Origin of the sequence: Microbacterium saccharophilum, from assembly GCF_007992455.1 — a bacterium.
Lineage (GTDB): Bacteria > Actinomycetota > Actinomycetes > Actinomycetales > Microbacteriaceae > Microbacterium > Microbacterium saccharophilum.
In genome coordinates, this window is record NZ_BKAH01000004.1 from 1 (window position 1) to 56,706 (window position 56,706).

Here is a 56,706-nt window from a genome sequence, read left to right on the forward strand (position 1 = left end):
GACAGTTCGATAGACCGCGAAGGCCGTCCAGATTCCTCTAGGTCCAGTCGCATATGCTGGCAGTCACCACCACCGGAGTGAAGCCAAAGGGCAAGATTCCGGGGGTTTTGGGCATCCGCGAGACCATCCGGGCCTGTGGCGCAGCTGGTAGCGCACCTGCATGGCATGCAGGGGGTCAGGGGTTCGAGTCCCCTCAGGTCCACCATAAGAGTCTTACTCGAATCACCGTCCTCGTAGATGCCGGTGAGTAAGGCTTCAGTAAGTCCGACAAGATCTGATAACAAGAGACCGCCCGCCAGGGCGGTCTCTTGTTGTTGTGGGCCGGTGTGCCTTTGCTTCTCGGCATGAGCACTCGTATCGGCTGCTGTGCGCGGAAGGTGCGCCGTGTAGGCCATCCAGCCTCGCTGTGCCGCGAGGAGCTCGCGAAGCGGGACTTTCACGTCATCCCCGATCACGTCGTCGTGGGCGACGTAGATGTTGTTGAAGATGGCTTGGTTTAGTGCGCGGCGCACTTCGTCGCCTGCACTCATGTAGAGCGCACGCACGTCGGTGAGCAGTGCAAGGAATGCCTCGATGTGCCGTTTGCCTGCGTCAAGGTCCGCTGTGGTCTTGGAGAGTTGTTCGCGGAGTGTCTCTCGCTCGCGGCCGACTTCTCGAAGGCGTTCTCGTATGCGCTCCTGTGGGAGCGAGCCGTCGGACGCGAGGTCGAGGAGGTTATCCTCTTTCGCTTGAAGCGCCTTCAACCGGTCCTCGAGCTGGCTACGTCGAAGGTGCTCGGCGTTCGATTGATCACGGAGCGCGGCTTCGAGGTTCTCGCGCACAACCTGGATGAACTCGGGGCTGAGCTCGATGGTCTTGTAGTGCTCTTCGACTGCGGCTTCGATGTTGTCGACGTTCACGTAGGGTGCGTCGCAGGTGCCGTCTTGGGCGCCGCGGCAGAAGAAGTACCAGTACTCGCCGCCGTGCCGTCCGACGGTGCGTTGCTGGATGAGGCGTCGGTTGGTCTGCCGTTCGAGGCGGCAGTGTCCGCACCACAGGCTGCCCTTGAGGTAATGCGTGTGGACACGGCGACGCTCGTTGGCGACGCCACGAGTGCCGAGCACGCCCTGGACATGGTCGAACAGCCCCTCGTCAATGAGCGGTTCGTGCCGGCCTTTGTAGACCTCGCCTTTGTAGGTGATCTCACCGATGTAGTACCGGTCGCGGAGCATCCGCTGAATCTTCGTATCCGAGATCGGCCCGGCCGGGCGACGTGCTGTCGGGCGAGTGGTGAGTCCGCGGTCCGTGAGTTCATCGGCGATGTCCTGGAATGAGTGCTGCCCAGTGGCGTACATCTCGAACGCAAGCTTCACGAACGGTGCGCGTTCTGGGTCGATGGTGGCGGTGCGCACTTCGCGGCCCTCGATGCGGTCGATACTGTTCTGGTAGCCGATCGGGGCGCGTCCGATGGTGCCACCGTTCTTCGCCTTCTGTCCCATCTTGTAGGCAATGTCTGCGCCGTCCTCGCGGGAGCGGTATTCGTTGAAGGCGGCGAGGATGCCGTGCATGAGCTGCCCGACGGGGGTGGCGTCGATCTGCTCGGTCGCGGAGACGAGGGTGACTCCGCGCTTTTGCAGGTCTGCCATGACGACCGCGTCGTCGATGCGGTTGCGGGCGAAGCGCGAGAGCTTGTAGACGATGACGTAGTCGACGTCGCGGTCGCGGCGGATGCGTTCGAGCATCTGCTGGAAGGCGATGCGTTTGGTCATCTCGGTCGCGGAGCGGCCGGGTTCGAGGTATTCGCCCACGATCGTGAGGCCGAGCTGCTCGGCCTTACGGGTGCAGGAGATGCGCTGCGCGGGGATGGAGATGCCTTCCGGGTCGTAGTCCGTATTGACCTGACCCTTGCTGGACACACGCAGGTAGATGACCGCCCGCGATCCGGGTGGTGCGTCCACGCCAGCGAACGCATCAACACTGGAGAACGCGTCGTAGGACTCCGCCTCGTCCAGGTCGATCACGACTGGTTGCAGCGACGGGGGAGCGGCGGCGAACGGGTTCGGGCCATCGAGTTCGGGCACGCTCATCGCTGCCCTCCTTCCGTGCGGGCGAGGGCTGCAACCGCGACTGCGGCGAGCTTTCGAGAGAGATGTGGTGGAGTGGGCGCCCCCGAGTTTCTCGGGCCGGGGCGCGGGCCTGATGTCAGTAGTCTGATCATGCGGGGTGTGCTCCGTTTACTCTCTAATTTTACCGTTTTATCGGCGTTTTTCCGTTGTGAAATGGGCAACGGTGGCTGTCTGCCGTGGGCGAACTGGGCTGGTCCGCGGATCTGTGGCGGGGCGCCGCTACTTGATGAAGGCATGGAGCGCCTCCTTCAGCTCGACGATGTCGTACACGTCGCGGAGCCGGGCCATGAGCGGCGCGTAGTTCCACTCCAGAGCCTCGTAATCGACCCCGTTGTCGATGCACCAGTCCGCGAGACTTGTCTCCCAGTCTTCGAGCGGGCTAAGAGCACGCAGCGCGTCTTCCTCGCTTGCGTAGGTGCCGGCGAAGGCTTCGTGGAAGCTCTCCATAATGTTGTCGGTTCCGGCGCTGACGTCGGGAAGGGACAGGAACGCCTGGAGGGCGGGGTCTTCGGGGAGCTGCAGGGTGGCCAGTAGCTCGATGAGCTCGTCTTCTTGGCCGCTGTGCCAGTCGGCCGGCATGTGGACGATGAAGCGTTCGCTGCCGATGGGGATGCTGGTGCGCACGAGGAGTTGGCCGAGCTTCGGCGGCAGGTGCTCATTCATGAAGCGTCGGCCGGTGCCCGTGTTCTCGCGCTGCACCAGGTAGGTGCCGAGCCAGTCGATGAGTTCCTTGGTGACCGGGTCCGCCTGCTCGGAGCTATATAGATCGAGGTATTCGTCGCGCAGCGAGAGGTAGTGGCCTTCGCCGGTGCGGCCGAAGTCCGCGAGGTGAGATTCTCGTCCGTAGGCGCGGCCGAGGACGTGTGCGATGCAGCGGGCGGTGCCGTCGTCGATCTCGGTGTTCTCGGCGAGCGCCTGGGCGATGCCGTCGGAAATCATCTGGCCAAAGCGGCCCTTCGCGACCTCGAGGCGGCGCCAGTCTGGAGTCTCTCGATCCGATGCCGGTCGCGCTTCAGCGGTGGGGTGCTGTTCGTGTTCGCTCATGAGCGGTGCCCTCCGCCCGTGATTATGTAGCGGCCGAGCGCATCGACCCAGGCTTCGCGTTCCAGCGGTACCTGAACGTCGCCGAGTTCGGCGAGGGCTTGGTCGGCGATGAGTTCTCCGGTGGCGGCGAATTGGTGGAGTGCGCTGTGGGGGCCGGAGTGCATGGTGGCGGCTAGGAGCCGAGCGATGCCCTCGTCGATGTCGGTGCTGTCGCCGTCCGCCCAGTCCTCGAGGATCCGCATGGCGGTCTCCGCTTGGTCGAGTGATGCGGGGACGACGCGGGCGAAGTCGAGGGCGAGTTGAGTTGATGAAGTCATGGGTGGTGATCCTCCTTTCGAGGTGAGTCGGTAGTGGTGGGCGGCCCGTACGGGGCCAGGGTGGAAAGTGCGTCTTCTGTCGTGATGACCGTGAACAGGTCGGTGTCGAGGTTCCGGTCCTTCTCGATGGCCTCTCGCATGGCGTTGGCGCGTAGCTCATCTGGAGCGATCCAGACGACGGCCGGGTAGAGGCCGCGGAGGCGTTCCTCGCTCCCGTCGCGGTAGTACCTCTGGTAGAGGTCGCACTTGCGGCGGATGGCGGGCAGGTGCTCGGTGCCTCGGTCGACTTCGATGAAGAAGTGGCTCTCCGTCTCGCTATCGGCGGTGACGGCCAGCAGGTCGGGCTTGAGCGTCAGGACGCCGGAGCCGGATTGGAAGGTGCGCCAGCATACGGGTTCGGGTTCGAGCTCGAGCACTTCGTAAAGGCCGAGACGGGTGTGTTCGAGAAGCTCCACGGCAACGTCCGCAACCGCCAGGGTGTGCAACACGAACACCGAGCCGGGCTGCTGAAACTTGCGTCGGTCTGGGTCACCGCGCAGCGCCCGCAGGAACCGTTCACCGGCCGGGGCGAGCTGACGGTCGGGGGAGGCATCCACGGTTTCGTCTTCCTCGCGTATGCGGCGACCGCGGTGCTGGTGGCGAAGAACCAACGCTGGCGCGCGGGACCCACGGTCGTCGCGATCGCCAGCGCGATCGTGCCGTACGCGACGATCCCGACCGAGATCTGGCTGCACCGCGGCGGTCGCCTGGCGGGGGAGTGGAGACGCGAGCCGACGTCGGATGTGCGGGACCGTGCCTGGCACGACCGCCTCATGCGGCAGCTGCTGCGCCGCCCGTGGATCCTGGGCGTCCTCGTGATGCTCGTGGTCGCTGCGGTCTTCGTCGCCCTGCTGATCATCGGCCCGCCGGGCGGACGCGCGTAGTCGCGGGAGCCCCGGGGTCGGTGTCGAAACGTGGCCGCGGGGTCCGGTGATGTCGAATTTGTTAACGAGACCGCCGTAATCCTCGCGCCCGGTAAATTCAATGTTTCTGCCTCGTAACAGTTGCTTCGAGGGGGTGACAAGAATTTGTTCGTACGTTTTACTAACGTTCATGTCCATCGATCAGTCCTCGGGGCGCGCGCTCCGGCCGACGCGCAAGGTGATGCCCGAAGAGGCTCGCCGCCACAACCGCGCGCTCGTGCTGCAGACGCTCTACACGACGACGGGGCTCAGTCGCGCGGACCTCGCACGCGAGACGGGACTGACGCGCGTCACCGTGTCGGACCTCATCGCCGAGCTGATCGTGGACGGCCTGGTCGTCGAGGCCGGCCTGAGCAAGCGGGCCGGTCCGGGTAAGCCCGCGACCGCGCTCGAGTTCGACGCCAACGCCTTCCAGATCATCGGCATCGACCTGAGCGGACACTCGCTGCTGAGGGGCGCGCTCATGACCCTCGACGGGCGAGTGGTGTCGCGGCTCGACGTCCCCCTGCGCGGGCGGACGGGCGAGGACGCGATGGCGCTCGTCGACGAGATCGTCGACGAGCTCCGACTCGCCGCCACACAGCCCCTGCTCGGCGTGGGGATCGGCTCCCCGGGCATCGTCGACCTGGCCGGAGTCGTGCTCACCGCCCCGAACCTGGGCTGGACCGACCGGCCGCTCGAGGCCGAGGTCGCCCGGCGATCCGGGCTCCCGGTCGTGGTCGCCAACGACGCGAACGTCGCTGCCCTCGCCGAGCACAGCTTCGGGGGCGCCTCGAGCGACATGATGCTCCTGAAGATCGGACGCGGCGTCGGGGCCGGACTGGTCGTGGCCGGCACCGCCGTGTACGGCGGCGCGTTCGCGGCGGGAGAGATCGGACACGTCGTCGTCGGCGATGACGGGTCCGAGTGCGTCTGCGGCAAGAGCGGATGCCTCGAGACCCGGCTTGCCGCACCGCGACTGGACGCGGCACTCGCCGGCGCGAGCTCGCCCGCGGAGCACGACGCGATCCTCCGGGAGGCCGGCCGATGGGTCGGGATAGCCCTCGCCCCGATCGTCGGCGCGCTCAACCTCAGCGAGGTCGTGCTGAGCGGCCCCGTGCAGCTTCTCGACGGTCCTCTCGTCGAGTCCCTGATCGACACCCTCCGCGCGCGCACGATGGCCCAGTTCCACGGGTCCGTGAAGGTGCGGATGACCAGCCTCGGCGACGACATCGTGTTGCGCGGCGCCGCGGCGATGGTCCTCTCGAGGGAACTCGGGGTGTCGTGATCCGCAGATCCCCTATCGACAGCTCGTCCCGTCCCACCGCAGCAAACCCGCATCCCGTACCCGACCGTGGCTCGCCACAGAGAAGAAGATCATGAGAAGAATCGTCCAGATGGGCACGCTGGCCCTCGCCGCCGCCCTGGTGCTGACCGGCTGCGGCGCCGGAACGTCCGGAGACAGCGACGCCGGCGCCGACACCCCGCGCGAACTCGTGCTGGGCAACAACGGCGACGTGCTGTCGTGGGACCCGGGCGAGATGAAGGAAGGGGCGATCATCAGCTATGCCGAGGCGGTGTACGACCCCCTGCTGCGCAAGACCGCCGACGGTGAGATCGAGCCGAACCTCGCGACGGAGTTCACGTACAACGACGACCTGACCGAGCTCACGCTCACGCTGAAGGAGGGCGTCTCGTTCACGGACGGCACCCCCTTCGACGCCGAGGCCGTCGTCGCCAACGTCGCCGCCCGCAAGGCGGGCACGGGCAGCGCGTCCGAGGCTGCGAAGTCGATCGAGAACGTCGTCGTCCAGGACGACTACACCGTCGTGCTCGACCTCGTCGCCCCGAACCCCGGGCTGCTGGCGGCCCTCGCCACCTATCTGGGCTTCATGGCGAGCCCCGCGGCGCTCGAGGCCGGCACGATCGGCACCGACCCGGTCGGATCGGGACCCTACGTCTATGACGCGGCGAACTCCGAGGCCGCCGCGAGCTACGCATTCGAGCGGAACGAGGACTACTGGAACGCCGAGGCGTACCCGTTCGACACCGTGGTGATCAAACCGCTGACCGACTTCACCGCGCGCTTCAACGCCCTGACCACGGGTCAGATCCAGTTCATGTACGGCACGCCGGACATGGTCGATCAGGCCGAGGCCGAGGGTCTGACCGTGCAGACGGTACCCGGCGAATGGCAGGGCATCATCCTGCAGGACCGCGCCGGAACGCTCTCGCCGGCGCTCGGCGAGGTCGAAGTCCGCCAGGCGATCAACTACGCGCTCGACCGCGAGACGATCCTCGAGACGTACTACAACGGATTCGGCCAGGTCTCGACGCAGACCTTCAACCCCGCCTCGCAGGCCTGGGTCGAAGCGCTGAACGAGGAGTACCCGTACGATCCCGAGAAGGCGAAGGAACTGCTCGCGGACGCCGGTTACCCCGACGGCTTCGAGATCCCGATCTCGTACTCCGAGGGCTTCATGACGCCGCTCGTGCCGATCGTCCAGCAGTACCTGGCGGAGGTCGGCATCACGATGACCCCCGTGCCGATCAACGGGTTCGCCAACGGCGGTCTCGAAACGCTCAAGGGGCAGCCGGCGTTCATGCTGTCGTTCTCGACGAACATCCCCGCCTGGACCGACGTGCTGAACAAGCTGACCCCGACGTCGCTGTGGAACAACTTCAAGTACACCGACCCCACGGTGGAGGCGTTGTTGGCCGAGATCCCGCTGACGCAGGGCGATGAGCAGACCGAGCTGTACCAGGAGCTGAACACGCACCTGGTCGAGGACGCCTGGTTCGCCCCGATCGTCCTGCAGCAGAACGTCTACCTGTCGAGCGACGACATCGCGGTGACGATGCAGCAGGCCCAGCTCATCCCGAGCCTGCGGTTCTTCGCACCCGCCGACTGAGTTCCGCCCGATCGCGGGGGCGGGCATCCCGCCCAGGATGTCCCGCCCCCGCGATCAACGAAAGGTACCGCCGAACATGGTGAGATTCGTTCTCCGGCGACTCCTGGCCGGGGTCTTCCTGGCCTGGGTCGTCGTGACGGGGATGTTCTTCTTCCTCGCGCTGACGGGCGCCGATCCCGCGCGCGGGGCCGTCGGCCTGTACGCCACCGACGACCAGGTCGCCGCCAAGCGGGCCCAGCTGGGCCTCGATCGGCCCCTCCTCGAGCAGTACTGGGACTGGCTGTCCCACGCCGTCCGCGGCGACCTCGGCACGTCGTCCGCGCAGAACGCCGATGTCCTCGAGCTGCTCGTGAGCCGGCTGCCCGTGACCGTCTCGCTCGCCATCGGCGCCGTCGTCGTGGCCGCCGTCATCGGCGCAACGCTCGGCCTCATCGCCGCCATCCGTCCCGGTGCCATCGACCGCGTCCTGCAGGTCGTGATGGTGCTGGGCTTCGGGCTGCCCAACTTCTGGATCGCGATGATCCTCGCCCTCGTCTTCGCCGTGCGTCTCGGATGGTTCCCCGCGACCGGCTACGTGCCGTTCCTCGACTCGCCCGTCGGGTGGCTCTCGAGCATCGTCCTGCCCATCATCGCGCTCTCGATCGGCTCGATCGCCGCGATCGCGCAGCAGCTCCGGACCTCCGTCATCACCGTCTCGTCGCAGGACTACGTGCGGACGCTCCGCAGCCGCGGCCTGCCCGCGCGCCGGATCCTGCTGACGAACGTGCTCCGCAACGCCGCGCCACCCGCCCTGACGATGCTGTCCCTGCAGTTCATCGCCGCGATGAGCGGCGCGGCCATCGTCGAGCGCGTGTTCGGACTCAGCGGCATCGGCTCCGTCGCGATCAACGCGAGCGGCAACAGCGACATCCCCGTGATCATGGGCGTCCTGCTGTTCACCGTGCTGCTCATCGTCACCGTCAACCTCGTGATCGACATCGCGTACAGCGCGCTCAACCCGAAGGTGCGTGCCGCGTGAGCATCCCCGACCCCGGATCCATCGCCGTCGACAACGCGGCGCCCGTCACGCTGCGCCGGCTGCGCCGGTTCGTGCGCAACCCCCTCGGCATGATCGCGGCCGGCATCCTGCTGCTCGTGGTCCTCGCGGCACTGTTCGCCCCCGTGCTCGCGCCGCACGACCCCAACCTCATCGTGCTGTCGCAGACGCTGCTCGGGCCGAGCGGCGAGCACCCGCTCGGAACGGATGCGAGCGGTCGCGACGTGCTGAGTCGTCTGCTGTACGGCAGCCGGGTCAGCCTCGAGGCGGGCGTGATCATGATCGTCACCGCGATGGTGGTCGGCATTCCGTTCGGTCTGCTCGCGGGCTACTACGCCAAATGGATCGACGGGATCTCGAGCTGGGTCGCGAACCTGCTGATGTCGCTGCCGGAGATCCTCATCATCGTCGTCGTGATCACGACGCTGGGGAGCGGCCTGGCGCCGACCATGATCACCCTGGGTCTGCTCGCCTCGCCCGACCTGTTCCGCCTGACCCGCAGTGTCGTCGTGAACGTGCGTTCGGAGCTCTATGTCGATGCCGCCCGCGTCTCGGGCCTGAGGGATGGCCGGATCATTTTCCGGCACGTTCTGAGCGTGGTCGTCGGGCCGGTGCTCGTGCGGGCATCCTTCGTCTTCGGCCTCGCCATCATCGTGCAGTCCGGCCTCGAATTCCTCGGATTCGGCGACCCCACGAGGCCGAGCTGGGGCGGGATGCTCAGCGAGGCGTTCCAGACCTTCTACCGGGCGCCCGAACTGGTGTTCGCGCCCGGTGCCGCGATCGCGCTCACGGTGATGTCGCTCGTCGTGCTGGGGGCGGCGATCGCGGACGCGCTCGGGACGGATCGCATGACCGCACCCCGCTCGCGCGGCGCGCGGCGTGCGCGCAAGGCCGCGGCGATCGTCGCCGCACCGACGGCCCACGCGGCGCCCGCGAGCGGCGCGGGCGCCGGTCCGGACGCCGGCGCACCGGCGGCGCTGCTCAGCGTCGAGGGCCTCCGGGTCGCGTACCCCGCCGGCGACGGCCGCGAGAAGGTGGTGCTCGAGGGCGCCACCCTCCACGTCGACCGCGGGGAAGTGCTCGGCGTGGTCGGCGAGTCCGGCTCGGGCAAGTCGCAACTCGCCTTCGGCATCCTGGGCCTGCTGCCGGTGGAGGCGGTCGTCTCCGCGGAGCGCGTCGTCCTCGACGGGGAGTCCCTCCTGGGTCGAAGCGAGCGTTTCCTCGAGGGTCTGCGGGGAACGAAGATCGCGTACGTCCCGCAGGAGCCGATGTCGAATCTGGACCCGTCGTTCACGGTCGGCGCGCAGCTGATGCGCCCCATGCGCCACAACCTCCGCATCTCCCGCGGCGAGGCGCGCAAACGAGCGCTCGCCCTGCTCGCACGCGTGGGGATCCCGGATCCGCCGCGCACGATGCGCGCCTATCCGCACGAACTCAGCGGCGGAATGGCTCAGCGCGTGCTGATCGCCGGTGCCGTGTCGTGCGATCCCGAACTGCTGATCGCGGATGAGCCGACGACCGCGCTCGACGTCACCGTGCAGGCGGGCGTGCTCAGCCTGCTCCGAGAACTGCAGCAGGAGAGGCACATGGGCATGATCCTCGTGACCCACGATCTCGGCGTCGTCGCCGACATCTGCGACCGCGTCGCGGTGCTGCGCAGCGGCGAGATCGTCGAGACGAAGCCGGTCGCGGAGCTGTTCGCCGCGCCGGAGCATCCGTACACGCGAGAGCTGCTGTCGTCGACCCTCGACGCCGCGCCCACGCGCGCCGAGCGGGTGCGGGCGGGAGGCGCGTCGTGACCGCGCCGCTGCTGGAGGTCTCTCACCTCGACGTCGCATATCCCGTCAAGGGATGGCGGCGCCCCGACTTCCCGGCGCTGCGCGACGTGTCGCTCGCCATCGAGACGGGCGAGACGCTCGGGCTCGTCGGCGAGTCGGGCTCGGGCAAGACCACGCTGGGACGCGCGATCCTGGGGCTCGCCCCCGTCACGGCCGGAGACATCGCCTTCCAGGGCGCGCAGATCGCCCGCCTCCCGCGGTCTGCGCGACGTGCACTGAGCAAGGACATCCAGGTCATATTCCAGGATCCGTATTCGTCCCTCAACCCGGCGATGACGGTGTCGGACATCCTCGCGGAGCCACTCACGGCGGGTGGCGCGTCACGCGCCGACGCCCATCGACGCGTGCGGGAACTGCTCGACCGGGTCGGACTGCCCGCCGACGCCGCTCGGCGCCTGCCGCGTGAGTTCTCGGGGGGTCAGCGCCAGCGCATCGCGATCGCGCGCGCTCTCGCCCGCGGCCCCAAGCTCATCGTCTGCGACGAGGTCGTGTCTGCGCTGGACCTGACGACCCAGGCGCGCGTGCTCGACCTGCTCATCGAGCTGCAGGAGAACACCGGTGTGGCATACCTCTTCATCTCGCACGACCTGAGCGTCGTGCGCCACATCAGCCACCGCGTGGCCGTGATGCTGCGCGGACGGATCATCGAGGAGGGTGACGCCGAGACGGTCACGAGCACGCCCGCCGAGCCGTACACGCAGCGCCTGCTGCTCGCCTCGCCCGTCGCCGATCCGGTCGAGCAGGCCGCCCGGCGCGCCCACTACGACTCCCTCCCCCCGATAGCCGCCCCGAAAGTCGTCGAGAAGTAAGGTCCCGCATGCAGTTCGGTTTCAGTTCATACAGCTTCTACCAGTACCTCCGCGATGGGCGGATGTCGTTGTTCGACGTGATCGACTGGATCGCGGAGAGCGACGCGACGCACATGGAGATCGCGACGGTGTCGCTCTCGCCCGAGATCTCGAACGACACCTCGACGCTCGACCAGGACCCGGAGTTCGTGGCGGCGATCGGCCGGCATGCCGGGGACGCGGGAGTGACGCTGTCGAACCTGGTCGTGCCGGGCGACCTGCTCGGTCCGGGGGCAGCGGCCAGCATGGCGCGCCTCAAGCGGCACATCGACGTCGCGGCCGAGCTCGGCATCCGGCTCTTCCGCCACGATGTCGCCCCGTGGGCGATGAAGGACCGCGACGTGGCCGACTTCGAGGCACTGATGCCGCGCATGGTCGACGGATGCCGCGAGCTGGCGCAGTACGCGGCCCAGTACGACATCACCACGAGCGTCGAGAATCACGGCCTGCTCATGAACGGCGGCGAACGGGTGCGGCGGCTCATCCACCTGGTCGACGAGCCCAACTTCCGGACGACGCTGGATGTCGGCAACTTCCTCTCCGTCGACGACAACGCCGCGGTCTCGGTCGCGCTCAACGCCCCGGTCGCCTCGATCGTGCACCTCAAGGACTTCTACATCCGTCGCGAGTACCCCGGCGAGGGATGGCACCACACCCCCGGGGGCATGTACCTGCTCGGTTCCATCGTCGGATACGGCGACCTCGACATGCGCCGCATCGTCGAGGGGATCGTCGCCTCGGGTTACGACGGATTCGTCTCCATCGAGTTCGAGGGCATCGAAGACGCGCTCGTCGGTGCCGAACGCGGGCTCGCCAACGCCATGCGGCTCTTCGCCGACGCCTCGGCGGACCGCCCGTGAGCGCCCTGCACGTCGCCGTCATCGGCGCCGGGAGCATCGCCGCCATGCACATGGGCGCCTACCAGGCGCACCCCGACGCCGTACTCGTCGGCGTCTACGACATCCGGCCGGACCGCACGCGCGATGTCGCCCGGGCGCGCGGCATCCGCGCCTATGCCTCGCTGGACGAGCTGCTCGCAGACCCCGTCGTCGAGGCGGTCAGCATCTGCACGTGGAACGACAGCCACGCCGAGATCGCTGCGCGAGCGGTGCGCGCGGGCAAGGACGTGCTGGTCGAGAAGCCGCTGTCGAAGACGGTGGCCGAGGCCGAAGAGCTCGAGGCCGTCGTCTCGGAGAGCGGGCGGATGGTGCAGGTCGGGTTCGTGCGCAGGTTCTCCTCGAACGCCCGCGTGTTGAAGTCGTTCGTCGACGCGGGCGAGCTCGGCGAGCTCTACTACGCCCGGGCGACCAACATCCGGCGCATCGGCAACCCGGGCGGCTGGTTCGCCGACAGCGCCCGCTCCGGGGGCGGCCCCCTGATCGACATCGGCGTGCATGTGCTCGATCTGTGCTGGTACATGATGGGATGCCCGCGCGCCGTGACCGTGAGCGGCGTGACGGACTCGCGTCTCGGCAACCGCGCCAACATCACCTCGCTCTCGCGGTACACGGTCGCCGACTACGACCCCGACCTCAGCGACGTCGAAGACCTCGCCACGGCCCTCATCCGCTTCGAGAACGGCGCCTCGCTCCTGCTCGAGACCAGCTACTCGCTGCACGCGGCCGAGGACCGCCTCGCCGTCGCGGTCTTCGGTGAGCGCGGCGGCGCCGAACTCGAGCCCGAACTGCGCATCGTGCTGGAGAAGCACGACACCGTGCTCAACGTCACGCCGCAGGTCGACCTGCTGGCGTTCGACTTCGAAGAGGGGTTCCGGAGCGAGATCGGCGCCTTCGTCGACGCGTGCCGCGGTGTCGGGCCGCAGCTCGCGCCCGTGGAGCACGGCGTCGAGATGATGCGGATGCTCGCGGCCGTCTACGAATCCGCCGCGCTCGGCCACGAGATCTCGCTGCGCTAGCCCGATGTCACGCTCCATCGCTCCCGGTCGCCCGGTGCGGGTCGGCCTCGTCGGCTGCGGCAACGTCAGCGGCCAGTACCTGCTCAACCTGGATGCACCGGCGGTGCTCGATGTCGTCGCGTGCGCCGACGCGCAACCGGCGCGCGCGGACGCGACGGCCCGCGCCTTCGGCATCCCGCGTGCCGTGGCCGTCGACCAGCTGCTCGCCGACGACGACATCGATCTCGTCCTCAACCTGACGAATCCGGCGGGCCACGCCGAGGTGTCGCTCGCGGCCATCGCGGCCGGCAAGCACGTGTATACGGAGAAGCCGCTCGCGGGCTCGCTGGCGGAGGCCGACGAGGTACTCGCGGCCGCGGCCGCGCGGGGCCTGCGCGTCGGATGCGCCCCCGACACGTTCCTCGGCCCCGGGCTGCGGCGGTGCGCCGAACTGATCGCCGACGGAGCCATCGGCGTCCCGGTCTCGGCCAACGCCTTCATGATGACCGCCGGACCCGAGGCGTTCCACCCGGCCCCGGAGTTCCTGTACCAGCCCGGTGCGGGCCCCCTGATGGACGGCGGGCCGTACGGGGTGTCGGCCCTCGTCGCCCTGCTGGGTCCGGTGGCGAGCGTCTCCGGCGCGTCCACCCGCGGACGGGATACCCGGTCGGTGCTGACGGGCGCGCGTGCGGGGTCACGCTTCCCCGTCGACGTGCCGACGCACGTCGCCGCCCTCCTGCGCTTCGCGCGCGGCGCCGTGGCGACCCTGGTGACGAGCTTCGACGTGCACGGAACGCGCACGCCGCGACTCGAGGTGCACGGCACGACCGGCTCGCTGATCTGCCCCGCCCCCAACGCCTGGGGAGGGCCGGCGTTCCTCCGTTCCGCGGGTGCCGAGGGGTTCGACGAGGTCCACATCGACGGCGGCGAGGGCAACCGCATCGGCATGGGCCTGCTCGAGATGGGATCCGCACTCCAGCAGGGACGCGCACCGCGGGCGAGCGGCGATCTTGGCCGGCACGTGCTGGAGGTGCTCGAAGGCATCCGCACATCCGACGAGCGGGGCGGTGGCGCGGTCGACATCCGGCACGGGTACGAGCTCGTCGCCGAAGGCGGGTCGCGCGCGTGAGGGTGGGCATCGACATCGGAGGCACGAAGACCGTCGGCGTGCTGCTGAACGATCCCGCCGGCGGAGAGGTCGCCGCCGGGGCCGCCGCGGGCCAGGTCGCCCAGACGTTCCGGATGCCGACGGGCCACGGCAACGCCCAGGTCACCGCGACGGCGCTCGCCGTGGTCGAGGAACTGCTGCATCGCAGCGGTCTTCCGGCCGAGGCGGTCACCTCGATCGGCGTGGGCGTGCCCGGTGTCGTGGACGGCGACTCCGGCGAGGTTTCGCACGCCGTGAACCTGGGGGTCACGCGCCTGCCGTTGCGGCGGGAGCTGGCCCGGCGCTTTCCGGGTCGGATCACGGTCGAGAACGACGTGAACGCCGCCGCGGTGGGCGTGTGGCATCTGCTCGCGGAACCGGGGATCGAGTCGATGGCGTACCTCAACCTCGGCACGGGGCTGGCCGCCGGACTCGTGCTGGACGGACGGCTCCGGCGCGGGGCCCGGGGTACGGCGGGCGAGATCGGTCACATCCCGGTCGAACCCGGCGGTCCCCTCTGCGCGTGCGGACAGCGCGGATGCCTCGAGCTGAGCGCCTCGGGCGCCGCCATCGCGCGGCTGTGGCCCGGGAAGGGCCCGCGCGCACTCGCGGGACTGATCGCGGCGGCCGACGCGGGCGACCCGGTCGCCGTGTTCGCGCGCGGAAAGCTCGTGGACAACATCGCGGCGGCGGTACGCCTGCTCGTGCTCACGGTCGACGTCGACGTGGTGGTGATCGGTGGAGGCATGATCTCGCAGGGGAGCCCGCTCATCGCGGCCGTGCGCGCGGTCCTCGACGAGTGGGGCACGCGTTCGGCGTTCATCGACTCGCTCGAGCTGAGCGCGCGCGTGCGATACGCCCCGAGCGCGAGCGCCGTCGCGGCGATCGGTGCCGCGCACCTGGCGGTCGCGTCCGGGGTCTCGGGCTAGGCGCCGACCTCGCGCACGGGCTCGACGAGCGATCGGGCGAGGACGGTCGAGCCGACGACCGCCGCGGGCATGATCAGCACGGCTCCGAGGGGCACGAAGAAGCACAGTTGCGTGGCGACGCCGAAACCGAGCGCGCGGGCCCGGTGGCCGCGCAGCAACGCGCGGCGGGCGGTGCGGTCGATGCCGCGCGCGGTCAGAGCACGCGAGGAGAGCTCGTCGGCCAGGAGCCAGCCCGTCATCAGGATGCCCGCCACCGCGCCGACGAAGCCACCGACCAACGGGATGAGCCCCAGCAGACCTGCCGCGACGGCGATGGCGATGCCGCGTGCGACGAGCGACACCCCGTCGCCGACCGACCGCCAGAATCCGTACTCCGCCTCCGGCGGCGGGCCGCCCAGCTCGCGCTCCGCCGCGCGCCAGATGCGGTCGTAGAACGGCTCGCCGATCAGCAGGGTGAGCGCGGTGAACGAGATCGCGATCAGCACGAGCGCCGCGCCGAGCACCGCGGTGCCCGCCGCGACGCGCACGACTCCCGCCCACAACGACGGCCACCCGTCGGCGAACGGCGTCATCCACTCCGCCAGCGCCGGCAGGTGGAGGGAGAGCGCGACGAGACCCGCGAAGAGCGCGATGCCGACGACCGCCGCCGGGACCAGGCCGAGAGCCATCGTTCCGGGCACGCGTCGCCACATGGCCAGCCCGCGGCCGAGGAACGCCACGCCGGCGAGGAATTCGCGCATCGCTCCAGGCTACGGTGCCGCGTGCGAGCGGAGTGCTCCGCGAAACACGGGTGCCGCCCGGCGCCCCTATGCTGGGCGCCATGAGTGCCCCCGCCGCCGCCACCGTCGAACCGCTGATACCGGCTCGGCTGAAGCACAAGCGCGAGTCATCCGACCGCAAGGCAGCCGCCCTGCTGCTCATCTTCACCGCGCTGGCGATCCAGAAGACCGACATCGGCGACACGACCGAGCAGCTCGCTGTGGCCCGCCGGATACGCGCGATCAACGCCATTCGCCAGGACGGCGATGGTGTCTCCACCGGCGACGAGCGCCGCGCGATGGGCGGCACCTTCGATGCCGTAAGCACCGCCTGCGACGACGATCCGCTCGGCGGCAGCCAGATCGGAGGTGAGCGTCCCGGCGACGTGCTCGCCATAGGAAGTTGAAGCTCGTGCGCCGGTGAGGGTCACGAGCTCGACGAGTGGGCGTGCGAGGAACGACGACGCCCCGCGAGTCCACAGCGCGTACGGGGCTCGCTCTCCGAGATCGCCGAGCGAACTGGGCCATTCGTCGTCGCCGGGGATCAAGACGCCGAGCCCCATTCGCCGTGCATGGAGGAGACGCTCGCCAAGTGAGTCGACGCCCGGAGCGGCGAAGTGTCCGCGCCAGACCTGGGCGTCAACGTCGCCGAGGCCAGGTACAGGGTCGTCGGACTCGGCCAGCCGCAGGGTTTCGACGCCGTCGACCGCGGCGAGCAGGTGACCCGTCGCGGCGTCGTCCGGTTCAACGAGCATCGACAGCACCATCCGTGCGGTGCGCTCGTCCCGTGCAATCTCACTCAAGCTCGGCATGGTCGTGCTCCCCTCGGGCTCATGCCTGAGAGGTGCGCAGAGAGCGACCCGGTCTTCCGTGCGCGCCAAGCCCGGCGTACAGTGTGAGACGAGGCAGGTTCTCCTCATATTGCGGGTCCTCCGGGACGGCCCTCGGGCACTCATACACGTTCTGCCTCCTCGACGGAGAAACACGTGTGTTGAGAGGCCCACCATGTTCCGCTTCATCTGGATGCTCAGCGTCCGTACCCGCGACTTCCTCCACCGCTACATGCCGAGCAACCGGCTGCTCGCTGCCATCCGCACGCGGCGCGGTCTCAAGTGGGGGTTCCCCGCCATGCTTGTTGCCGCCCCCTACGTCCTGGTCGCAACCATCTGCTCCAGCCTCGTCGCCGACGGCGGCCCCGGTTGGCTTCACTTGGTCGTGTTGTGGGGGTGTTGGAACGCCTTGAAGTTCATCGTCATGGGTCCGGTCAGCGTCGTGCTGCTCGTCCGTGTGCGTATCCGTGAGGCGATGGTCCGGCGCGACGAGCGGCGCGAGGCGCGTGCCGACGAGCGCGAACCCCTCGTGCTCGCGTAAGGCTCAGCTCAGGGAACATCGCGGGTCAGGAGGCAGTGGCCATCCGGCTGCGTCGTCCACCGCCCCCGCGAATCGGAACGCCATGCTCGGCCAGCGCGCGGCGAACCGCCTGCGGCCCCGCACCGACCTTCAAGCCGACCTCTACCAGCGTCAACCCGCTGTCGTAGAGGTCGGCTGCTTCGTGAATGCGGCAAGGGTCGAATCGTCCACGGCGGATCGGGACCTTCCGCCGCGTCAGATGCTCCGCGACCGTCCGGCGGTGGATGCTGAACAGCGAGGCCAGCTCAACGAGCGTCGCGCCGTCGCGGTACCTCGCCACCAGCTCGTCGACTTGCTCGGCCCGAAGAAGGGTTTGAGCCATCCCAAGTGAACGCACCATCCGACCCCTGGAGTCCACCATGGAGGGGCGAGACGAGCGTCGGTCCTGCTTGTAGAACCCGCGCGACCTGCGCAAAGACAGGGTCTTCAGGTGTGGGCAGGGGTTCTCAAACTCTCTACGGAGGTCCACGACAATCCCCGGTTCCCCCGGGGATTTCGTGTTTCCGGCGGCGTTCGCGAGCGAACGGCAGGATCGAGCGTGACGGGTGTGGCGCATGAGGCGCATCCGCCCCGCCGGCCACACCCGCTCCTGCGGATCGCCCATCCCATCGCCCACGCCGGTCCGCTCGGACTAGGGTGAGGGCGTGAAGAGCATGTGGGCGTGGTTCGTCGCCGGCGCGATCCTCGTGATCGTCGGGCTCATCTGGACCCTGCAGGGTCTCAACGTGCTGGGCGGCTCGGCCATGAGCGGCTCGTCGCTGTGGGCGACGATCGGGCCGATCGTGCTGCTCATCGGGCTCGTGCTCATCGGGATCGGGGTCGCCCGCCGCCGCAGGACCTGATCACCCGCGCGACGCGGGACGTTCGGCCCACCGTACGCAGCGGGGCGGGGCCATCGTGGGGGCATGAACACCATGGATGCCGGCGGGCGCCGCGGCGTGCGGGTCGTGGAGAAGGCGGGCCCCTGGGGCTTCTTCTTCCTGCTCGCGTACATCGGCGCCGCCATCTACTTCGTCTCCCAGTCCGGCGGTACGTTCTGGGGCGTCGTCCTGGGCCTCCTCCAGGCGGCCGTGTGGCCGGTCTACCTCATCTACCTCGCTCTGGCGGGGCTCGGTGCGTGAGGTCGGACGGCGCGGCGTGCGCGGCACGCTGCTCGTGCTGACGGCCTTCACGGCGCTCACGGCGACGGCGGGCGGCGTCACGCTGATGTGGGGGAGCCTGTCCGGTGCGTCGTCCGTCCTGGTCCCGCCCGCCGAGTATCTGCAGGGGAGCCCGTTCGGAGATTACCTCGTCCCCGGGATGCTCCTGGTCGTCGGCATCGGGGGGACGCACGCCCTGGCGTTCGTCGCGTGGTTGCGCCGCCGGCGCTGGGCTCCGCTGGCGGCCGTGGTCGCCGGCTACGCGTGCCTGCTCTGGATCTTCGTGCAGATGGTCGTCATCCCCTTCAGCGCGCTGCAGGCGCTGTACTTCGGCATCGGCTGCCTCGAGATCGGCCTCGTCCTGCTGGCTCTCGGGGTCTGGCCGTCGCGGACAGGTTAGGCGCGGGTGTCCGCGCTCTCCAGCAGCCGCGCGCCCAGGAGGCGTCCCCACTGCTCGGCCTCCTCGACCTGGCCCGCCACGAGCGCGCTGTCCTTGTCGACGAGGAAGCTCCGGTAGTCCGCGAGCGGCACCGCGCCGCGCTTGCGCAGCCGCTTGTCGATGCCCGCGGCGGCCGACCCGCTGAAGATCCGCGGCATGTCGGCTCGCGTGTCGTACGCGGCGAAGCCGCGCGCCGGGAGCGGCGCCGCCGCGAGCCACTCCCGTACGCCGTCGCCGTCGTAATACGGCTCGAGGTGCAGGTGCGACGCCGCCCGCGCGACCCAGTTCGCCGCGTCCGCGCGGGTCTGCGGGCGGCTCAGCCCATGGGCGTGCGTCGGCGCACCGACGATCAGCAGGTCGGCGGACGCCAGCCCGCCCGCATCGTGCACCGGCACCACCTCGACGTGGGCGGCCGACCGGAGGCCCGCGCCGATCGCCTCCGCGATGCGGCGCGTCGCGCCGAACATGGACTCGAAGACGATGGTCGCCGTCACCCGCGTGGAAGGCTCGTTGGTGGTCATGGCTTCACCTTCCGCCGGCGGACGGCGCCACGGGGGGACTATGGTCACTCGGGATCGATCGTGGGCCTCTCGTCCCGGTGCTCGAGTTGGAACACGGCGGCCTGGGTCCGCCGATCGAGACCCAGCTTGCTGAGCAGCGACGAGACGTAGTTCTTCACGGTCTTCTCCGCCAGACCCAGCGTCTCGCCGATCTGGCGGTTCGTCATCCCGTCGGCGATGAGCTTCAGGATCTGGCGCTCCCGCAGCCCCAGCGATCCGAGCCGTGGGTCGGCGGCGCTCTCCCGGATGCGCGTGCTCGCCCGTCGCACCATCGAGGGATCGAGCAAATTCCTTCCCGCGGCGACAGCGCGGATGGACTCGACCAGCCGGTTTCCCGCGATGTCCTTGAGCACGTACCCGGCCGCTCCCGCCAGCACGGCCGCGGAGATGGCGGTGTCATCGTCGTAGGCCGTCAGGATGAGACACGCGACCTCCGGCATCCGGGAGCGGATGGTGCGGCAGAGGTCGATGCCGCTCCCGTCCGGCAGGCGGACATCCAGGACGACGACATGCGGACGCGTCGCCTCGATCCGGCGCAGCGCGTGGGTGAGATCGCCCGCTTCGCCGACGACGACGAGATCGGGCTGCATTCGCAAGAGGTCGGCGATGCCGCGGCGGACGACCTCGTGATCGTCGACGAGGAAGATCTCCGTCATCCCGCGCTCGTCTCGGATGCCGTCATCGGTATGCACCATCGCACGGATGTGCCCGCCCTGCTCGATTCGACGTGCAGGTCGCCCCCGTGGCGCTGCGCGCGGTCCTGCAGGTTCTGCAGTCCGCTCCGGCGCGTCCGCGTACCCATCCCATCGCCGTCGTCGGCGACATGCACCGTCAGCCAGCCGTTGCGTGCGGTGACCTCGACCGAGATGCGATCGGCGTCGGCGTGCCGGACCGCGTTGCTGAGGAGCTCCCGTGCCGCGGCGACGACATCCTCACTGCGCCGGCCGCCGACCGCATGGTCGATGGGCCCGCGGAAGCGCACCGTGGGCGGGCGCGACATGTGGCTGGACAGGCCCGCCACGACATCGATGACGCGGTGGCGCAGAGTGTCGGCATCCCGGGCGGAGAGCGCGAAGATCGCCGTCCGGATCTGTGCGATGGCGTCATCGAGCTCGCCGACGGCGGCGTCGAGGCGATCCGCCGCCGGCCCCGGCTCGAGGGCGCCGGCCACCGCGCGGACCGTGAGCCCCGCGCCGAACAGCTGCTGGATGACGTGATCGTGCAGGTCACGGGCGATACGGGCTCGCTCGTCGGCGAGGAGCGCCCGCTCCTGCCCCTCGCGGGCGTGGGCGAGGTCGAGAGCCAGGCTGGCGCGCGCGCCCAGTTCCGCGGCGGCCGTGACGTCGGCGGGCGTGAAGGCTGCCGCACCGGGAGCCCGCGCGACCGCGACGATGCCCCACAGCCGGGTCTGGGAGCGCAGCGGGATCGCCATCGCCGGGCCCGCCGCACCGGCGGCGCGCACCACGAGCGGGTCCGCTGCCGGGCCGGAGCGGTCCTCCGCGACACGGGGGAGCGCATCCCGGATCACGGCGCCGGCGAAGGTGTCCGCTTCTGCGAGCAGCGCGCCGCGCAGGCTCTCCTCGTCCGATCCCCGCGCCGCCGCGACCTGCAGGAACCCGTCGTCGTCGGCGACGAGCAGGACGGCCACGCGGTCGGCGCCTGCCACCTGGTGCACGCGCGTCGCGAGGAGGTCGAGCGCGGCCGCACGCGGGGTGGACAGGAGGGCAGCGGACAGCTCGACGGCCGCCGTCATCCATTCCTCCCGTGCTCGCGCCTGCGCGAAGAGGCGGGCGTTGGCGATGACGAAGCCCGCCGTCGTGGCGAGCGCCTCCACGAGCGCCGTGTCCTCGTCGGTGAACTTCCCGCGCCGGCGGTTCGTGAGGTAGAGGTTCCCGAACACCTCGCCGTGCACGCGCACCGGCACGCCCAGGAAGGAATGCATCGGCGGATGGTGCGGCGGGAAGCCCACCGCCCGCGGGTCGGAGGAGATCTCCGGCAGGGCGATGGATGCCGGATCGGTGATGAGCGCGCCGAGCAGTCCATGGCCCTCGGGAAGATGGCCGATGCGGACCGCCTCGGCATCGGTCATCCCCACGTAGACGAACTGCTCCAGGCCGTGGCGATCCGGGGCGATCACCCCGAGCGCGCCGTACTCCGCGTCGACGAGGTCCGCGGCGGCGCGCGCGATCCGGCGGAGCACGATGGGAAGGTCCAACGGCTGCACGACGGACTGCGTCGCGGCCAACAGGGCGCGCAGTCGATCCTCCGCCGCGAGGACGAGTCCCACGGGCGGCTGGTCCTCCGCAGCCGTCGCAGCCGCCGCTCCGCCCACCCCGCCCCCTTCGGCCACCGTCACCGTCACTGTACGACCGGTGGATCACGCGGCGGAAGGCGGCGCCCAAGGTCGGCCGCGGGGGCTCACGCGCCCCCGCGGCCCTCGGACCTCACGCCGGTGCGGCTGCGGCGTGACGTCCGGGCGCCGACCCGTCGTCCTCGACGGCGACGTCGGCGCGGAGGATGAGCACCGGGCAGCGGGCGTGCGCCGCGCAGGCATTGCTGACCGAGCCGAGCAGCAGACCCGCGAACCCGCCATGGCCGCGGCTGCCCAGGACGAGCATCTGCGCATCCTTGCTCGCCCCGATGAGGGCGTCGGCCGGCGACCCGGGCAGGGTGGTCGCGGTGAACCGCTCGGGAGGCGTGCCTCCGAAGGCGGCGGTGACCGCCTCGTCGAGGGCGGCGCGGGCGTGCTCCTCCGGTGACCAGTCGCCCAGGAGCGCGTAGTCCACGTACGGCGGGTAGACCCAGGTCGTGATCGCCTCCAGCGGAGCGTCCAGCACACGGGCGAGGCGCGCCGCGTAGCGCAGCGCGGCGATGGAGGATGGCGACCCGTCGACCCCGACGATGATCCGGTCCGTGTCGGTGTGCTCGCTCATGGCGTGTCCCTTCTCGCAGGTCGGTCTTCCCTGCCACTCTGCGTCGCGCGGCCCCCGCTCCGTCGGGTCGAAGGTCCCGCGAGGGCGGTCGCCAAGACGGCACCGGTCCACGCCGCCGCCGCGGGGCGAACCGGCGACGCACCTGAACGCTTCCTGTGAACGGGCGGGATCGTGTGTAGCCTCCCAGTCGTAGGCGCCCCCGGGGCGCGTCATCCCTTCGGGTTGGAGAGTCCATGAAGTTCTTCCAAAGACTCGGCAGATCGATCATGCTTCCGGTGGCCGTGCTGCCGGTCGCGGCGATCCTGTCCGGCATCGGGTTCTGGATCAAGAGCGCCAACGGCGGCGACCACAACGTCGTCTCCGCGTTCCTCGCGGCGGCCGGCGGCGCGCTGCTGGACAACCTCGCGCTGCTGTTCGCCATCGGCGTCGCCATCGGCATGGCGCGGAAGTCCGACGGCACCTCGGCGCTGGCGGGCCTCGTCTCGTGGCTGACCGTCACGACGATGCTCAGCCCCGCGACGATCCAGACGCTCACCGGCGCCACGATCGAGGACGTGGACCCGGCGTTCGGCAAGGTGCAGAACGTCTTCGTCGGCATCATCTGCGGCCTCATCGGCGCGTGGTGCTACGACCACTTCAAGGACACGAAGCTTCCCGACGCGCTGTCGTTCTTCTCCGGCAAGCGCTCGGTCGCCATCGTCACGGCGGGCCTCTCGCTCGTGGTCGCGATCGCGCTGATGTTCATCTGGCCGATCGTCTACGGCGGTCTCGTGACGTTCGGCGAGTGGATCGCCACGCTCGGGCCCATCGGCGCCGGCATCTACGGCTTCCTCAACCGACTGCTGATCCCGCTGGGCCTGCACCACGCCCTGAACTCCGTGTTCTGGTTCGACGTCGCCGGCATCAACGACCTCAGCAACTTCCTCAACGCGGACGGCACCTTCGGGGTGACCGGCCAGTACATGACGGGCTTCTTCCCGATCATGATGTTCGGCCTTCCCGGTGCCGCCCTGGCGATCTACCTGACCGCGAAGACCACGCGGAAGAAGGTCACCTACGGCATCATGCTGTCGGCCGCGTTCGCCTCGTTCTTCGTCGGCGTCACCGAGCCGCTCGAGTTCTCGTTCATGTTCCTGGCGCCCTGGCTCTACGTCATCCACGCTCTCTTCACCGGCATCTCGATGGTGATCGCGACGCTCCTGCCCGTGCGGATGGGCTTCGGCTTCTCGGGCGGCTTCATCGACCTCGTCCTGCAGTGGATGAACCCGCTCGCACAGAATCCCTGGCTGATTCCGGTGATGGGCGTGTTCTGGTTCTTCGTCTACTTCTTCACGTTCCGTTTCGTCATCAAGCGGTTCGACCTGAAGACGCCCGGCCGGGAGGACGACGCGGATCTCGTCGACGACGACACGGTCGCCTCCACGGCGACGGGTTACCACGCCACGGCCGCGAAGTTCATCGACGGGCTCGGCGGCGCGGAGAACATCACCGACCTGGACAACTGCGCGACCCGCCTGCGCATGGAGGTCGCGGACGTCTCGAAGGTCGACGAGCGCGCTCTGAAGCGTGCCGGCGCCGCCGGCACCGTGAAGCCCGGCGGGAAGTCGGTGCAGGTCGTCTACGGACTGAACGTGCAGTTCGTCAAGGACGCCATGGAGGACATCATCGAGGGCCGGCACGTCGTGACCGCCGCGCCGAATGCTGACATCCCGGCGTCGGGCGGACGCACCGCGGTGGCGGCACCCGCCGCCGCGAGCCTCGCGCTGCGCCAGCCGGTCGCCGGCCGGGTCCTGCCGCTGTCGGAGGTGCCGGACGAGATGTTCGCGGCCGGCACGATGGGACCGGGCATCGCGGTCGAGCCCACCGGGAACACGATCGTCGCTCCGGCGGACGGCACCGTCGCGTCGGTCTTCCCGACCGGACACGCCATCGGGCTGGTGCTGGAGGACGGCACGGAGCTGCTCATCCACATCGGCATCGACACCGTCACGCTGAAGGGCGAGGGCTTCCAGACGCTCGTCACGGCCGGGCAGTCGGTGACCGAGGGCACGCCGCTCGTCCGGTTCGATGCCGCCAGGATCCGCGCGGCGGGGCTGTCGACCATCACGCCGATCATCGTCCTCAACAACGAGAACGCGAGCGTCACCCTCCGGTGACGCGGGTCTGGGTCAGCTCGCCGGCTCGATGAGAGCCGGCGAGTTGTTCCGGACGTTGCCGACCGCGCGGTCGACGACGTACGACTCGAGCGTCTCGGCGAGGGCCGGAGCCGCGTCGATCGCGGCATCGAGCACGTCGCCGACGTTCTCGGTGGTCGGGTCCAGCCACGCGTCGGCGTGGTCGGCGTCGATGAACAGCGGCATCCGATCGTGGATGGAGCCGAGCGGCCCGACGGCGTCGCGCGTCATGATCGTGAAGCTGAGCAGCCAGCGGGCGGGGTCGTCGTCGGCCTTGCCGGGGTCCTTCCACCACTCGTACAGACCGGCGAACAGGAGGGGCGATCCATCGGCGGGGTGGATGAAATGCGGCGTCTTCACGCCGTCCTCCGTCTTCCACTCGTAGTACCCGGTGGCGGGGATCACGGCGCGGCGCTTGATGAGCGCCTGCCGGAACATCGGCTTGTCCTCGACCTCCTCGGAGCGCGCGTTGAACGCGCGCACGCCGACGGACGGGTCCTTCGCCCAGGCCGGGACGAGCCCCCAGCGCGCGGACTCGAGCCGCCGGACGGGCGGCTCGCTCTTCGCGGAGTCGAGGACGATCGCCACCCGATCGGTCGGGGCGATGTTGTACGAGGGCGCCGGGAGGTCCTCACCCTCGACGTCGACGCGGAGGACGTCCACGAGCTCGGATCCGACATTGGCCACCACGAAACGACCGCACATGCCGCCAGCGTACGCGGGGTCGCCGACACGCCGGGTCAGTCGGCGTCGAGCACGCCCACTTCGGAGAGCCGGTCGAGCAGGCCCGCGCCGTCCGGCCCGGTGACCCACGGCACTGCCGCGGCGGAGTGGTCGTTGACGGCGGTCCGGCCACCGGCCAGCACGGCCTCGGCGGGGGACAGGCGGCGGATCGCGACGGCCGTCACGTGCCCGGGGAACTCGCTCGTGAAGCTCGTGTAGAGGTCGTCGTCATGCTGACCGTCATCGCCGATCAGCATCCACTTGACGTCCGGGAACTCGCGCGCCAGCCGCCGCAGGTTCTCCTGCTTGTGCTCGCGGCCGCTGCGGAACCACCGGTCATGCGTGGGACCCCAGTCGGTGAGCAGCAGCGCGCCGAGCGGGAAGAGATGCCGGCGCAGGAAGCGCACGAGGGTGGGCGCCACGTTCCACGCGCCGGTGGAGAGGTAGACGACGGGGGAGCCCGGGTGATCCCGGACGAGGCGCTCCAGCAGCACGGCCATGCCGGGGACGGGCTGGCGGGCGTGCTCGTCGAGGACGAAGGAGTTCCACGCCGCGACGAAGGGCCGCGGCAGTGCCGTGACCATGACGGTGTCGTCGACGTCGGAGATGACGCCGAACCGGACATCGGCGCCCACGACGAACACGCGGGTCTCGACGGGCTCGGAGCCCTCGACCGACATCGTGATGGCCTGCCAGCCGGGGGAGAGCCGGGCTTCGATCACGGCGTCGATGACGCCGCCGCGGTCGGCGACGACCTCGTGCGTCACCCCGTCGATCGTGATGGAGACCTGGGCGAAGCCGACCGGGACGGCCGCGAAGCTCCGCCAGCCGCGGACGCTCGCGTACTCGCCGCGCTGCGTGCGCACCGGCGGGACGATGAGGGCGCGGCCCAGCACGCGGACCCACTGCTCGCTGCCGTACCCGGGGTACGCCGCGACCGTCGGAAGCTGCCCGCGCCGGCGGGCACGGCGCTCCCGCCAGGAGTGGAACCGGTACTCCAGGCGCGCGAGCCACAGGATCTTCGCGCGGGCGTTGCGGGGGGTGGGCATCGACTCAGTCTCCCACGCCGTCGGAGGAGGGCCGGACCTCGGCCTCGTCCTCCAGACGCAGGTGACGCGACTCCCGGGCGACGATGACGCGCTTGGCGACATACGCGAGCAGCAGGAAACCCACGATGACCCCGACGAAGATGTAGCCCGCGAAATGCAGCTGGTCGGCGAGCTCGCGGTAGGTCCCCGCCGCCGCGGCGGCGACGCTGACGTACAGCACGGCCCACACGGCGCATGCCGGAGCCGTCCAGGCGAGGAAACGACGGTAGGCGAACCCGCTCATGCCCACCGTGAGCGGCACGAGGGAGTGCAGGACCGGCAGGAACCGGGAGAGGAAGATGGCCGGGCCGCCGCGGCGGCGGAGGTACAGCTCCGCGCGCCGCCAGTTGTCCTCGCCCACTTTCGCCCCGAGCTTCGAGAAGCGGATGCGGGGACCCAGCCAGCGCCCGAGCAGGAAGCCGATGCTCTCCCCGATGAGCGCGCCCACGATCACGGCGACCACGAGGAGCGCGCCCTCGACGACGGAGCCGACGGCGGTGCCCGCGACGATGACGATCGTGTCACCGGGCACGACGAGCCCCACCAGCACGCTCGTCTCGAGCATGATCGCGAGTCCCGCGAGCAGCGTCCTCAAGACCGGGTCCACACTCTGCACCGCGTCGAGGAGCCACGTGAGGAACTCGTTCACGGCACCAGACTATGACCGGATGCGCCGGTCTAGCCTGTGAGGGTGCCTCCTGTCCTCGCCGCCCGCGCGCTGGCCGGCTGGACGGATCCCGCCGTCCTCCATGCGAACGGTCCCGCGCGCGCCGCGCACAGCTTCTGGCTGGACGCCGGCCCCGCCGCCACGACGGGGTGGAGTCTCCTCGGGACCGGCACGCCGGGTGACCCGCGCGCGCCGCAGCAGGTCACCGTCGCGCCGGCGGTGCGGTCGTCGCTTCCGCTGCCGTTCGGCGGCGGCTGGGTCGGCTGGCTCGGGTACGACGCCGCCGCGGCGCGTGCGGGGGCGCCGGCGTCGGCCGACGACACCGCCCCGGCCGAGATGTGGCTCGAGGTCGACCGGTTCGTCGCCGTGGACCACACGACGCGGACGCTGTGGGCGGTCGCGCCGCCCGGGGCGCTCGACGCCTTCGTCGCGCAGGTGGAGTCCTGGCGTGCGGGCGCGCTGCCGCCCCCGACGGCCCCGCCTCGTCGCGTGGCCCGCGGGCGGCACGCGCCGGGCGCGTACGCGGCGCTCATCGGCCGGTGCCGCGAGGCCATCCGTGCGGGGGATGCCTATCAGCTGTGCCTGACGACGCGTTTCGACGTGCCGGCATCCGCAGAGCCGGTGGATGCCGTCGCGACCTACCTGGCCCTCCGCGAGGCGACGCCCGCACACCACGGGGGGCTGCTGCGCAGCGGCCCGTACGCCCTCGCCAGCGCGAGTCCGGAACGGTTCCTCGAGATCGGCGACGGCATCGTGCGGACCCGTCCGATCAAGGGCACGCGGCCCCGTTCCGACGAGCCCGCCGCCGACGCGGCCCTGGCTGCGGAGCTGCGCGCCAGTCCGAAGGAGCGCGCCGAGAACGTCATGATCGTCGACCTCATGCGCAACGACCTGCAGCGCGTGTGCCTGCCGGGCACGGTCGGCGTCGAGGAGCTCCTCGTCGTCGAGTCGTACCCCGCCGTCCATCAGCTGGTCAGCGCCGTCGGCGGGCGGCTGCAGCCGGGGCGCACGGTCGGGGACGTGCTGGATGCCGCCTTCCCGGCGGGGAGCATGACCGGGGCTCCGAAGCTGTCGGCGATGACGATCCTGCACAAGCTGGAGGACGCGCCGCGCGGCGTGTTCGCGGGATGCTTCGGCTGGGTCGGCCACGACGGCACAGCCGACCTCGCGATGGTCATCCGCTCGATCGTGGTGCACCCGGGAGGGGCGTCGGTCGGCGCCGGCGGCGGCATCACGTGGGGGTCGGATCCCGGTGCGGAGGTCGCCGAAGTCGGGGTGAAGGCCCGCGGTCCGCTCGCCGCGCTCGGGGCCGCGCTGCCACCGGGCTGGTGAAACGGCGCGTCCGGTAACCTGGGAGGGCGCGCACTCCGCGTACTCCCGCTCCAGCACGATTGGCTTCCCTTGTCCACGACCTCCACGCCCGACACCACTGCCATCCCGGAGGACGGTGCCTCCGACACGTACGCCATCCAGGCGAAGTGGCAGCGACGGTGGGCCGAGGCCGACCCGTTCCGCGCGGGAGGCGATGACGACACCCGGCCGCGCAAGTACGTCCTCGGGATGTTCCCGTACCCGTCCGGCGACATGCACATGGGGCACGCGGAGAACTACGCGTATGTCGACACGGTGGCGCGCTTCTGGCGCCACCGCGGCTACAACGTGCTCAACCCGATTGGCTGGGACTCCTTCGGGCTGCCTGCCGAGAACGCCGCCATCCAGCGCGGGGCGGACCCGCGCGAGTGGACGTACGCGAACATCGCGCAGCAGAAGGCGAGCCTGCAGCACTTCGGCACGTCGTACGACTGGAGCCGGGTGCTGCACACGAGCGACCCGGAGTACTACCGCTGGAACCAGTGGCTGTTCCAGCGGCTGTACGAGCGCGGCCTCGCCTACCGCAAGGCGAGCCCCGTCAACTGGTGCCCGAAGGACCAGACCGTCCTCGCGAACGAGCAGGTCGTCGACGGGCGCTGTGAGCGGTGCGGCACCGAGGTCGTCAAGAAGAAGCTGACGCAGTGGTACTTCAAGATCACCGACTACGCCGACCGCCTGCTGGATGACCTCAACCAGCTCGAGGGGTTCTGGCCGCAGAAGGTCATCCGGATGCAGCGCAACTGGATCGGCCGCTCCGTCGGCGCCGACATCGACTTCGAGATCGAGGGCCGCGCCGAGAAGGTCACGGTCTTCTCCACGCGGCCGGACACGCTGCACGGCGCCACCTTTTTCGTCGTCGCGCCCGACTCCGACCTCGCCGCCGAACTGGCATCCGGGGCCTCGGCAGAGGTGCGCATGCGCTTCCAGGACTATCTGGAGCGCGTGCAGAAGGAGACCGACATCGAGCGGCAGAGCACCGACCGCCCGAAGACCGGCGTCTTCCTCGACCGGTACGCCATCAACCCCGTCAACGGGGAGCGACTGCCGGTCTGGGCCGCCGACTACGTCCTGGCCGATTACGGCCACGGCGCCGTCATGGCCGTGCCCGCGCACGACCAGCGCGACCTCGACTTCGCCCGCGCCTTCGATCTGCCCGTCAAGGTCGTCGTGGACACGACGGCGCCCGTCACCGGCGCCATCCCCGTGATCGAACTCGACGAGCAGGGCGTCCCGATCGATCCGGGCTCCGCGGAGCCGGACCTCACCGACCTCGACCCCGCCCGCACCGGCGTGGCACTCACGGGGGACGGCCGCCTCGTCAACTCCGGTCCGCTGGACGGCCTGTCCAAGCGCAACGCGATCGCCCGCGTCATCGAGCAGCTCGAGGCGGCCGGCACCGGCCGGGCCGCGAAGTCGTATCGGCTGCGCGACTGGCTGATCTCCCGCCAGCGGTTCTGGGGCACCCCCATCCCGATGGTCCACACCGAGGACGGCCGGATCGTCCCGGTCCCCGACGAGGAGCTCCCGCTGCGTCTGCCCGACGCGCACGGGCTCGACCTCGCCCCGAAGGGCACGTCGCCCCTCGGCGGCGCGACCGAGTGGATGCAGACCGTCGACCCCGAGACCGGCGAGCCGGCGCTGCGCGACCCCGACACGATGGACACGTTCGTCGACAGCTCGTGGTATTTCCTCCGCTTCCTGGCGGCGAACGACCCGGCGGAGGCCTTCCCGTCCCGTGAGGCGGACAGGTGGGCGCCGGTCGACGCGTACATCGGCGGTGTCGAGCACGCGATCCTGCACCTGCTGTACGCGCGGTTCATCACGAAGGTCCTCTTCGACATGGGGCTCATCTCCTTCACCGAGCCGTTCTCATCGCTGATCAATCAGGGCATGGTGCTGCTGAGCGGCTCGAAGATGTCCAAGTCGAAGGGCAACCTCGTCGAGTTCGCGTCGAGCATGGTCGACCCGGGCGCCGACGCCGTCCGCATCGCGATCGCCTTCGCCGGGCCCGTCGAGGACGACATCGACTGGGAGGACGTGTCGACCACGGGCGCGCAGAAGTTCCTGGCCCGTGCGCTGCGCGTCGCCCGCGACGTCGCGAGCCCCACCGATGTCGCCTGGAAGGACGGGGATGCGGCGCTGCGCCGCGTCACCCACCACCTCTGGGCGGACGCCCCCGGCCTCGTCGAGCACACGAAGTTCAACGTCGTCGTGGCACGCCTCATGGAGCTCGTGAACGCCACCCGCAAGGTGATCGACAGCGGTGCCGGCGCAGCCGACCCGGCCGTGCGGGAAGCCGCCGAGGCCATCGCCATGGTGCTCGACCTGTTCGCACCGCACACGGCGGAGGAGATGTGGGAGATCCTCGGCTACGAGCCGTTCGTCGGTCTCGTGCCGTGGCGTCAGGCCGACCCGACCCTCCTCGTCGAGGAGTCGGTCACCGCGGTCGTGCAGATCGACGGCAAGGTGCGCGGCACCCTCACGGTGCCCGCCCGCGTCTCCGCCGACGAGCTCGAGGCCCTCGCCCGCACGGACGAGAAGGTCGTCCGCGCCCTGGCCGGTCGCGCGATCACGCGGGCCGTGGTCCGGGCGCCGAAGGTCGTCAGCTTCACCACGTCCTAGCCTCCTCCCCGGCGGGGGCGGAGCGCCGTCCGTCCACGTCTTCGTGAAGCGCGGCTCCCCGCCGCCGCGGCAGGTGCGAACCTGGCGCGGTGAGCGGAACGGCCGAGGCGGCGCGTGCACGCCGGCGTCTCGGCGTCGGCGCCGCGATCGTCGTGGTGCTCGCCGCTGCCGCGATCACGGTGCTGATCGGGGTCGTCCGGACGACCGGGACCACCGCCGAGGTGGTCCCGCTGCCGACGACGGCCGTCAGCCCGGCGGTCCTCTACGTCCATCTGGCCGGCGCCGTCGCGCAGCCGGGCCTGTACCGCCTCGACGAGGGGGCGCGGCTCGTGGACGGCGTGGCCGCCGCCGGCGGGTTCGCGGGCGACGCCGACCGTTCGGCGGTGAACCTGGCGCGACTCCTCACGGACGGCGAGCAGGTGCACGTGCCCCGGGTGGGGGAGGCGCCGCCGCCAGGGGGCACGGCGGGCACGGCGGGCGACGGCGACGGCCTCGTCAACCTCAATACGGCCGCGGCCACGGAGCTGGACACCCTGCCGCGCATCGGCCCGGCACTCGCGGAGCGGATCATCGCGTGGCGGGAGGAGAACGGCCGCTTCACGAGCGTGGAGGACCTGCTGGCCGTCCCCGGCATCGGCGAGAAGATGCTCGCGGGTCTCCGCGACCTGGTGACCCTGTGAGCAGTCGCACGGCACGCCGGCGCGACCTGCGGCTCGTGCCGGTCGCCCTCGCCGCGTGGGGTGCGGCGGGCGTCGCGACGCATCTGCCGACGGCGTCGCCGGGCATCGCCGCGGGACTGTGGGCGCTCACTGCCGGGCTGCTGGCGGTCGCGTCGCGGACGCCGGGACGACGGCGCGCGGACGCGGCCCTGGCGGCCGTGGCCCTCGCGTGTGCGGCCGCGGTCGCGAGCCACGTGGCGCTCGCGCAGCCGGCGCGCGCGGCGGCATCCGCTCTGGAGGTCGACGGCGGGCGCGTGATCGCCGTGGACGCGAACGTCGTCGGCAAGGTCGAGCGCGGCGCATCCGGCTGGCGGTTCGACGCGCTCACGGAGCGGATCGCGTACGGGGACCGCGCGTTCACGGCACCCGTGCCCGTGGTCGTGCGGACCGGTGACGCACCCGCGGGCCTCGACCTGGGCGCGCGCATCCAGCTGCGGGGCACGGCCTTCCGTGCGGATGCCGGCGACCGGGCCGTGCTCGTCATCCGGGCGGGCCCGGGCCTCCGGCTGCGGGCGCCGCCGGCCGGCGTGCTCGCGGCGGCCGCCGAACTCCGTGGCGGCCTGCAGGAGACCGTCGCGGGTCTGCCGCAGCCGGCGGCCGGGCTCATCGCCGGCCTCGCGGTCGGCGACACGTCGGCGGTCACCGCGGACCTCGACACCGCCATGAAGACGGCATCCCTGTCGCATCTGACGGCGGTCTCCGGCGCGAACTGCGCGCTCGTCGTCGGGCTCGCCTTCGCCGCCGCGGCGCTCACCGGCGCCTCACGCGGTCTCCGGGTCGCGGCCGGAGTCGCGACGCTGTCGGCCTTCGTCGTGCTCGTCTCGCCGGAGCCGAGCGTCGTGCGGGCCGGGGCGATGGCGGCCATCGCGATGCTCGGCGTGCTGCTCGGCCGGATCGGGGCGGGCATGTCGGTCCTCGCTCTCGCGATCACGGTGCTGCTGATCGTGGACCCGTGGCTCGCGGGATCGCTCGGCTTCGCGCTGTCCTCCGCCGCAACGGCGTCGCTGCTCCTGGCTGCGGGACCGCTCGCGGACGGTTTTGCCCGGTGGATGCCGCGACCGCTCGCCCTCGCGCTCGCGGTGCCGCTCGCCGCGCAGCTCGCGTGCGGGCCGCTCATCGTCCTCATCGACCCGCGGGTCGCGGTGTACGGCGTCGTGGCGAACCTGCTCGCCGCCCCGGCCGCGCCCGTTGGCACGGTGCTCGGCCTCGCGGCCTGCCTGACGGCGGGGGTCCCGCTGATCGGCCCGGGGCTCGCGGCGCTCGCCTGGGTGCCCTCGGCGTGGATCGCCGGCACCGCCACCACGTTCGCGGCGCTGCCCGGCAGCAGCGCGCCCTGGCCGGAGGGGCTGCCCGGGCTCGCCCTGCTGGCGATCGTCGGCGCGTGCGCGGCGGCGCTCATCGTGCCGGGGGTGGCGCCCGCCGTGCGCCGGACGGCGGTCCTGCTGCTCGCCGCGTTCCTCGGCGTCGGCGTCGCCGCCGGGCCGGTCGCGGCGCTCATCGATCGTGTGCGCGTGCCGGCGTGGTCGATCGTGGCGTGCGACGTCGGTCAGGGCGACGCCGTGCTGCTGCGGTCGGCGGGACGGGTCGCGCTGGTCGACACCGGTCCGGACCCCGCACCGCTCGGCGCCTGCCTCGACAGGTTCGGGGTGGCCCGCATCGACCTCCTCGTGCTGACCCACTTCGACCTCGATCACCGCGGCGGGGTCGCCGCCGTCCGGGGGCGGGTCGACACGGTGCTGCACGGGCCGCCGTCGTCACCCGAGGATGTCGCCCTGCTCGCCGGCCTCTCCGACGGTGGCGCCCGGCTCGTACCCGGCCACGCGGGGGTCTCGGGGACCCTGGGCGAGGCAGGCTGGCGCGTGCTGTGGCCGCGGGCGAGGGAACAGGGCTACGGGCCGGGCAACGACGCGGGCGTCATCCTGGCCGTGGAGGGAGGCGGAATCCCCTCGACCGTGCTGCTCGGTGACCTGTCGGCGTCCGCCCAGCAGGGACTCCTCGCGACAGGACGCGTGCCCCGGGGCGTGGCCGTCGTGAAGGTCGCCCACCACGGCAGCGCCGACCAGGAGCCCGCGCTGTACGCGCGCCTCGCGCCGCAGGTCGCGCTCGTGACCGTGGGGGAGAACACCTACGGACACCCGCGGGACGAGATCCTCGATGTCCTGGACGGGCTCGGCGCGACGGTGCTGCGGACCGACCGCGGCGGCGCCGCCGCCCTGTGGCGCACGGGCGAGGGCATCCACGTCTGGCGGGCCGACGCGTCCGCCGCTGCGTCCGCCGGTGTCACGGGCCGTCAGTAGGCTGGAGGGATGACGCCCGCTCCGCGCCGCCCCGCCGCGCGCACCGCCTCGGCGATCCCGCAGATCTCCTGGCGGGCCCCGCAGCCGGCGCCCATCGTGCTCGTGTCGGGCCCGGAAGAGGTCTGTGCCGAGCGTGCGACGGCCGGCATCCGCGAATTCCTCCGTGCGGAGGATCCGAGCCTCGAGGTCTCCGACCTCCGCGCCGACGACTACGCACCCGGGTCGCTCTTCGCCGTCACGTCGCCCTCGCTGTTCGCCGAGCCGCGGCTCGTCCGCGTCACGGGTGTGGAGAAGTGCAGTGACGCGTTCCTGACCGAGGCGCTCGCGTATCTGGAGTCACCTCAGGACGGAGCGACCGTCGTGCTCCGCCACACGTGCGCGAGCGTGCGGGGCAAGAAGCTCCTGGATGCCATCCGGTCGGGCACCGGCGGCGGCGTGGAGATCGCGTGCCCGGCCATCAAGCGCGACTCGGACAAGTTCGACTTCGCCGCGGGGGAGTTCAAGGCCGCGCAGCGCCGCATCGCTCCCGCCGCCCTCCGCGCGCTCGTCTCCGCGTTCGCGGACGATGTGACCGAGCTCGCCGCGGCCTGCCAGCAGCTCATCTCCGACGTCTCCGGCGACATCGGCGAGGACGTCGTGCAGCGGTACTACGGCGGCCGGGTCGAGGCATCCGCGTTCACCGTCGCCGACACGGCCATCGCGGGTCGTTACGGCGAGGCGCTCATCGCGCTGCGGCACGCCCTCGCCAGCGGCGCCGACCCGGTCCCGCTCGTCGCGGCGATCGCCTCCAAGCTGCGCACGATGGCGCGGGTCGCCGGCTCCCGCGAGCCCGCCCGCGAACTCGCGTCGCGTCTCGGGCTCAAGGACTGGCAGGTCGACCGCGCGCGACGCGACCTCGCCGGCTGGTCGGAGGCGTCCCTGGGCATCGCGATCCAGGCCGCGGCACGCGCCGACGCCGAAGTGAAGGGCGCCTCGCGCGACCCCGTGTTCGCGGTCGAACGCCTCGTCACGGTCATCGCGACCCGCGCGCCGTACGGCGCCTGACCGCGCACACCGTCCGCGCGAGCCCGGCGCGGGTCGCGCCCGGGAACGACGAAGGCCCGCCCCCCGGAGGGGCGGGCCTTCGTGACAGACGAGGCTCAGAGAGCGGCGACCTGCTTCGCGATCGCCGACTTGCGGTTCGCAGCCTGGTTCTCGTGGATGACGCCCTTGCTCACGGCCTTGTCGAGCTTCTTCGATGCCTGGGCGAGAGCCTTCTCGGCGGCGGCCTTGTCGCCGGCGGCGATGGCCTCGCGGGTGCGGCGCACCTCGGTCTTCAGGCCGCTCTTGACGGCCTTGTTGCGCTCGTGCGCCTTCTCGTTGGTCTTGTTGCGCTTGATCTGCGACTTGATGTTCGCCACGTTCGACGTATCTTTCGTTCGGAGTTATCGATGGATGTGCCGAGAGACAAGAGAGGGCTGTCGCACGGCGGTCGTGTGAGAGAGGAGCCCACACGCAAGCCAATCACCGAGTCTATCAGGTTTCGCTCCGACGGCCGTGCCGCGGCGCCCGTCGACATCGGGTCGGGCATGATCGATCCTGCCGGATCCGGCCCGTGACGAAGGAGCACCGTGGCATCCTCCCCGCCGCCCGCACGCGTCAGCGCCCGGTGGTTCTCGTTGTTCGCCCTCGCATGGCTTGCGATCTGGGCCGTGCAGCTGACGCCGCTGCAGCTTCTCATCCCGCTCCAGCTGGACACGCCCGGCGGAGAGGGCGAATGGATCGGCGGCGTCGTGGTTTCGGGGCTCGTGCTGGGCGTCGGGGGGCTCGTGGCCCTGCTCGCGACGCCTCTCGCCGGTCACCTGTCCGACCGCACCGGCTCGCCCCTCGGCCGCCGGCGGCCGTGGGCACTCGCGGGCACGGCGCTCATGACCGTGTCGCTCATCGGAACGGCGTTCGCCTCGGGCCCGCTCGCGGTGGGCCTCGGCTGGACCGGTCTGTCCCTGGGGGTGGCGATCTCCTCGGCCGCGTTCACCGCCCTCATCGCCGATCAGCTCTCCGACCAGCGCGGCGCGGCCTCCGCGGTCGTCGGGTCCACGCAGGCCGTCGGGCTCATCGTGGGCGTCGGGACGATCGCGCTCCTCGACCTCGACGTGACGGGCGGGTACCTCGTGCTCGCCGCGCTCGTCGCGGTCTCCGGAGCGGCGGCGGCTCTGCTGCTGCCCGACCCCGCTCGCGGCATCGCCCTGCCCACGCGGCACGAGCCGCCCGCCGCGCGCTGGGCGGTGCTCCGCAACCGCGACTTCACCTGGATGCTGGGCGGGCGTTTCGTCGTCAACCTGGGCAACGCGCTCGGGACGACGCTGCTGCTGTTCTTCCTGCGCTATGGCGTCGGCACCCCGGCCGCGCAGGCCGAGGACGACCTGCTGCTGCTGATCCTCGTGTACACCGTGTTCGTCGTGGCGGCCTCGGTCGTCGGCGGGCGGATCTCGGACCGCACGGGAAACCGCCGGCGGCTCGTCGTCGGGGCCGCACTCGTCCAGGCGGTCGCCGCCGCCCTTCTCGCGGCGGTGGCGACCTACCCCGTGGCGCTGGTGGCGGCGGCGATCCTCGGGGTGGGCTTCGGCGCGTTCACGTCGGTGGGCGTCGCACTCGCGACCGATCTCCTTCCCCGCGCGGAGGACCACGCGCGCGACCTCGGCCTCGTCACGGTCGCCGCCAACCTGGGCCAGCTGCTCGGCCCGCTCATCGGGGCGGCGCTGGTCGCCCTGGTCGGCGGGTTCTGGCTCCTGTTCGCGAGCGCGGCGCTGCTCTCGGTCGCGGGCGCCGTCATGACGTCCCGCGTCAGCGCCCGGCATCCATCGTCGCGAGAGCCAGATCCAGCACCGCGTTGAACACCCGCGGGCGCATCGCGGTGACGAGGTGCGTCGTGCGCGGCACCACGATGAGCTCCGAGTCGGGCACGAGCGACACGAAGAGGCGCTCGTTGACGCGCAGCTGGTCGTACTGGCCGTTGACGAACCACGTCGGCACGTCGATGCGGCGCAGCGCCGCCAGGAGATCGAGGACCGACAGGCTCGCCAGGGCGACGTCCTGCGCGTCGTACGCATAGCCGCCGGCACCGAAGTCGCCGCGCGTCTCGGGCGGCAGGGTGCCGGCCAGCACGCGGTCGGTGAACCACTGGCCGCGGCCGGGGAGCGCATTGAACCCGCGGGCGAGCGTGCGGTACGCCCGCAGCCCCAGCCCTCGGGGGATCGCGCAGCAGGAGGCGGCGATGAAGGCGTCCACGGGCGGACGCGTCTCGCGTCCGACGTACTCGATGCACAGGAGGCCGCCCATCGAATGACCGGCCAGCAGCACGCGGCCGCGTGCGGCGGCATCCTGCACTGCAGCGTCGATGGTCCGCATGGCCTCGTCGAGCGTGAACTCCTCGCCCCGCCGGGTGCCGTGCCCCGGCAGGTCCACGGCGACGGCGGGGATGCCGCGCTCTTCGAGGTGCGCGAGCTGCGCGCGCCACATCGATGCGGAGGTGCGGATCCCGTGCACCATCACGACCGAGATCGTCATGGCCTCAGCCTAGGAGGGGCGGCGCGGGCGCCGCCCCTCCCGGAGCCGGGATCAGCGAACGACCCGCACACTCACCGTGCGGCTGGAGGACCCCTCGACCGTCTGGGGGTCGCTCGGCACGAAGACGGCCGTGTACTGGTGGATGCCGCGGCTCAGGGTGCCGAGCCGGAGCGTCGCCGTGCCGGACTTCACGGTCGCCGTGCCGACGAGCGTGCCGTCGGCGCCGCCCTCGCGGAACTCCACGACACCGCTCGGGCGCCCGCCGTCCTGCGTCACGGCGGCCACGAGGGTCGTCGGGAGCAGGCGGTTGATGTGGATCGGCAGGATCGCCCACAGGCGCGTCTGCGTCTCCGCCTTCACCTGCGCGGCCTCGACCGTCAGCGGCACGGTGACGACCGTGCCGGACGGCGCGGCTGTCAGGGTGAGGGCCGCCGCGCCGGCAGGCGTGCCGGCGGGGAGCGTCACCGACACGGTGGCGGCGCCGCCCGTGACGGGGACGGACCCCAGCACGGTCTCGCCGAGCGCGACCGCCAGCGTCGTGTTCAGCGGCGCACCCCGGCTCGTGAGGTCCAGGCCCGCGACGGAGAACTGCACCGTCTCCCCGGCCCGCACGCTCTCCGGCACGCCGGCCACCTGCACGGCGCGACGGGCGAAGGAGGGCTCGAGCGGGGAGTTGTCGGCGATGTAGTCGACCCACGCCTGGTAGTCCTGCAGGCCCGTGTCGACGTAGTCGGTGCCCTGCGTGAACACGCGGAAGTTGTCTCCGCCGGTCGCCAGGAACGAGAACGTGCCGATGCGGTACTGCCCGGCCGGGTCGAGCGGCTGCCCGTCGACCGTGACCGATGTGATGCGCTGCCCCTCGGGTAGGGACGGGTCGAACGTGTAGGACACGTTGTCACTGAGCCCCAGCTGGAGGTAGGGGCGCTGCGGGATGTTCCCCGCGGCATCCCGCTGCCACTGCTGCTCGAGCATCGTGGTGAACTGCGCCCCGGTGAGCGTCACGAGGGCCAGGGTGTTGTTGAACGGCAGCACCGCGTTGGCCTGCGAGAACGAGACCGTCCCGTCCGCCATCCCCGGGATGGCCGTCGCGCCGAACTCGGCCTGCGTGTCCCACAGGTCGGCGCGCAGGCCGCCCGGGTTCGTGACGCCGATCGTCGCACCGTTCGGCAGGTCGGCGAGCGAGTCGCGCAGCATGTTGCCCACCGCGTTGCCGAGCGAGGACTCCGCGGCGCGGTTGTCGCGCGTGCCGCCCGTGTAGACACCGTCGACGTACGATCCGCCGCTGAAGGCCGTCGTGATGTCGCCGCCGACCTCGCCGATGGCCGTGTTGCCGATCTCGGCGGCGTCGGCCAGGGCCTTCTTCACGATCTCCGAGACGGCCGCGACGCGGTCGTACTGGGCGATGAGCGTGGCGTCGTCGATCGTGGTGCGGTTGACGTTGCGCTCGGTGTGCGCCGTGATCTCGCCGGTGGCCGGGTCGACCGTCAGCGTGATCTCGCCGATCCGCGCGCCGTACGAGCCGGTCTGGACGACGGGCCGCGTGCGGTCCGTGCCGGGGATCGGCGCCGACCACGCGTACTCCTTGTGCGTGTGGCCGGTGAAGATCGCGGCGACCTCGGGGGAGGTGTCCTCGATAAGGGAGGCGAAGGGCCCGCCGGCGGCGATCTCCTCCTCGAGCGTCGCGCCGTCCGAGGTACCGGCCCCGGCGCCCTCGTGGTACAGCGCGATGAGCACGTCCGCCTCGCCGTTCGCGGCGTCGCCGTCGGTCAGCTGCGCCGACACGCGGTTCACGGCCTCGACGGGGTCGCCGAAGGCGAGATCGACGATGCCGGCCGGGGAGACGAGCGAGGGGGTCTCCTCGGTGACGGCGCCGATGACGCCGACCGTGAGGCCGCCGGCATCCAGCAGCGCGTACTCGTCGAGCGCGGGCGTCTCGGTGCCCGCGAGGTACACGTTGGCACCCAGCTGCGGCGCGTCGAACGCGTCGGACACGCGGCCGGACAGGTCGGCCCACCCGCGGTCGAACTCGTGGTTGCCGACGGCGGATGCCTGCAGGCCGAGCGCGTTGAGCACATCGATGGTCGGCTGGTCCTTGGCGACCGCCGACGGGAACAGCGACGCGCCGATGTTGTCGCCCGCGGAGAGGAACAGCACGGGACCGGATGCGGCGTCCCGCAGCTGCTCGACCGTTCCGGCGAACTTCACGGTGTTGTTGTCGATGCGGCCGTGGAAGTCGTTGATGCCCAGCAGCGTCAGGGTGACCGGCGCCGCGTCGGCGTCGAGGCCCACGAGCACGGGGTCGTGGTCGCTCGAGCGGTAGACGTCGGGCGCGTAGAACTCGGCACCGTGCGAACGGAACCGGCTGTACTCCAGCGCCACCGACTCGCCCGAGTTGATGTTCCAGACGTCGGCGCCGGTGGCCCGGTCGCGCGCCGCCTGGTTCAGCAGCACGTGGTCGAGCGACCCGGACAGGCCGGAGAAGCTGTACGACTGCGTCGGGACGTCGAAGGCCTGCTCCGCGTCGGCGTAGCCGGCGTCGTAGAGCACCTGCAGCGGGTCCTCCTGACCGTACGAGTTGAAGTCGCCGACGAGGGCGACGGCGTCCACATCGCCGCGGATGGTCGACACCCAGTCGCGCAGCGCCGTCGCCTGGCGGACGCGGGACTCGTTGGACGAGCCCTGCCCGTCGCCGGCGTCGGCGTCGCCGGGCCAGGGCCCGGCGGATCCCTTGGACTTGAAGTGGTTCACGACGAACAGCAACGGCGCGCCGCCGCCCGCGGGTTCGAAGACCTGCGCGATGGGCTCGCGGGCGTTGCCGAACGCCTCGCCGGCGCCGCTCTGGTCGCCGAGCGCGCGCGCCGCGCCGACCGGGCTGACGGCGGCGGGCTGGTAGATGATCGCGTTCGTGATGACGTCCTGCTCGGACACGTCCGGCAGGTCGGCCGACGAGGGGACGTACGCCCACGTGCCGGCACCGGCCGCGGCGTTGAGCGCGGCGACCAGGGTCGCGGTGGCCTCGTCGGCCTGTTCGCCGAGGGCCGCGGAGTTCTCGATCTCCATGAGGCCGACGACGTCGGCATCCAGCGCCCGGATGGCCGCGACGATCTTGTCCTGCTGGCGCGTCAGGTCGGCGGCGTCCCACGCCCCGCGCTGGTCGCACCCGTCGCGGACCGTCACCCCGTCGCCGAGGCGGTCGGTGTACGCGACGCACGAGGCGTCCTCGCTCCCGAGGGTCGTGAAGTAGTTGAGGACGTTGAACGAGGCGATCGACAGGTCGCCGCCGACGGCGTCGGGAGCCGGGGTCCGCGGGTTCGCGAACGCGACCCCGTCCGCCCCGGTGCCGTCGCCGACGAGCGGGGTCGTGGGGTTCAGCTTCCAGGCGTTGTTGCGGTAATCGACGATCACGGGTGCCGCGAAGGTGAGCGAGGCGCCGACGACGACCGGTTCGGTCAGCGAGACGTAGGCCGGGATGAGGGCGCTGTTCGCGGCGCTCAGGTAGTTGATCGTGGTGCCGTCGTCGAGGGTCACGGCGCGGGCGGCGTTGTCTGCGGCGATCGCGGCGGCCTCCGGGGTGCCGGGGCGCGCGGCGTCGGTGGGCTGGCGCAGGGGAGTGGTGCCCGCCGCCAGGCCGACCTCGCCGTACTGGTTGGTGGCGTAGGTGTTGCTCACCGTGAACGCGCCCTGCGGCTGCACGAGCATCGACTCCAGCGCCTCCCGCTCGGCAGGGGTGGCCGGCCAGGGGACGGTCGCGGGGATCGGAGCCGCGGCGTCCGCGATCTTGGTCGCGCCGCCGGCGGCGACGGTCAGCTCGGTGAGGCCGCTGAACTCCGAGACGACGCCGGTCACCTCGACCGTGTCGCCGAGCGCGACCTCGCCGACGGCGCCGGGCGCGTAGACGAAGAGGGCATCGGATGCCGTGTGCGCCGCGTCGAGCGCGCCGCCGGTGCCGGGGGTCTGGATGACGTACCCGTTGAAGCCGCCCTGCGGGTAGTGCGCCGTGACGACTCCGGTCGTGGTCACGGTCGCGCCGGCCAGCGGCGACGCGTCGCCGGTGCCCTGGATCTCGGCGATCGTGGCGGTCGTCGGCTCGGGTTCGGGGTCTCCGCCGCCGTCGCCCAGGGCCGTCGGGGTGGGCGCGCCGAGGGTGAAGTCCGCCGCGTTGTCGGCGGTGTTCGTGAACGCCGCGTCGCGGGCGATGCTGCGGGCGTTGTCGGTGCGGGGAGCCGCCGCCGAGCCGGCGAACGCGTTCGCGCTGCCCCAGCCGACCAGGTCGACGACCTGCTCGAGCGCGGCCACGCCGGTCGCGCCGACGAGCGCGGTCTGCGCCGACACGAGCGCGACCTTGCCCTCCGAGCCGCTCATCGCGATCGTGCCTTCGACGTCCGGGGTGAAGGCGGGCAGGGCGGTGTTGGCCCCGGTCGCCTGCCCGACCAGGAGCTGCTCACCCGCCGGGAGCGTCACGCCCGTGAGGTTCGTGACCTGCCAGGAGGTGCCCGACGCCGAGGCGTACTGCACGCTGTAGGCGCCGAGGTCGACGGCCGTGTCGCCGACGTTCGCGAGCTCGATGAAGTCCCGGTTCCAGGCGGCTCCGCTGTTGCCGCCGCCGCCGTAGACCTCGCTGATAACGATGTCGGCATCGGGGCTGACGGCCGCGACGGCGACGCTCGGGGTGAGCGCGATGCCGGCGGATGCCGTGATGGTGGCGGCGAAGATCGCGCCCAGCCGAAGTCGGGCCGGGCGCGCGGAGGGGCGGTCGGTGTGCTGCGTCACAGTGTGTGTTCTCCCGTGCGGCTCGGGCGCGTGAGGGTTTCGCGCAGAATCCGTCCGCAACACCGAGCATTCGGTGGAACCGGCCCGTTCGACAAGTGACAGATCGGTTAACTCTTTCTCATCGAACCCGTTCTGGCGTGTCACGCTCGGGACCCCGTATCGTTCACCGCTCGCGGACGCCGCCGCGCAGCATCCCGCTTCCCCGCCGGTAGACTTCACGGGACATGTCACCCCGTGCCCTGAAGCCTCTCGAGCCGTCTGCGACCCCTCCTGAGCTGATCCGCAATTTCTGCATCATCGCCCACATCGACCACGGCAAGTCCACGCTGGCCGACCGGATGCTGCAGATCACCGGCGTGGTCTCCGACCGCGACATGCGCGCGCAGTACCTGGACCGCATGGACATCGAGCGCGAGCGCGGCATCACGATCAAGTCGCAGGCCGTGCGGATGCCGTGGACGACGCCGGAGGGCACCTTCGCGCTGAACATGATCGACACGCCCGGGCACGTGGACTTCACCTACGAGGTGTCGCGCTCGCTCGCCGCCTGCGAGGGCGCCATCCTGCTGGTCGACGCGGCGCAGGGCATCGAGGCCCAGACGCTCGCGAACCTGTACCTGGCACTGGAGAACGATCTGCAGATCATCCCGGTGCTGAACAAGATCGACCTGCCGGCAGCCGACCCGGAGAAGTACGCGAAGGAGCTCGCCGGTCTCATCGGCGGACGTCCCGAAGACGTCCTGCGGGTCAGCGGCAAGACCGGCATGGGGGTCGAGGAGCTCCTCGACCACGTCGTCGCGCAGATCCCGGCTCCCCAGGGCGACCCGGACGCCCCGTCCCGCGCCATGATCTTCGACTCGGTCTACGACGCGTACCGCGGCGTCATCACGTACGTCCGCATGATCGACGGGTCGCTGAAGCCGCGCGAGCGCATCCAGATGATGTCGACCCGCGCGGTGCACGAGCTGCTCGAGATCGGCGTGTCCTCGCCCGAACCCGTTCCCACGAAGGGTCTCGGGGTCGGCGAGGTCGGCTACCTCATCACGGGCGTGAAGGACGTGCGGCAGTCGAAGGTCGGCGACACCGTGACGAACGCGGCGAAGCCGTCGTCCTCTCCGCTGCCGGGCTACACCGACCCGAAGCCGATGGTCTTCTCCGGGCTGTACCCGATCGACGGCAGCGACTACCCCGTGCTCCGCGAAGCGCTCGACAAGCTCAAGCTGTCCGACGCGTCCCTGAACTACGAGCCGGAGACCTCCGTCGCCCTGGGCTTCGGGTTCCGCTGCGGGTTCCTGGGTCTGCTCCACCTGGAGATCGTGACGGAGCGACTGGAGCGCGAATTCGGTCTCGACCTCATCTCCACCGCGCCGTCGGTGACCTACGAGGTCGTCACCGACGACAAGAAGACCTTCACCGTCACCAACCCGAGCGAGTTCCCGTCCGGGACGAAGATCTCCAGCGTCACGGAGCCGATGGTGAAGGCCGCGATCCTCGCGCCCAAGGACTACGTCGGCACGATCATGGAGCTCTGCCAGTCGCGTCGCGGCACACTGCTGGGCATGGAGTACCTCGGCGAGGACCGCGTCGAGATCCGCTACAGCATGCCGCTCGGCGAGATCGTCTTCGACTTCTTCGACCACCTGAAGTCCAAGACCGCCGGCTACGCGTCGCTGGACTACGAGCCGAGCGGCGACCAGGAGGCCGATCTCGTGAAGGTCGACATCCTGCTGCAGGGCGAGCCCGTCGACGCGTTCAGCGCGATCGTGCACCGCGACAAGGCCTACGCGTACGGCGTGCTCATGACCGAGCGCCTGAAGAAGCTCATCCCGCGCCAGCAGTTCGAGGTGCCCATCCAGGCCGCCATCGGCGCCCGCATCATCGCCCGCGAATCGATCCGCGCCATGCGCAAGGACGTCCTCGCCAAGTGCTACGGCGGCGACATCAGCCGCAAGCGCAAGCTGCTGGAGAAGCAGAAGGAGGGCAAGAAGCGCATGAAGATGGTCGGTCGCGTCGAGGTCCCCCAGGAGGCGTTCATCGCCGCCCTCTCCGGCGACGTCGAGAGCAAGGACAAGAAGTAGGCTGGAGCCCATGCGCCGCGGGAGCTTCCAGGACGGGACAGTGGACTACGCCGCCGTCGGGGCGACTCAGGCGGCCGACCTCATGGGCTACCCACCGGAGAAGAGCGTCCCCGCCGAGGCCTCCTGGCGGATCGGCAGCGGCGAGGCCCGGTTCGCCTCGTCCGCCGACGCACTCCTGGCCTGGAGCGCCCTGCGCGGCGCGGGTCTGGAACTGACCGACGTGCGCCCGGCCGCCGGGCCGATGTACTCCGGCGTCAGCTTCGATGCCGAGGGCAACCCGCTCGTGCCGAGCCGGACGGAGGCGGACCAGCGCTTCGACGCCGACGGGACGCCCTATGTCGCGGCGGGGACGACGATCCGCGTGCACGGGCGCGTCAAGGCGATGCGCGCCGACGCCGAGCTGCGGGTCATCTACGTCATCGAGGAGCCGCGGCGGGTCGGGTTCGCGCTCGGCACCGTGTCCGACTCGGTCGTCAGCGGCGAGGAGTCGTTCCTCGTCGACTGGCGCGACAACGATGAGGTGTGGTTCACGGTGCGGGCGTTCGATCGTCCCGTCGCGCCGCTCTACCGGCTCCTGCCGCCCCTGACCAAGCGGCGCCGCCGGGAACTCTTCCAGGGGTACCTGCGCGCGATCTCGCCGCTGTACGCCACCCCCGCCTGATGGGCGCCGCGCTCCCCGTCGGCGATCCCGCCCCGCGCGACGGCGCGCTGCCGGCCGACATCACGCCGTCACCGGACACCGACTTCGGCGTGTACCTGCATGTGCCGTTCTGCCGCGTACGGTGCGGCTACTGCGACTTCAACACCTACACGGCCACCGAACTGCGCGGCGCACGCCAGGACGCGTACGCGGACGAGGTGCTGCACGAGGTCGCGCTGTCGCGGCGGGTCCTCGCCGAGCGCGGGCCGCTCCGGCCCGCCCAGACCGTCTTCTTCGGCGGCGGGACCCCGACCCTCCTGCCCCCCGGCGACCTCGCCCGGATGCTCACCGGCGTCCGGGAGACGTTCGGTCTCGCCGACGGCGCCGAAGTGACGGTCGAGGCCAATCCGGACACCGTCACCGACGCCGTGGCCGCCGCGCTCGCCGCCGCCGGGGTCACGCGGCTGTCGATCGGGATGCAGTCCGCCGTGCCGCACGTCCTCGCCGTCCTGGACCGCACCCACGACCCGGCCCGGGTCACGACCGCGGTCGCCGCGGCGCGCCGCGCGGGCCTGGACGTCAGCGTCGACCTCATCTACGGGTCGCCGGGGGAGTCCCTGGACGACTGGCGACGATCGGTCGATGCCGCGCTGGCCCTCGCGCCGGACCATATCTCGGCGTACGCGCTCATCATCGAGGACGGCACGAGGCTCGAGCGGCAGATCCGCCGCGGCGAGGTGCCCGCGCCGGACGACGACCTGCAGGCCGACATGTACGAGCTCGCGGACGACCTGCTCGCCGCGGGCGGCTACGGCTGGTACGAGGTGTCCAACTGGGCCAGGGATGAGCGGCACCGGTCGCGCCACAACCTCGCGTACTGGCGGGGGACCGACTGGTGGGGCTACGGTCCCGGCGCGCACAGCCACGTCGGGGGGCTCCGCTGGTGGAACGTCAAGCACCCTGCCGCCTACGCGCAGCGTCTCGCCGCCGGGGAGTCGCCCGCGGCCGGACGGGAGCGCCCCGACGAAGCCGCCCGTCGCCTGGAGACCGTGCTGCTGCGCTCGCGCATCGCCGAGGGCCTTCCCGTGTCGGAGGTCACCGGCGAGGGTCGCCGGGCCGTCGCCTCCCTCATCGCCGACGGGCTCATCGACGGGGCGGCGGCCGTGCACGGCCGCATCGTCCTGACCCGGCGCGGCCGGCTCCTCGCCGACGCCGTCGTCCGGGCGCTGACCGTCTGACCTCTCCGGAGGGGCATCCGTCCGCGCGGCGGGATAGAATTGGCACTCCAGGATCACGAGTGCCAGCGAGGAGGGACCATGGTCTCCGAACGAGGTCTGCAGGTCCTCAGCGCGATCGTGCAGGACTACGTCGACACGCGCGAGCCCGTCGGCAGCAAGGCGATCGTCGACCGCCACCACTTCGGCGTCTCGGCGGCGACGATCCGCAACGACATGTCGCTGCTCGAGGACGAGGAGCTCATCGCCGCCCCGCACACGTCGTCGGGGCGCATCCCCACCGACAAGGGCTACCGCGTCTTCGTCGACCATCTCGCCGAGCTCCGTCCGCTCACCGGCGCGCAGCGCGCCGCGATCTCCTCGTTCCTCGAGGCTCCTGTCGACCTCGACGACCTCCTCGTGCGCACCGTCCGGTCGCTCACCCAGCTCACCGGCCAGGTCGCGATCGTGCAGTACCCGTCCTTCGCGCGCGCGAGCGTCTCGCACGTCGAGTTCGTCCATCTGGGCGGGACACGCGTCGTCATCATCGTCGTGACCGACACCGGCCGGGTCTCGCAGCGCGTCGCGTTCCTCCCGTTCGAGCCCGACGAGGACGAGACCCTCGCCGTCAAGGCGCAGGTCGCGTCGCTCGTGACCGGGAAGAGCGTGCGCGATGCCGCGCAGGCCGTGACCGACCTGCTGGCGGTCGAGGGCGCCGGCGACCGGCGCGACCTCGCGCTGCGCACGGTCGCGCGAATCGTCTCCGAGGAGCTCGACGAATTCCGGCAGGACCGCCTCGTCATGGCCGGAGCCGCGACGCTCGCGCGACGGGAGAACGACTTCCGCGGCAGCATCTATCCGCTCCTAGAGGCCATCGAGGAGCAGGTGACCCTGCTCCGGCTCATGAGCGAGATGGTCGCCGACGACAAGGGGCTCTCGGTGTCCATCGGGCGGGAGAACGAGTCGTTCGGGCTCTCCGAGGCGTCTGTCCTCGCGAGCGAGTACGACCCCACCGGCTCGCGGGCGCGCGTCGGCATCCTCGGCCCCACCCGCATGGACTATCCCACCAACCTCGCGGCGGTCCGCGCCGTCGCGCACTATCTCAGCCGACTGCTCGACGAAGACGAGCGGTCCCGCTGAACGACGCATACGCGCCCTCGCGGGCGCCCAGGAAAGGCGATTGTGGCTGATCACTACGAGGTACTCGGCGTGTCGCGGGATGCGACCCCCGACCAGATCAAGAAGGCGTACCGGCGGCTGGCCCGCGAGCTGCACCCGGATGTGAACCCGGGCGCGGACGCCTCCGAGCGCTTCAAGCTCGTGACGCACGCGTACGACGTGCTGAGCGACCCGGAGCAGCGGCAGCGCTACGACATGGGCGGCGACAACAGCCCGTTCGGCGGGGCGCAGGGCTTCGGCGGCTTCGGGGACATCTTCGAGACGTTCTTCGGCGGAGGCGGGGGAGGCCGCGGGGGTCGCCCCCGCTCGCGCCGCGAGCGCGGCCAGGACGCCCTCGTGCGCGTCACGCTGGACCTCGGCGACGTCGTCTTCGGCGCGCACCGCGACATCGAGGTCGACACCGCCGTCCTCTGCGAGACGTGCCAGGGCTCGTGCTGCCAGCCGGGCACGCAGCCGGTCACGTGCGACATCTGCCACGGCTCCGGTCAGGTGCAGCGCACGGTCCGCAGCCTACTCGGCAACGTGGTCACGTCGCAGCCGTGCACGACCTGCCAGGGCTACGGCACGACGATCCCGTACCCGTGCGCCTCGTGCCAGGGTCAGGGGCGCGTGCGCTCGCGCCGCACCGTGTCCGTCGACATCCCCGCCGGCGTCGAGTCGGGCCTGCGCCTGCAGCTGCCGGGCTCCGGGGAGGTCGGCCCTGCCGGCGGCCCGAACGGCGACCTCTACCTCGAGGTCACCGTGGCGGCGCACGAGACGTTCAGCCGTGACGGCGACGACCTGCTCGCGACCCTCGAGGTCTCGATGCCCGACGCGATCCTCGGCACCACGACCCGCATCGCGTCGCTCGACGGCGATGTGGACCTCGAGGTGCGTCCCGGCATCCAGTCCGGCGACGTCCTGACGATCAAGGGCCGCGGCATCACCCCGCTGCGCGGCACGCAGCGCGGCGATCTTCGCGTCGGCATCCAGGTGGTCACGCCCACGCGGCTCGACGCCAAGCAGCGGGCCCTCATCGAGGACTTCGCGAAGAAGTCGAAGGCCCCGGCTCCCCGGCTCGCGGAGTTCCACCAGGGGATGTTCTCCAAGCTCCGCGACCGGTTCCGGAACGGCTGAGCCGTGGCGCTGCACTTCCTCGTGGAGGATGCCGGCGACATCCCGGTGGGCGGCGAGGTCGTCCTCACCGGCGCCGAGGCGCACCACGCCGCGGCGGTCCGCCGCGTCCGCGTCGGCGAGGAGGTCACGGTCGGTGACGGGCGCGGCGTCCGGCTCAGCGGCGCCGTCGAGGAGGCCGCACCCGCGCGGGTGACCGTGCGGGTCACCGCTCGCACGGTCACCGAGCCGCCGCGTCCGCGGCTCGTGCTCGTCCAGGCGCTCGCGAAGGGCGACCGCGACGAGCTCGCGGTGCAGGCGGCCACCGAGCTCGGCGTCGACGAGATCGTGCCGTGGCAAGCGGCGCGCAGCGTCTCGCGCTGGGATACCGCGAAGGCGGCCAAGGGCGTCGCCCGGTGGAGCGCGATCGTCCGCGAGGCCGCGAAGCAGGCGCACCGGCTCTGGGTCCCCGAGGTGACGTCGCCCGTCACGACGCGCCAGCTCGCGGCGCGCGCGGCGCAGTCGCGGATGCTGATCCTCGAGCCGACCGCCGAAGCGGCGCTGTCCGACCTCGACCTCACCGCCGGCGACGGCGACCTCGTCCTCGTCGTCGGTCCGGAGGGCGGCATCGCACCCGAGGAGCTCACGGCGCTCACCGCCGCCGGCGCCACGCTCGTGCGGCTCGGCGAGACGGTGCTGCGCACGTCCACCGCGGGCCCCGCGGCCCTCGCCGTCGCCAGCGTCCGCCTCGGCCGGTGGTGAACGCCGCTGGCTAGACTGGGCACATGAGCGAACCGTCGATCTTCACGCGCATCCTGCAGGGGGAGATCCCCGCCGAGATCATCGCCGAGACCGAGAACGCCTTCGCCATCCGCGACATCCACCCGCAGGCTCCCGTGCACCTGCTCGTGATCCCCAAGTCCGAGCAGTACCGCAACGTGGTCGAGCTCGCCGCAGGCGACCCCGACCTCCTCGCAGAGCTCGTCGGTCTCGCGAACTCGGTGGCCGCCGAGCACGCCGACGGCGACTTCCGCCTCATCTTCAACACCGGCCCCGGCGCCGGACAGACCGTCTTCCATGTGCACGCCCATGTGCTCGGTGGAGGCCTTCCCGAAGGGAGCCTCGGTGGCTGATGCCCCCGAACCCACCGTCGAGCTCATCTACGCCGACGGCGTCGCGATGGTCCAGCTCCTCGGACCCCAGGATCGACTCCTGCGGGTCGTCGAGCGGGAGCACCCGTCGGTGCAGGTGCACGTCCGCGGCAACGAGATCACGCTCAGCGGCGAACCCGCCGCCGTCGCCGCCGCGCGCACGCTCGTCGAGGAGCTGATCTCGCTCGCGCGGGCCGGACAGGGCCTCGACCCGTCCGACGTCCGCGCGTCCACCCGCATCCTCGAATCCGGGCAGCGCCCGTCCGAAGTGCTGGGCGAGGCCATCCTGTCCTCGCGCGGGAAGATCATCCGCCCGAAGACGCTCGGCCAGAAGAACTACGTCGACGCGATCGATGAGAACACGATCGTCTTCGGCATCGGCCCGGCCGGCACCGGCAAGACCTACCTCGCGATGGCGAAGGCGGTGCAGGCGCTGCAGCGCAAGGAGGTCAACCGCATCATCCTCACGCGGCCCGCCGTCGAGGCGGGGGAGCGGCTGGGGTTCCTGCCCGGAACCCTGACCGACAAGATCGACCCCTACCTGCGGCCGCTGTACGACGCGCTCAACGAGATGATGGATCCGGAGCTCGTCCCCAAGCTCATGGCCTCCGGCACCATCGAGGTCGCCCCGCTCGCGTACATGCGCGGACGCACGCTGAACGACTCGTTCGTCGTCCTCGACGAGGCGCAGAACACGACGCCCGAGCAGATGAAGATGTTCCTCACCCGGCTCGGCTTCGGCACCCGGATGGTCGTCACCGGCGACATCACGCAGGTGGACCTGCCGCAGGGCTCCTCGGGCCTCCGGCTCGTGACGCGCGTGCTCAAGGACATCGACGACATCCACTTCGCCATGCTCACGAGCGACGACGTCGTCCGGCACACCCTCGTCGGTCGCATCGTCGACGCGTACAGCGTGTACGACGAGCAGCGGCTGGCGTCGCGCCGGGAGCGCGACGAGGCCACCGAGTTCGCGAACCGCGCCGAGCGCCGTTCCCACGTGCGGCCGAGCGGCCCGCGCGACCATCTGCCCAAGCGAGGACGTTCATGACGATCGAGATCACCAACGAGTCGGGCGTCGCGATCGACGAGACGGTGCTGCTGCGGCTCACCGAGCACAACCTCGGCGAGCTCAACGTGAGCCCCGACGCCGACGTGGCGCTCCTCCTGGTCGACGAGGGCGCGATGGAGTCGCTGCACGTGCAGTGGATGGACGAGCCCGGCCCCACCGACGTGCTGAGCTTCCCGATGGACGAGCTCCGCCCCGGTACGGAGGAGGCGCCGACCCCGGCCGGCCTCCTCGGCGACATCGTGCTCTGCCCGCAGGTCGCGGAGACGCAGGCGCAGGGCGCCGGCCACTCGACGCTCGAGGAGCTCATCCTGCTGACGACGCACGGCCTCCTGCACCTGCTCGGCTTCGACCACGCCGAGCCGGAAGAGGAACGCGAGATGTTCGCGCTGCAGCGTCAGCTCATCGCGGCGTTCCATGCGTCCGAGCGACGCCGTCGCGCATGACCGCATTCCTCCTCCTCTTCGCCGCCGTCCTTCTCGTCGCGCTCGGCGGGCTCATGGCGGCACTCGACGCCGCGCTCGGCGTCACCTCCCGCCTGGACGTCGCCGAACTGTCGCTGAGCGGGCGCAACCGCTCGTCGCTGTCGAAGATCGCGGGTGACCCGGAGGCGCACGGCAACGCCGTCGTCTTCATCAGGATCCTCGCCGAGACGACGGCCGCCGTGCTCGTCACGGTCGCCTTCACGCTGCTGTTCCGCAACATCTGGTGGGCCATGCTCGCCGCCGCGGTCCTCATGTCGATCGTGTCCTTCGTCCTCGTCGGCGCGAGCCCCCGCAGCGTCGGCCGGCAGCACGCGAAGGGCCTCCTGCGTGCCTGTGCGCCCATCATCCGCGGCGCGCGCATCGTGCTGGGACCCCTCGCCCACCTCCTCGTGATCCTCGGCGACCGACTGACCCCCGGCATCCGCCGCAGCACCTCCTTCGCCTCGGAGGAGCAGCTGCTGAGCATGGTCGACGAAGCCGCGTCGCAGGCGCTCATCGAGGAGGACGACCGCGAGCTCATCCACTCGGTGTTCGACTTCACCGACACGATCGTGCGCTCCGTCATGGTGCCGCGCACCGACATGGTGACGATGGATGCCGCGGCGACGACGCAGGAGGCGATGCAGCTCTTCCTCGACAAGGGCGTCTCGCGCATCCCGGTCGCCGACGGCGACGCCGATGACATCAGCGGTGTCGTCTACCTCAAGGACCTCGTGCAGTTCGCGTACCGCGACGAGCGCGCCTGGCGCGGCGTGCCGGTGCTGCAGATCGCCCGGCCGGCCGTCTTCGTCCCGGAGTCGATGAAGGCCGAGACGCTCCTGCAGCAGATGAAGCGCGACGCCGTGCACGTGTGCCTCGTCGTGGACGAGTACGGCGGCGTCTCGGGCCTCGTGACCCTCGAGGACCTCATCGAGGAGCTCGTGGGCGACATCGCCGACGAGTACGACCCGCGCTCCAGCGAGGTCGTCGACCTCGGCGGGGGGCGCTACCGCGTGAGCACACGCCTGGGCCTGGACGAAGTGGGCGACCTGTTCAACATCGAGCTGGACGACGAGGACGTGGACTCCATCGGCGGCCTGCTCGGCAAGGTGCTGGGCCGCGTGCCGCTGCCGGGTGTGACCGCCGAATACGGCGGGCTGCTGCTGACCGGCGGCGCGTCCCGCGGGCGCGGACGGGGCCTGGCGACCGTGTTCGTCGAACGCGCCCCGAGCCTGATCGCGCTCGAGGAGAGCACGGCCCCGCGGACGGGTGAGGTGCGCGTCCCGCGCACCGGCGAGATCCGCACCCCCAGGAAAGGCGAATGACATGAGCGAGACCCGATCCGGATTCGTCACCTTCGTGGGGCGGCCGAACGTCGGCAAGTCGACGCTGACGAACGCCCTCGTGGGGGAGAAGGTCGCCATCACGAGCGACAAGCCGCAGACGACGCGACGCGCCATCCGCGGCATCCTGAACCGCCCGGCCGGGCAGCTCGTGATCGTCGACACCCCCGGCATCCACAAGCCGCGCACGCTGCTCGGGCAGCGCCTCAACGACCTCGTCGAGCAGGTGCTCGGCGACGTCGACGCCATCTGCTTCCTCGTCCCGGCGACCGAGAAGGTCGGGCCCGGAGACCGGCGCATCGCCGCATCGCTCGACGGGTACCCGCGCGCCCGGAAGGTCGCGCTCGTCACGAAGACCGACATCGCGTCGCGGGAGCAGATCACCGAGCGGCTGCTCGAGGCGGACGCCCTTCGCGAGGACTGGGCCGCCGTCATCCCCCTGTCCGCCGTCGCGGGCGAGCAGCTCGACGTGCTCGCCGACGAGCTCCTGGCCATGATGCCGGTCGGTCCCGCGCTCTACGCCGATGACATCGCCACCGACGAGTCCGTCTCCGACCGGATCGCGGAGATCATCCGCGAAGCCGCTCTGGAGGGCGTCCGCGACGAGCTGCCGCACTCCATCGCCGTGACGATCGAGGACATCGCGCCCCGCGCGGATTCCGACCTCACCGACGTATTCGCGAACATCGTCGTCGAGCGCGACAGCCAGAAAGCCATCATCATCGGCCACAAGGGCTCCCGCCTGAAGGACGTCGGTGCCCGGGCCCGCGCGGGCATCGAGCCGCTCGTCGGGACGCGCGTCTTCTTGTCGCTGCGCGTCCGCGTCGCGAAGGAATGGCAGCGCGACCCGAAGCAGCTCGGACGGCTGGGGTTCTGACATGGCGGTGCAGTGGATGGCGACGACGTGGGGCGCCCCGGACGCGTGGGAGCTCCGTGAGGTCGAGGTGCCGGCACCGCGCACCGGTGAGGTCACGATCCGGGTGCACGCCGCGGGGGTGAACCCCGCCGACGCGAAGCACGTCGCCGTCCCGCGGGACGGCGTCGACCTGCCGCTGCCGATCGGCTACGAGGTGTCCGGCGTCCTCACCGCTGTGGGTCCGGACACCCGGATCGCATCCGGTGCGGCCGGGGTCGGCGACGAGGTCATCGCGTTCCGCGTGCAGGGCGGCTACGCGACCGAGCTCACGGTGCCGGCTGACCTCGTGCTCCGCAAGCCCACGACCCTCACCCACCCCGCAGCGGCGAACCTGCTGCTGGCCGGTACGACCGCTGCCGAGATGCTCGCCGTCACCGGAGTGCAGGCCGGGGAGACCATCCTCCTGCACGCGGCATCCGGCGCCGTGGGCGTCGCGGTGCTGCAGCTCGCGGCCGCCCGCGGCGTGCGCGTCATCGGCACGGCAAGCGAGGCCGGGGCAGCGCGCGTCACGCGCTACGGCGGCGTCCCCGTGCGCTACGGGCCGGGGCTCGCCGACCGCGTGCGGGATCTCGCCCCCGACGGCATCGCGGCGGCTCTCGATGCCGTGGGCACCGCCGAGGCCCTCGACGTGTCGCTGGAGCTGGTCACCGACCGGCAGCGCATCCTCACGATCGCCGATGGCGCACGGGCTCAGCGGGACGGCATCCGCTTCATCGCCGGCGCACTCCCGGAGAGCGCCCGATTCCGCGCCCAGGTGCGTGGTGAGCTGGTCGACCTCGCCGAACAGGGACTGCTCGAGGTGCCGGTCGCGCGCACCTACACCCTCGCCGAGGCTCCCGAGGCGCTGCGCTTCCTCATGGAGGGCCACCCCGGCGGGAAGCTCGCGCTCATCCCGTAGCCCGCGTGACTCACGTCCGCCGGCGGACGGTGTCCAGCAGGCGCGTCGGGGACGTCGTCGCCACTCGCCAGCGCGGCTCCGCCTCGACCCACACGGGTGGCCGCACCTCCGGGACGCCACGGTTCATCCGGATCCGCCACCCGCTGCGATCCAGATGTCGGTGATGGAACCAGCAGAGCAGGACGCCGTTGTCCGTGTGCGTCGCGCCGCCGTGGGCGTGCTCGGTGACGTGGTGGATCTCGCACCAGCCCGCGGGCACGCCGCATCCGGGGATGATGCAGTTGCCGTCGCGGAGGGCGATCGCGCGTCGCTGGTGGCGGTTGAAGACGCGCTCCTCCGTGCCGATGCGCTTCACCCTGCCATCGCCCCCGAGCGCGATGCGCTGCACCACGCCCGCGCACGCGACGTGCCGCGCTGCCGCCAGGGGAACGGCTTCATCGGCGCCGTCGGTGTGCGCCCATCCCGTGCCGGAGAGCAGGTCCTCTTCGCGAACCGAGACGACGAGGGTCGGTGCAGCCCCGCCGATGGTCGGAAGAAGCGCACGGGAAGCAGCCGTGAACAGCGCCGTCGCGAACGTGTCGTGCCGCTTCTGGGCCGGCGTGCGGACGTCGTCGTCGTCAGGGACCGGGGGAACCGCTCGCTCCGGCCGGAACACCGGGCCGGAGCTCCGCGGACTGACGATCGCGTCGTGCAGCCGCTGGAACTGTGCGGCGACCTCGACCAGGAGGGCGCCCGTGACGGGGACGACGCCGTCACGCGCGGTTCCGAAGGTGAGGCCGCGGAGGCGGAGCGCCTTCTCCTCGCGCGGCTCGGCGCCGTCCTGGTCGAGCGCCGCCGCCCAGGCGCGCGCCTGGATCCGGAGCAGGTCGGCGCACGCCCAGCCCGACGGCCCCCTCGAGGAGGGCCTCGCGCATGGCCGGCAGCGGCGCCGGCATCGGCTCCTGCGCGAGCGACACCCCCACCCGCACGTCGGCCCCGGCGCGCCGCAATCTCGCCGCCGTCGCGGGACCCGCCAGCGGCGCGCGCTGGACGAGCTCGCCGACATCGTGGCAGCCGTACCGCGAAGTCATCCGCAGGTCACGATCGGCGGCGACCGAGCGGCGGTCGATCTCGCCGACCGACTCGATCAGGACGGCATCCGTGAGCCGCTGCAGTCGGCAGCCAGCGCAAGGGCACGCACGAGATCGTCGTCGGAAACCCCCGGGATGGCGCCGCCCGCGAGGTCGTCCCGCACCCGCTCGCGCGTGTGACCGATGGCATCGGTCAGGTGCGCGGGAAGTGCTTCCATGCCCCCATCCTCTCGACGGGCTCCGACATTCCGAGGCAGGTTTTTCCCCGGTCGGAGGGTGGATCGCGCAGCGCGGAGGGGGAAGCCGCGCGCGCCGCGGAAGCCGTCGCGGCGCGCGCGGGCGGGGGTCAGCCGGAGACCGCGCGCAGGGCCGACCCGATGACGACGACGCCGGTCCCGTAGTCGTCGTCGGCGGCCTTCTGCCAGGTGCCGTCATCCCAGACGACATCCACCCACAGCCAGCCGTTCTCGGGGAACGAGCTGAGGTACTCCGCGCCCAGGAGGTCCGGCAGCGCATCCTGGATCTCCTGAAGCTCCGCCTCCTCGCCCGCCCCGGCCTTCCCGCCCGTGGGGTCCTCCGTCATCATCGGGTCGTACAGCGCGAGCATGATGGGCGGCCGGGTCACGGTCAGCGTCTCGCCGTCGTACGTGCCCTGCACGGCATACGTGCCCCAGCGCACGTCGCCCACGGACTCCGCACCGTCGACGCCATCCCAGCTCCACCCGGCCAGGGGGATGCCGTGGCACTGCGGCGGGTAGGACTCCATGATGGGGCCGAGGCACAGTTCCGGAGCACCGCCGACGTCCATGACCGTTCCCTGACCGACGACCTCGCTCTCCGGCGGTGCCGGCCAGAGCGACCCGAGCGAGTGCCCCGCGGGGGCGTCGGGCGATCCGGACGAGGACGAGGGTGTGGCGCACGCGGTCAACGACAGCAGGGCCACGATGCCGAGCGCGGATCCGGCGAGGAGGCGGCGAGGGTTCATGTCCGACAAGTGTCGCCTGCTGCGGGATCGTCTCCGATGTCCGCGCGCTCGCCCGCACGGGTGTAATCTGGGCGCATGCGCTTCGGTCGACTTCTCCTTCTTAGTCGCCGCGACGAGACCTCGTTCTAGGGCCTCCCTCGTCGCGGAGCTTGTCGTCGGCCCGCATCATTCGACGAGAGTAGAAGCGACAGCATCATGGAGAACACACAGCAGCCGTCCGGCATGCCGATCCACAAGTACCGTCCGTACCACGAGCAGATCCGCGTCGATCTGCCCGACCGCACATGGCCGAACGCCCGCATCGAGAAGGCACCGCGCTGGTGCGCCGTGGATCTCCGGGACGGCAACCAGGCCCTCATCGACCCGATGAGCCCGGAGCG

Annotated in this window: 53 protein-coding genes, 1 tRNA gene and 1 pseudogene (1 of these 55 only partly in view); 35 read left to right on the forward strand and 20 right to left on the reverse strand. The window is 71.2% G+C overall.

Going from position 1 to position 56,706, the window contains the following annotated elements; all coding sequences use genetic code 11:
- Positions 1–129: 129 nt before the first annotated feature.
- A tRNA-Ala gene (locus tag MSA03_RS05680) sits at positions 130–205 on the forward strand.
- A gap of 952 nt (positions 206–1,157) precedes the next feature.
- Here the strand turns inward: MSA03_RS05680 and MSA03_RS14680 are convergent.
- From MSA03_RS14680 to MSA03_RS05705, 4 genes and pseudogenes are all read right to left on the reverse strand, one after another.
- Positions 1,158–2,066 (reverse strand): annotated as a pseudogene (locus MSA03_RS14680) (recombinase family protein); the annotation flags it as partial.
- 258 nt (positions 2,067–2,324) lie between these two features.
- On the reverse strand, positions 2,325–3,149 hold the full coding sequence (locus tag MSA03_RS05695) for a hypothetical protein (protein ID WP_147049973.1): 825 nt from the start codon (positions 3,147–3,149) through the stop codon (positions 2,325–2,327).
- Complete coding sequence (locus MSA03_RS05700; RefSeq protein WP_147049974.1) at positions 3,146–3,466, reverse strand: hypothetical protein; 321 nt, start codon at positions 3,464–3,466, stop codon at positions 3,146–3,148. The genes MSA03_RS05695 and MSA03_RS05700 overlap by 4 nt, the downstream gene beginning before the upstream one ends.
- Positions 3,463–4,062 carry a replication-relaxation family protein gene (locus MSA03_RS05705; RefSeq protein ID WP_147049975.1) on the reverse strand — a complete coding sequence of 200 codons (600 nt, stop codon included), beginning with the start codon at positions 4,060–4,062 and terminating at the stop codon, positions 3,463–3,465. Before MSA03_RS05705 ends, MSA03_RS05700 begins: the two co-directional genes overlap by 4 nt.
- A 33-nt stretch (positions 4,063–4,095) precedes the next feature.
- Here MSA03_RS05705 and MSA03_RS05710 point away from each other — a divergent pair, with 33 nt between their 5' ends.
- The 10 genes from MSA03_RS05710 to MSA03_RS14550 all read left to right on the forward strand — a co-directional run bounded on the left by MSA03_RS05710 (position 4,096) and on the right by MSA03_RS14550 (position 15,011).
- Positions 4,096–4,389 carry a DUF3817 domain-containing protein gene (locus tag MSA03_RS05710; RefSeq protein WP_371863075.1) on the forward strand — a complete coding sequence of 98 codons (294 nt, stop codon included), beginning with the start codon at positions 4,096–4,098 and terminating at the stop codon, positions 4,387–4,389.
- Between the two features lie 169 nt (positions 4,390–4,558).
- Positions 4,559–5,695 carry an ROK family transcriptional regulator gene (locus MSA03_RS05715; protein WP_174799854.1) on the forward strand — a complete coding sequence of 379 codons (1,137 nt, stop codon included), beginning with the start codon at positions 4,559–4,561 and terminating at the stop codon, positions 5,693–5,695.
- Between the two features lie 91 nt (positions 5,696–5,786).
- A complete protein-coding gene (locus tag MSA03_RS05720; RefSeq protein ID WP_147049977.1) occupies positions 5,787–7,319 on the forward strand; it encodes an ABC transporter substrate-binding protein in 1,533 nt (510 codons plus the stop codon).
- Between the two features lie 76 nt (positions 7,320–7,395).
- A complete protein-coding gene (locus tag MSA03_RS05725) occupies positions 7,396–8,337 on the forward strand; it encodes an ABC transporter permease (protein ID WP_147049978.1) in 942 nt (313 codons plus the stop codon).
- Positions 8,334–10,154: a dipeptide/oligopeptide/nickel ABC transporter permease/ATP-binding protein gene (locus MSA03_RS05730; protein ID WP_244946340.1), complete on the forward strand. Its 1,821-nt coding sequence runs from the start codon at positions 8,334–8,336 to the stop codon at positions 10,152–10,154. Before MSA03_RS05725 ends, MSA03_RS05730 begins: the two co-directional genes overlap by 4 nt.
- The gene (locus MSA03_RS05735; protein WP_147049979.1) at positions 10,151–11,002 is read left to right on the forward strand and encodes an ATP-binding cassette domain-containing protein; all 852 of its coding nucleotides are present in this window, start codon (positions 10,151–10,153) and stop codon (positions 11,000–11,002) included. Before MSA03_RS05730 ends, MSA03_RS05735 begins: the two co-directional genes overlap by 4 nt.
- Positions 11,003–11,010: 8 nt before the next feature.
- On the forward strand, positions 11,011–11,901 hold the full coding sequence (locus MSA03_RS05740) for a sugar phosphate isomerase/epimerase family protein (protein WP_147049980.1): 891 nt from the start codon (positions 11,011–11,013) through the stop codon (positions 11,899–11,901).
- On the forward strand, positions 11,898–12,956 hold the full coding sequence (locus MSA03_RS05745) for a Gfo/Idh/MocA family protein (RefSeq protein WP_147049981.1): 1,059 nt from the start codon (positions 11,898–11,900) through the stop codon (positions 12,954–12,956). The genes MSA03_RS05740 and MSA03_RS05745 overlap by 4 nt, the downstream gene beginning before the upstream one ends.
- A 4-nt stretch (positions 12,957–12,960) precedes the next feature.
- Positions 12,961–14,064 (forward strand): Gfo/Idh/MocA family protein, encoded by a 1,104-nt coding sequence (locus MSA03_RS14545; RefSeq protein WP_147049982.1) that lies wholly within the window; start codon positions 12,961–12,963, stop codon positions 14,062–14,064.
- Positions 14,061–15,011 (forward strand): ROK family protein, encoded by a 951-nt coding sequence (locus tag MSA03_RS14550; protein ID WP_147049983.1) that lies wholly within the window; start codon positions 14,061–14,063, stop codon positions 15,009–15,011. The genes MSA03_RS14545 and MSA03_RS14550 overlap by 4 nt, the downstream gene beginning before the upstream one ends.
- Here the strand turns inward: MSA03_RS14550 and MSA03_RS05760 are convergent.
- Positions 15,008–15,751, reverse strand: a complete 744-nt coding sequence (locus MSA03_RS05760) for an EI24 domain-containing protein (protein WP_147049984.1) — start codon at positions 15,749–15,751, stop codon at positions 15,008–15,010. The two genes, MSA03_RS14550 and MSA03_RS05760, sit on opposite strands and share 4 nt — an antisense overlap.
- Positions 15,752–15,897: 146 nt before the next feature.
- Positions 15,898–16,581, reverse strand: coding sequence for a DNA-processing protein DprA (locus MSA03_RS05765; protein ID WP_147049985.1), 684 nt, complete (start codon positions 16,579–16,581; stop codon positions 15,898–15,900).
- Positions 16,582–16,774: 193 nt separating this feature from the next.
- Between MSA03_RS05765 and MSA03_RS05770 the strand changes: the two genes are divergently transcribed.
- A complete protein-coding gene (locus MSA03_RS05770; RefSeq protein WP_147049986.1) occupies positions 16,775–17,140 on the forward strand; it encodes a sulfate permease in 366 nt (121 codons plus the stop codon).
- A 25-nt stretch (positions 17,141–17,165) separates the two neighbouring features.
- Here the strand turns inward: MSA03_RS05770 and MSA03_RS05775 are convergent, their stop codons facing one another.
- Complete coding sequence (locus MSA03_RS05775; protein WP_244946341.1) at positions 17,166–17,501, reverse strand: helix-turn-helix domain-containing protein; 336 nt, start codon at positions 17,499–17,501, stop codon at positions 17,166–17,168.
- Between the two features lie 331 nt (positions 17,502–17,832).
- On the opposite strand from MSA03_RS05775, the gene MSA03_RS05780 reads away from it, so the two are divergent.
- The 3 genes from MSA03_RS05780 (at position 17,833) to MSA03_RS05790 (ending at position 18,718) form a co-directional block, all read left to right on the forward strand.
- On the forward strand, positions 17,833–18,021 hold the full coding sequence (locus tag MSA03_RS05780; RefSeq protein ID WP_147050112.1) for a hypothetical protein: 189 nt from the start codon (positions 17,833–17,835) through the stop codon (positions 18,019–18,021).
- Positions 18,022–18,084: 63 nt separating this feature from the next.
- Positions 18,085–18,300 (forward strand): hypothetical protein, encoded by a 216-nt coding sequence (locus MSA03_RS05785; RefSeq protein ID WP_244946342.1) that lies wholly within the window; start codon positions 18,085–18,087, stop codon positions 18,298–18,300.
- The gene (locus tag MSA03_RS05790) at positions 18,293–18,718 is read left to right on the forward strand and encodes a hypothetical protein (protein ID WP_147049987.1); all 426 of its coding nucleotides are present in this window, start codon (positions 18,293–18,295) and stop codon (positions 18,716–18,718) included. The genes MSA03_RS05785 and MSA03_RS05790 overlap by 8 nt, the downstream gene beginning before the upstream one ends.
- On the opposite strand, the gene MSA03_RS05795 is transcribed toward MSA03_RS05790, so the two are convergent.
- From MSA03_RS05795 to MSA03_RS05810, 4 genes are all read right to left on the reverse strand, one after another.
- Positions 18,715–19,278 carry a flavodoxin family protein gene (locus MSA03_RS05795; protein WP_147049988.1) on the reverse strand — a complete coding sequence of 188 codons (564 nt, stop codon included), beginning with the start codon at positions 19,276–19,278 and terminating at the stop codon, positions 18,715–18,717. The two genes, MSA03_RS05790 and MSA03_RS05795, sit on opposite strands and share 4 nt — an antisense overlap.
- Positions 19,279–19,322: 44 nt before the next feature.
- Positions 19,323–19,973, reverse strand: a complete 651-nt coding sequence (locus MSA03_RS05800) for a response regulator (protein ID WP_028495588.1) — start codon at positions 19,971–19,973, stop codon at positions 19,323–19,325.
- The gene (locus tag MSA03_RS05805; RefSeq protein WP_170245459.1) at positions 19,970–21,673 is read right to left on the reverse strand and encodes a sensor histidine kinase; all 1,704 of its coding nucleotides are present in this window, start codon (positions 21,671–21,673) and stop codon (positions 19,970–19,972) included. The genes MSA03_RS05800 and MSA03_RS05805 overlap by 4 nt, the downstream gene beginning before the upstream one ends.
- An 88-nt stretch (positions 21,674–21,761) precedes the next feature.
- On the reverse strand, positions 21,762–22,250 hold the full coding sequence (locus tag MSA03_RS05810) for a universal stress protein (RefSeq protein WP_081782674.1): 489 nt from the start codon (positions 22,248–22,250) through the stop codon (positions 21,762–21,764).
- Between the two features lie 266 nt (positions 22,251–22,516).
- On the opposite strand from MSA03_RS05810, the gene nagE reads away from it, so the two are divergent.
- Positions 22,517–24,406: an N-acetylglucosamine-specific PTS transporter subunit IIBC gene (gene nagE / locus MSA03_RS05815; RefSeq protein ID WP_244946343.1), complete on the forward strand. Its 1,890-nt coding sequence runs from the start codon at positions 22,517–22,519 to the stop codon at positions 24,404–24,406.
- Between the two features lie 12 nt (positions 24,407–24,418).
- On the opposite strand, the gene MSA03_RS05820 is transcribed toward nagE, so the two are convergent.
- From MSA03_RS05820 to MSA03_RS05830, 3 genes are read right to left on the reverse strand one after another with little or no spacing between them, the layout of a single operon-like run.
- Positions 24,419–25,129: an SOS response-associated peptidase gene (locus tag MSA03_RS05820; RefSeq protein ID WP_028495590.1), complete on the reverse strand. Its 711-nt coding sequence runs from the start codon at positions 25,127–25,129 to the stop codon at positions 24,419–24,421.
- A gap of 35 nt (positions 25,130–25,164) precedes the next feature.
- A complete protein-coding gene (locus MSA03_RS05825) occupies positions 25,165–26,196 on the reverse strand; it encodes an App1 family protein phosphatidate phosphatase (protein ID WP_028495591.1) in 1,032 nt (343 codons plus the stop codon).
- A gap of 4 nt (positions 26,197–26,200) precedes the next feature.
- Positions 26,201–26,884 (reverse strand): DedA family protein, encoded by a 684-nt coding sequence (locus tag MSA03_RS05830; RefSeq protein ID WP_028495592.1) that lies wholly within the window; start codon positions 26,882–26,884, stop codon positions 26,201–26,203.
- Positions 26,885–26,926: 42 nt separating this feature from the next.
- On the opposite strand from MSA03_RS05830, the gene MSA03_RS05835 reads away from it, so the two are divergent.
- The 5 genes from MSA03_RS05835 to holA all read left to right on the forward strand — a co-directional run bounded on the left by MSA03_RS05835 (position 26,927) and on the right by holA (position 34,955).
- Positions 26,927–28,234, forward strand: coding sequence for an anthranilate synthase component I family protein (locus MSA03_RS05835; protein ID WP_147049991.1), 1,308 nt, complete (start codon positions 26,927–26,929; stop codon positions 28,232–28,234).
- 69 nt (positions 28,235–28,303) lie between these two features.
- Positions 28,304–30,895 carry a leucine--tRNA ligase gene (gene leuS / locus MSA03_RS05840; protein ID WP_174799855.1) on the forward strand — a complete coding sequence of 864 codons (2,592 nt, stop codon included), beginning with the start codon at positions 28,304–28,306 and terminating at the stop codon, positions 30,893–30,895.
- Positions 30,896–30,984: 89 nt separating this feature from the next.
- Positions 30,985–31,575 carry a ComEA family DNA-binding protein gene (locus MSA03_RS05845; RefSeq protein WP_147049992.1) on the forward strand — a complete coding sequence of 197 codons (591 nt, stop codon included), beginning with the start codon at positions 30,985–30,987 and terminating at the stop codon, positions 31,573–31,575.
- Complete coding sequence (locus MSA03_RS05850; RefSeq protein ID WP_147049993.1) at positions 31,572–33,911, forward strand: ComEC/Rec2 family competence protein; 2,340 nt, start codon at positions 31,572–31,574, stop codon at positions 33,909–33,911. Before MSA03_RS05845 ends, MSA03_RS05850 begins: the two co-directional genes overlap by 4 nt.
- A gap of 9 nt (positions 33,912–33,920) precedes the next feature.
- Positions 33,921–34,955 (forward strand): DNA polymerase III subunit delta, encoded by a 1,035-nt coding sequence (gene holA, locus MSA03_RS05855; RefSeq protein ID WP_147049994.1) that lies wholly within the window; start codon positions 33,921–33,923, stop codon positions 34,953–34,955.
- A gap of 95 nt (positions 34,956–35,050) precedes the next feature.
- Here the strand turns inward: holA and rpsT are convergent, their stop codons facing one another.
- Entirely contained in the window at positions 35,051–35,311 is a 261-nt protein-coding gene (gene rpsT / locus MSA03_RS05860) for a 30S ribosomal protein S20 (protein WP_028495598.1), read from the reverse strand.
- A gap of 210 nt (positions 35,312–35,521) precedes the next feature.
- Between rpsT and MSA03_RS05865 the strand changes: the two genes are divergently transcribed.
- Positions 35,522–36,784 (forward strand): MFS transporter, encoded by a 1,263-nt coding sequence (locus MSA03_RS05865; RefSeq protein WP_147049995.1) that lies wholly within the window; start codon positions 35,522–35,524, stop codon positions 36,782–36,784.
- On the opposite strand, the gene MSA03_RS05870 is transcribed toward MSA03_RS05865, so the two are convergent.
- Together MSA03_RS05870 and MSA03_RS05875 are read right to left on the reverse strand one after the other, a co-directional pair.
- Positions 36,735–37,457 carry an alpha/beta fold hydrolase gene (locus MSA03_RS05870; protein WP_028495600.1) on the reverse strand — a complete coding sequence of 241 codons (723 nt, stop codon included), beginning with the start codon at positions 37,455–37,457 and terminating at the stop codon, positions 36,735–36,737. The genes MSA03_RS05865 and MSA03_RS05870 overlap by 50 nt on opposite strands.
- Before the next feature lie 51 nt (positions 37,458–37,508).
- Positions 37,509–42,227, reverse strand: coding sequence for an ExeM/NucH family extracellular endonuclease (locus tag MSA03_RS05875; RefSeq protein ID WP_371863076.1), 4,719 nt, complete (start codon positions 42,225–42,227; stop codon positions 37,509–37,511).
- A 224-nt stretch (positions 42,228–42,451) separates the two neighbouring features.
- Between MSA03_RS05875 and lepA the strand changes: the two genes are divergently transcribed.
- The 12 genes from lepA (at position 42,452) to MSA03_RS05935 (ending at position 54,271) form a co-directional block, all read left to right on the forward strand.
- The gene (gene lepA, locus MSA03_RS05880; protein ID WP_028495601.1) at positions 42,452–44,305 is read left to right on the forward strand and encodes a translation elongation factor 4; all 1,854 of its coding nucleotides are present in this window, start codon (positions 42,452–42,454) and stop codon (positions 44,303–44,305) included.
- A gap of 10 nt (positions 44,306–44,315) precedes the next feature.
- On the forward strand, positions 44,316–44,966 hold the full coding sequence (locus MSA03_RS05885; protein WP_147049996.1) for a DUF1990 domain-containing protein: 651 nt from the start codon (positions 44,316–44,318) through the stop codon (positions 44,964–44,966).
- Complete coding sequence (hemW, locus tag MSA03_RS05890; protein ID WP_147049997.1) at positions 44,966–46,183, forward strand: radical SAM family heme chaperone HemW; 1,218 nt, start codon at positions 44,966–44,968, stop codon at positions 46,181–46,183. Before MSA03_RS05885 ends, hemW begins: the two co-directional genes overlap by 1 nt.
- A 78-nt stretch (positions 46,184–46,261) precedes the next feature.
- The gene (gene hrcA, locus MSA03_RS05895) at positions 46,262–47,299 is read left to right on the forward strand and encodes a heat-inducible transcriptional repressor HrcA (protein WP_147049998.1); all 1,038 of its coding nucleotides are present in this window, start codon (positions 46,262–46,264) and stop codon (positions 47,297–47,299) included.
- Between the two features lie 42 nt (positions 47,300–47,341).
- The gene (gene dnaJ, locus MSA03_RS05900) at positions 47,342–48,454 is read left to right on the forward strand and encodes a molecular chaperone DnaJ (RefSeq protein WP_147049999.1); all 1,113 of its coding nucleotides are present in this window, start codon (positions 47,342–47,344) and stop codon (positions 48,452–48,454) included.
- 3 nt (positions 48,455–48,457) lie between these two features.
- Positions 48,458–49,192, forward strand: a complete 735-nt coding sequence (locus MSA03_RS05905; RefSeq protein ID WP_147050000.1) for a 16S rRNA (uracil(1498)-N(3))-methyltransferase — start codon at positions 48,458–48,460, stop codon at positions 49,190–49,192.
- A 23-nt stretch (positions 49,193–49,215) separates the two neighbouring features.
- A complete protein-coding gene (locus MSA03_RS05910; RefSeq protein ID WP_028495607.1) occupies positions 49,216–49,563 on the forward strand; it encodes an HIT domain-containing protein in 348 nt (115 codons plus the stop codon).
- Positions 49,520–50,632, forward strand: a complete 1,113-nt coding sequence (locus tag MSA03_RS05915; RefSeq protein WP_147050116.1) for a PhoH family protein — start codon at positions 49,520–49,522, stop codon at positions 50,630–50,632. Before MSA03_RS05910 ends, MSA03_RS05915 begins: the two co-directional genes overlap by 44 nt.
- The gene (gene ybeY / locus MSA03_RS05920; protein ID WP_028495609.1) at positions 50,629–51,096 is read left to right on the forward strand and encodes an rRNA maturation RNase YbeY; all 468 of its coding nucleotides are present in this window, start codon (positions 50,629–50,631) and stop codon (positions 51,094–51,096) included. Before MSA03_RS05915 ends, ybeY begins: the two co-directional genes overlap by 4 nt.
- Positions 51,093–52,439: a hemolysin family protein gene (locus MSA03_RS05925; protein ID WP_147050001.1), complete on the forward strand. Its 1,347-nt coding sequence runs from the start codon at positions 51,093–51,095 to the stop codon at positions 52,437–52,439. Before ybeY ends, MSA03_RS05925 begins: the two co-directional genes overlap by 4 nt.
- A gap of 1 nt (position 52,440) precedes the next feature.
- Positions 52,441–53,334, forward strand: a complete 894-nt coding sequence (gene era / locus MSA03_RS05930; protein WP_147050002.1) for a GTPase Era — start codon at positions 52,441–52,443, stop codon at positions 53,332–53,334.
- A 1-nt stretch (position 53,335) separates the two neighbouring features.
- Positions 53,336–54,271, forward strand: coding sequence for a quinone oxidoreductase family protein (locus MSA03_RS05935; protein ID WP_147050003.1), 936 nt, complete (start codon positions 53,336–53,338; stop codon positions 54,269–54,271).
- A gap of 10 nt (positions 54,272–54,281) precedes the next feature.
- Here the strand turns inward: MSA03_RS05935 and MSA03_RS05940 are convergent, their stop codons facing one another.
- From MSA03_RS05940 to MSA03_RS05945, 3 genes are all read right to left on the reverse strand, one after another.
- Positions 54,282–55,316, reverse strand: coding sequence for an HNH endonuclease signature motif containing protein (locus MSA03_RS05940; RefSeq protein ID WP_147050004.1), 1,035 nt, complete (start codon positions 55,314–55,316; stop codon positions 54,282–54,284).
- An 81-nt stretch (positions 55,317–55,397) separates the two neighbouring features.
- Positions 55,398–55,559, reverse strand: a complete 162-nt coding sequence (locus MSA03_RS14330; RefSeq protein WP_170245460.1) for a hypothetical protein — start codon at positions 55,557–55,559, stop codon at positions 55,398–55,400.
- Positions 55,560–55,687: 128 nt separating this feature from the next.
- Positions 55,688–56,326 carry a hypothetical protein gene (locus tag MSA03_RS05945; RefSeq protein ID WP_147050005.1) on the reverse strand — a complete coding sequence of 213 codons (639 nt, stop codon included), beginning with the start codon at positions 56,324–56,326 and terminating at the stop codon, positions 55,688–55,690.
- A 195-nt stretch (positions 56,327–56,521) separates the two neighbouring features.
- On the opposite strand from MSA03_RS05945, the gene leuA reads away from it, so the two are divergent.
- On the forward strand, positions 56,522–56,706 hold the start of the coding sequence (gene leuA, locus MSA03_RS05950; RefSeq protein ID WP_147050006.1) for a 2-isopropylmalate synthase. 1,576 nt of this gene lie beyond the right edge of the window; the window shows 185 of its 1,761 coding nt (coding positions 1–185); it begins with the start codon at positions 56,522–56,524; its stop codon lies off the right edge, out of view.

Bases quoted from the DNA above. Each gene is read 5' to 3' on its own strand.
- MSA03_RS05695 (WP_147049973.1), bottom strand. From the start codon at position 3,149: ATGAGCGAACACGAACAGCACCCCACCGCTGAAGCGCGACCGGCATCG.
- MSA03_RS05700 (WP_147049974.1), bottom strand. From the start codon at position 3,466: ATGACTTCATCAACTCAACTCGCCCTCGACTTCGCCCGCGTCGTCCCC.
- MSA03_RS05715 (WP_174799854.1), top strand. From the start codon at position 4,559: ATGTCCATCGATCAGTCCTCGGGGCGCGCGCTCCGGCCGACGCGCAAG.
- MSA03_RS05720 (WP_147049977.1), top strand. From the start codon at position 5,787: ATGAGAAGAATCGTCCAGATGGGCACGCTGGCCCTCGCCGCCGCCCTG.
- MSA03_RS05725 (WP_147049978.1), top strand. From the start codon at position 7,396: ATGGTGAGATTCGTTCTCCGGCGACTCCTGGCCGGGGTCTTCCTGGCC.
- MSA03_RS05740 (WP_147049980.1), top strand. From the start codon at position 11,011: ATGCAGTTCGGTTTCAGTTCATACAGCTTCTACCAGTACCTCCGCGAT.
- MSA03_RS14545 (WP_147049982.1), top strand. From the start codon at position 12,961: ATGTCACGCTCCATCGCTCCCGGTCGCCCGGTGCGGGTCGGCCTCGTC.
- MSA03_RS05760 (WP_147049984.1), bottom strand. From the start codon at position 15,751: ATGCGCGAATTCCTCGCCGGCGTGGCGTTCCTCGGCCGCGGGCTGGCC.
- MSA03_RS05765 (WP_147049985.1), bottom strand. From the start codon at position 16,581: ATGCCGAGCTTGAGTGAGATTGCACGGGACGAGCGCACCGCACGGATG.
- MSA03_RS05770 (WP_147049986.1), top strand. From the start codon at position 16,775: ATGTTCCGCTTCATCTGGATGCTCAGCGTCCGTACCCGCGACTTCCTC.
- MSA03_RS05775 (WP_244946341.1), bottom strand. From the start codon at position 17,501: ATGGCTCAAACCCTTCTTCGGGCCGAGCAAGTCGACGAGCTGGTGGCG.
- MSA03_RS05780 (WP_147050112.1), top strand. From the start codon at position 17,833: ATGTGGGCGTGGTTCGTCGCCGGCGCGATCCTCGTGATCGTCGGGCTC.
- MSA03_RS05785 (WP_244946342.1), top strand. From the start codon at position 18,085: ATGAACACCATGGATGCCGGCGGGCGCCGCGGCGTGCGGGTCGTGGAG.
- MSA03_RS05795 (WP_147049988.1), bottom strand. From the start codon at position 19,278: ATGACCACCAACGAGCCTTCCACGCGGGTGACGGCGACCATCGTCTTC.
- MSA03_RS05800 (WP_028495588.1), bottom strand. From the start codon at position 19,973: ATGACGGAGATCTTCCTCGTCGACGATCACGAGGTCGTCCGCCGCGGC.
- MSA03_RS05810 (WP_081782674.1), bottom strand. From the start codon at position 22,250: ATGAGCGAGCACACCGACACGGACCGGATCATCGTCGGGGTCGACGGG.
- nagE (WP_244946343.1), top strand. From the start codon at position 22,517: ATGCTTCCGGTGGCCGTGCTGCCGGTCGCGGCGATCCTGTCCGGCATC.
- MSA03_RS05820 (WP_028495590.1), bottom strand. From the start codon at position 25,129: ATGTGCGGTCGTTTCGTGGTGGCCAATGTCGGATCCGAGCTCGTGGAC.
- MSA03_RS05825 (WP_028495591.1), bottom strand. From the start codon at position 26,196: ATGCCCACCCCCCGCAACGCCCGCGCGAAGATCCTGTGGCTCGCGCGC.
- holA (WP_147049994.1), top strand. From the start codon at position 33,921: ATGACGCCCGCTCCGCGCCGCCCCGCCGCGCGCACCGCCTCGGCGATC.
- MSA03_RS05870 (WP_028495600.1), bottom strand. From the start codon at position 37,457: ATGACGATCTCGGTCGTGATGGTGCACGGGATCCGCACCTCCGCATCG.
- lepA (WP_028495601.1), top strand. From the start codon at position 42,452: ATGTCACCCCGTGCCCTGAAGCCTCTCGAGCCGTCTGCGACCCCTCCT.
- MSA03_RS05885 (WP_147049996.1), top strand. From the start codon at position 44,316: ATGCGCCGCGGGAGCTTCCAGGACGGGACAGTGGACTACGCCGCCGTC.
- hemW (WP_147049997.1), top strand. From the start codon at position 44,966: ATGGGCGCCGCGCTCCCCGTCGGCGATCCCGCCCCGCGCGACGGCGCG.
- hrcA (WP_147049998.1), top strand. From the start codon at position 46,262: ATGGTCTCCGAACGAGGTCTGCAGGTCCTCAGCGCGATCGTGCAGGAC.
- MSA03_RS05910 (WP_028495607.1), top strand. From the start codon at position 49,216: ATGAGCGAACCGTCGATCTTCACGCGCATCCTGCAGGGGGAGATCCCC.
- MSA03_RS05915 (WP_147050116.1), top strand. From the start codon at position 49,520: ATGTGCTCGGTGGAGGCCTTCCCGAAGGGAGCCTCGGTGGCTGATGCC.
- ybeY (WP_028495609.1), top strand. From the start codon at position 50,629: ATGACGATCGAGATCACCAACGAGTCGGGCGTCGCGATCGACGAGACG.
- MSA03_RS05925 (WP_147050001.1), top strand. From the start codon at position 51,093: ATGACCGCATTCCTCCTCCTCTTCGCCGCCGTCCTTCTCGTCGCGCTC.
- era (WP_147050002.1), top strand. From the start codon at position 52,441: ATGAGCGAGACCCGATCCGGATTCGTCACCTTCGTGGGGCGGCCGAAC.
- MSA03_RS05935 (WP_147050003.1), top strand. From the start codon at position 53,336: ATGGCGGTGCAGTGGATGGCGACGACGTGGGGCGCCCCGGACGCGTGG.
- MSA03_RS05940 (WP_147050004.1), bottom strand. From the start codon at position 55,316: ATGTCGGCGAGCTCGTCCAGCGCGCGCCGCTGGCGGGTCCCGCGACGG.
- MSA03_RS14330 (WP_170245460.1), bottom strand. From the start codon at position 55,559: ATGGAAGCACTTCCCGCGCACCTGACCGATGCCATCGGTCACACGCGC.
- MSA03_RS05945 (WP_147050005.1), bottom strand. From the start codon at position 56,326: ATGAACCCTCGCCGCCTCCTCGCCGGATCCGCGCTCGGCATCGTGGCC.